General features: G+C 43.5%; 43 protein-coding genes. 22 read left to right on the top strand and 21 right to left on the bottom strand.

The window, feature by feature from the left end:
- Nucleotides 1–164 precede the first annotated feature (164 nt).
- The 6 genes from LLF92_10410 (at nucleotide 165) to LLF92_10385 (ending at nucleotide 7,788) form a co-directional block, all read left to right on the top strand.
- On the top strand, nucleotides 165–1,637 hold the full coding sequence (locus LLF92_10410; GenBank protein MCE5341517.1) for an efflux transporter outer membrane subunit: 1,473 nt from the start codon (nucleotides 165–167) through the stop codon (nucleotides 1,635–1,637).
- Nucleotides 1,634–2,896 (top strand): efflux RND transporter periplasmic adaptor subunit, encoded by a 1,263-nt coding sequence (locus tag LLF92_10405; GenBank protein MCE5341516.1) that lies wholly within the window; start codon nucleotides 1,634–1,636, stop codon nucleotides 2,894–2,896. Before LLF92_10410 ends, LLF92_10405 begins: the two co-directional genes overlap by 4 nt.
- A gap of 1 nt (nucleotide 2,897) precedes the next feature.
- Nucleotides 2,898–3,623, top strand: coding sequence for an ABC transporter ATP-binding protein (locus tag LLF92_10400; GenBank protein MCE5341515.1), 726 nt, complete (start codon nucleotides 2,898–2,900; stop codon nucleotides 3,621–3,623).
- The gene (locus tag LLF92_10395) at nucleotides 3,623–4,828 is read left to right on the top strand and encodes an ABC transporter permease (protein MCE5341514.1); all 1,206 of its coding nucleotides are present in this window, start codon (nucleotides 3,623–3,625) and stop codon (nucleotides 4,826–4,828) included. Before LLF92_10400 ends, LLF92_10395 begins: the two co-directional genes overlap by 1 nt.
- Nucleotides 4,829–5,333: 505 nt before the next feature.
- Nucleotides 5,334–5,840, top strand: coding sequence for a chemotaxis protein CheW (locus LLF92_10390; GenBank protein MCE5341513.1), 507 nt, complete (start codon nucleotides 5,334–5,336; stop codon nucleotides 5,838–5,840).
- Nucleotides 5,841–5,880: 40 nt separating this feature from the next.
- Entirely contained in the window at nucleotides 5,881–7,788 is a 1,908-nt protein-coding gene (locus LLF92_10385; GenBank protein MCE5341512.1) for a methyl-accepting chemotaxis protein, read from the top strand.
- 339 nt (nucleotides 7,789–8,127) lie between these two features.
- On the opposite strand, the gene LLF92_10380 is transcribed toward LLF92_10385, so the two are convergent.
- The 8 genes from LLF92_10380 to LLF92_10345 all read right to left on the bottom strand — a co-directional run bounded on the left by LLF92_10380 (nucleotide 8,128) and on the right by LLF92_10345 (nucleotide 19,402).
- Nucleotides 8,128–9,573: a sodium/solute symporter gene (locus LLF92_10380; GenBank protein MCE5341511.1), complete on the bottom strand. Its 1,446-nt coding sequence runs from the start codon at nucleotides 9,571–9,573 to the stop codon at nucleotides 8,128–8,130.
- 69 nt (nucleotides 9,574–9,642) lie between these two features.
- Nucleotides 9,643–10,548 (bottom strand): N-acetylmuramic acid 6-phosphate etherase, encoded by a 906-nt coding sequence (gene murQ / locus LLF92_10375; GenBank protein ID MCE5341510.1) that lies wholly within the window; start codon nucleotides 10,546–10,548, stop codon nucleotides 9,643–9,645.
- A 37-nt stretch (nucleotides 10,549–10,585) separates the two neighbouring features.
- Nucleotides 10,586–11,677, bottom strand: coding sequence for an anhydro-N-acetylmuramic acid kinase (locus LLF92_10370; protein ID MCE5341509.1), 1,092 nt, complete (start codon nucleotides 11,675–11,677; stop codon nucleotides 10,586–10,588).
- A gap of 34 nt (nucleotides 11,678–11,711) precedes the next feature.
- On the bottom strand, nucleotides 11,712–13,391 hold the full coding sequence (locus LLF92_10365) for a family 20 glycosylhydrolase (protein MCE5341508.1): 1,680 nt from the start codon (nucleotides 13,389–13,391) through the stop codon (nucleotides 11,712–11,714).
- A gap of 178 nt (nucleotides 13,392–13,569) precedes the next feature.
- Nucleotides 13,570–14,844: an ABC transporter permease gene (locus LLF92_10360; protein MCE5341507.1), complete on the bottom strand. Its 1,275-nt coding sequence runs from the start codon at nucleotides 14,842–14,844 to the stop codon at nucleotides 13,570–13,572.
- A 130-nt stretch (nucleotides 14,845–14,974) separates the two neighbouring features.
- Nucleotides 14,975–15,649, bottom strand: a complete 675-nt coding sequence (locus tag LLF92_10355; GenBank protein MCE5341506.1) for an ABC transporter ATP-binding protein — start codon at nucleotides 15,647–15,649, stop codon at nucleotides 14,975–14,977.
- Between the two features lie 39 nt (nucleotides 15,650–15,688).
- Nucleotides 15,689–17,449, bottom strand: a complete 1,761-nt coding sequence (locus LLF92_10350) for a hypothetical protein (GenBank protein MCE5341505.1) — start codon at nucleotides 17,447–17,449, stop codon at nucleotides 15,689–15,691.
- A gap of 66 nt (nucleotides 17,450–17,515) precedes the next feature.
- The gene (locus LLF92_10345; protein MCE5341504.1) at nucleotides 17,516–19,402 is read right to left on the bottom strand and encodes a TolC family protein; all 1,887 of its coding nucleotides are present in this window, start codon (nucleotides 19,400–19,402) and stop codon (nucleotides 17,516–17,518) included.
- 521 nt (nucleotides 19,403–19,923) lie between these two features.
- Here LLF92_10345 and LLF92_10340 point away from each other — a divergent pair.
- Nucleotides 19,924–21,507 (top strand): DUF262 domain-containing protein, encoded by a 1,584-nt coding sequence (locus tag LLF92_10340; GenBank protein MCE5341503.1) that lies wholly within the window; start codon nucleotides 19,924–19,926, stop codon nucleotides 21,505–21,507.
- A gap of 97 nt (nucleotides 21,508–21,604) precedes the next feature.
- Nucleotides 21,605–22,378 carry a hypothetical protein gene (locus LLF92_10335; GenBank protein ID MCE5341502.1) on the top strand — a complete coding sequence of 258 codons (774 nt, stop codon included), beginning with the start codon at nucleotides 21,605–21,607 and terminating at the stop codon, nucleotides 22,376–22,378.
- Nucleotides 22,379–23,139: 761 nt separating this feature from the next.
- Here LLF92_10335 and LLF92_10330 read toward each other — a convergent pair.
- Nucleotides 23,140–23,922, bottom strand: a complete 783-nt coding sequence (locus LLF92_10330) for a HAMP domain-containing histidine kinase (GenBank protein ID MCE5341501.1) — start codon at nucleotides 23,920–23,922, stop codon at nucleotides 23,140–23,142.
- A 114-nt stretch (nucleotides 23,923–24,036) separates the two neighbouring features.
- Between LLF92_10330 and LLF92_10325 the strand changes: the two genes are divergently transcribed.
- From LLF92_10325 to LLF92_10295, 7 genes are all read left to right on the top strand, one after another.
- Entirely contained in the window at nucleotides 24,037–24,294 is a 258-nt protein-coding gene (locus tag LLF92_10325; protein MCE5341500.1) for a hypothetical protein, read from the top strand.
- A gap of 16 nt (nucleotides 24,295–24,310) precedes the next feature.
- Nucleotides 24,311–24,793: a response regulator gene (locus LLF92_10320; GenBank protein MCE5341499.1), complete on the top strand. Its 483-nt coding sequence runs from the start codon at nucleotides 24,311–24,313 to the stop codon at nucleotides 24,791–24,793.
- Nucleotides 24,794–25,069: 276 nt separating this feature from the next.
- The gene (locus LLF92_10315) at nucleotides 25,070–25,612 is read left to right on the top strand and encodes a heme NO-binding domain-containing protein (protein ID MCE5341498.1); all 543 of its coding nucleotides are present in this window, start codon (nucleotides 25,070–25,072) and stop codon (nucleotides 25,610–25,612) included.
- Nucleotides 25,609–27,345: a PAS domain S-box protein gene (locus tag LLF92_10310; protein ID MCE5341497.1), complete on the top strand. Its 1,737-nt coding sequence runs from the start codon at nucleotides 25,609–25,611 to the stop codon at nucleotides 27,343–27,345. Before LLF92_10315 ends, LLF92_10310 begins: the two co-directional genes overlap by 4 nt.
- Before the next feature lie 199 nt (nucleotides 27,346–27,544).
- Nucleotides 27,545–27,976 (top strand): response regulator, encoded by a 432-nt coding sequence (locus tag LLF92_10305; GenBank protein MCE5341496.1) that lies wholly within the window; start codon nucleotides 27,545–27,547, stop codon nucleotides 27,974–27,976.
- A gap of 39 nt (nucleotides 27,977–28,015) precedes the next feature.
- The gene (locus LLF92_10300) at nucleotides 28,016–28,489 is read left to right on the top strand and encodes a response regulator (protein MCE5341495.1); all 474 of its coding nucleotides are present in this window, start codon (nucleotides 28,016–28,018) and stop codon (nucleotides 28,487–28,489) included.
- Nucleotides 28,467–30,080, top strand: a complete 1,614-nt coding sequence (locus LLF92_10295; GenBank protein ID MCE5341494.1) for a response regulator — start codon at nucleotides 28,467–28,469, stop codon at nucleotides 30,078–30,080. The genes LLF92_10300 and LLF92_10295 overlap by 23 nt, the downstream gene beginning before the upstream one ends.
- A gap of 2 nt (nucleotides 30,081–30,082) precedes the next feature.
- Here LLF92_10295 and lepB read toward each other — a convergent pair whose 3' ends face one another.
- On the bottom strand, nucleotides 30,083–31,564 hold the full coding sequence (gene lepB / locus LLF92_10290) for a signal peptidase I (GenBank protein MCE5341493.1): 1,482 nt from the start codon (nucleotides 31,562–31,564) through the stop codon (nucleotides 30,083–30,085).
- Nucleotides 31,565–31,729: 165 nt separating this feature from the next.
- Here lepB and cysK point away from each other — a divergent pair, with 165 nt between their 5' ends.
- Nucleotides 31,730–32,617, top strand: a complete 888-nt coding sequence (cysK, locus tag LLF92_10285) for a cysteine synthase A (GenBank protein ID MCE5341492.1) — start codon at nucleotides 31,730–31,732, stop codon at nucleotides 32,615–32,617.
- Here cysK and LLF92_10280 read toward each other — a convergent pair.
- The gene (locus LLF92_10280) at nucleotides 32,612–33,655 is read right to left on the bottom strand and encodes a 3-deoxy-7-phosphoheptulonate synthase (protein ID MCE5341491.1); all 1,044 of its coding nucleotides are present in this window, start codon (nucleotides 33,653–33,655) and stop codon (nucleotides 32,612–32,614) included. The genes cysK and LLF92_10280 overlap by 6 nt on opposite strands.
- Nucleotides 33,656–33,780: 125 nt before the next feature.
- On the opposite strand from LLF92_10280, the gene LLF92_10275 reads away from it, so the two are divergent.
- Complete coding sequence (locus LLF92_10275) at nucleotides 33,781–34,914, top strand: rhomboid family intramembrane serine protease (protein ID MCE5341490.1); 1,134 nt, start codon at nucleotides 33,781–33,783, stop codon at nucleotides 34,912–34,914.
- Nucleotides 34,915–35,267: 353 nt separating this feature from the next.
- Here the strand turns inward: LLF92_10275 and LLF92_10270 are convergent, their stop codons facing one another.
- Nucleotides 35,268–35,639, bottom strand: coding sequence for a hypothetical protein (locus tag LLF92_10270; GenBank protein ID MCE5341489.1), 372 nt, complete (start codon nucleotides 35,637–35,639; stop codon nucleotides 35,268–35,270).
- A gap of 76 nt (nucleotides 35,640–35,715) precedes the next feature.
- On the bottom strand, nucleotides 35,716–36,777 hold the full coding sequence (ispG, locus tag LLF92_10265; protein MCE5341488.1) for a flavodoxin-dependent (E)-4-hydroxy-3-methylbut-2-enyl-diphosphate synthase: 1,062 nt from the start codon (nucleotides 36,775–36,777) through the stop codon (nucleotides 35,716–35,718).
- A gap of 75 nt (nucleotides 36,778–36,852) precedes the next feature.
- Here ispG and LLF92_10260 point away from each other — a divergent pair, with 75 nt between their 5' ends.
- From LLF92_10260 to LLF92_10240, 5 genes are all read left to right on the top strand, one after another.
- Nucleotides 36,853–37,860, top strand: coding sequence for a virulence RhuM family protein (locus LLF92_10260; GenBank protein ID MCE5341487.1), 1,008 nt, complete (start codon nucleotides 36,853–36,855; stop codon nucleotides 37,858–37,860).
- Nucleotides 37,861–37,881: 21 nt separating this feature from the next.
- Nucleotides 37,882–38,790 (top strand): cobalamin-binding protein, encoded by a 909-nt coding sequence (locus LLF92_10255; protein ID MCE5341486.1) that lies wholly within the window; start codon nucleotides 37,882–37,884, stop codon nucleotides 38,788–38,790.
- Complete coding sequence (locus tag LLF92_10250; GenBank protein ID MCE5341485.1) at nucleotides 38,771–39,565, top strand: ABC transporter ATP-binding protein; 795 nt, start codon at nucleotides 38,771–38,773, stop codon at nucleotides 39,563–39,565. The genes LLF92_10255 and LLF92_10250 overlap by 20 nt, the downstream gene beginning before the upstream one ends.
- Nucleotides 39,558–40,544 carry an iron ABC transporter permease gene (locus tag LLF92_10245; protein MCE5341484.1) on the top strand — a complete coding sequence of 329 codons (987 nt, stop codon included), beginning with the start codon at nucleotides 39,558–39,560 and terminating at the stop codon, nucleotides 40,542–40,544. Before LLF92_10250 ends, LLF92_10245 begins: the two co-directional genes overlap by 8 nt.
- 124 nt (nucleotides 40,545–40,668) lie before the next feature.
- On the top strand, nucleotides 40,669–40,836 hold the full coding sequence (locus tag LLF92_10240) for a hypothetical protein (GenBank protein MCE5341483.1): 168 nt from the start codon (nucleotides 40,669–40,671) through the stop codon (nucleotides 40,834–40,836).
- A gap of 264 nt (nucleotides 40,837–41,100) precedes the next feature.
- Here LLF92_10240 and LLF92_10235 read toward each other — a convergent pair whose 3' ends face one another.
- The 8 genes from LLF92_10235 to mscL all read right to left on the bottom strand — a co-directional run bounded on the left by LLF92_10235 (nucleotide 41,101) and on the right by mscL (nucleotide 47,122).
- Nucleotides 41,101–41,535 (bottom strand): DUF3795 domain-containing protein, encoded by a 435-nt coding sequence (locus LLF92_10235; protein ID MCE5341482.1) that lies wholly within the window; start codon nucleotides 41,533–41,535, stop codon nucleotides 41,101–41,103.
- Between the two features lie 28 nt (nucleotides 41,536–41,563).
- Complete coding sequence (ispD, locus tag LLF92_10230; protein ID MCE5341481.1) at nucleotides 41,564–42,325, bottom strand: 2-C-methyl-D-erythritol 4-phosphate cytidylyltransferase; 762 nt, start codon at nucleotides 42,323–42,325, stop codon at nucleotides 41,564–41,566.
- A gap of 50 nt (nucleotides 42,326–42,375) precedes the next feature.
- A complete protein-coding gene (locus tag LLF92_10225) occupies nucleotides 42,376–42,918 on the bottom strand; it encodes a cob(I)yrinic acid a,c-diamide adenosyltransferase (protein MCE5341480.1) in 543 nt (180 codons plus the stop codon).
- A 53-nt stretch (nucleotides 42,919–42,971) separates the two neighbouring features.
- Complete coding sequence (locus LLF92_10220; GenBank protein ID MCE5341479.1) at nucleotides 42,972–43,328, bottom strand: DUF952 domain-containing protein; 357 nt, start codon at nucleotides 43,326–43,328, stop codon at nucleotides 42,972–42,974.
- Nucleotides 43,304–43,786, bottom strand: a complete 483-nt coding sequence (locus LLF92_10215; protein ID MCE5341478.1) for a hypothetical protein — start codon at nucleotides 43,784–43,786, stop codon at nucleotides 43,304–43,306. Before LLF92_10215 ends, LLF92_10220 begins: the two co-directional genes overlap by 25 nt.
- A complete protein-coding gene (locus tag LLF92_10210; GenBank protein ID MCE5341477.1) occupies nucleotides 43,783–45,153 on the bottom strand; it encodes a beta-glucosidase in 1,371 nt (456 codons plus the stop codon). Before LLF92_10210 ends, LLF92_10215 begins: the two co-directional genes overlap by 4 nt.
- A gap of 106 nt (nucleotides 45,154–45,259) precedes the next feature.
- Nucleotides 45,260–46,351: a PEP-CTERM sorting domain-containing protein gene (locus LLF92_10205; protein ID MCE5341476.1), complete on the bottom strand. Its 1,092-nt coding sequence runs from the start codon at nucleotides 46,349–46,351 to the stop codon at nucleotides 45,260–45,262.
- Nucleotides 46,352–46,708: 357 nt separating this feature from the next.
- Nucleotides 46,709–47,122, bottom strand: a complete 414-nt coding sequence (mscL, locus tag LLF92_10200; GenBank protein MCE5341475.1) for a large-conductance mechanosensitive channel protein MscL — start codon at nucleotides 47,120–47,122, stop codon at nucleotides 46,709–46,711.
- Between the last annotated feature and the right edge of the window lie 75 nt (nucleotides 47,123–47,197).

Below are 47,197 nucleotides of genomic sequence, written 5' to 3'. Positions count from 1 at the left end.
GCGGAAGTTATTAACCGCATTTTTGTCTGCGCTGCTGAAAATTTATGAGATTTTTGTAAGATTGGCGGTGCACAAAGCCAAAGTATCCGTAACATAGGACGCGACTTTGCAATTAAAACCCACTTTTTCAGGGACGACTATTCTATGGTTTAAGAACACGCGATATGGACTGTTGCAGAATTCTTTTATGGGGGTTGGTTGTCTCTGTAGTGATGCATTTGACTGGATGTGCTCCAGTTGGGCCAAACTATACCTCTCCGGAAACGTCCGTTACATCAGATTGGCACAGTCAGCTTAAAAGAGGACTGACATCCGAGCAATCGTCATCTGAAACACTCACGTCTTGGTGGACAACATTAAATGATGCTGAATTGTCAAAACTGATTGAGCAGGCGGTGCAGGGTAATCTTGATTTGAAAAGCGCCCGCTCACGAGTTCGTCAGGCACGCGCACAGCGCGGTATCGCGTCTGCCGATTTGTTCCCATCTCTGGATTTTACAGGTTCAAAAAAATGGACACGCAGCAGTGAAGCTGTCGGCACAGGTGAAACCACACATACATATTCGACGAATTTTGACGCGGGCTGGGAAATAGATGTCTTCGGCGGCGTTCGCAGGTCAATAGAATCAGCAGATGCAAGCCTTCAATCCAGTAAGGAAGACCTTCGCGATGTTATGGTTACGCTGATTTCAGAAGTAGCTCTCAATTACACTGACGTTCGCATTTATCAGGCACGTATTACGGTAGTGAATGAAAATCTAAAAGCGCAACAGGAAACTTATGAGCTGATATTATGGCGAAATCAGGCCGGCTTGAGCGATGACCTTGCAGTTCAGCAGGCACTTTATAATCTTGAAAGTACACGCGCAGAAATACCGGATTTGAATACAGGTCTTGAAGAAGCGAAGAATCGTATTGCTGTATTGCTCGGCGAACAGCCCGGCAAAATTCACAGTGAGCTTGAACCGAATGGTATAATTCCTGTTTCTTCGCCAAAGGTCGCTATTGGTGTGCCGGCGGATGTACTTCGTCGCAGGCCTGACATCCGAAGAGCTGAACGTGATTTGGCAGCACAGACGGCAAAAGTCGGAGTTGCTACTGCCGACCTCTACCCCAAGTTTAGTTTAACCGGTTCTATCGGTGTAGAAGCTGTTTCGTCAAGCAGGCTTGGTCGAAATATAGTTAACGCTAATAACTGGACGCTTATCGGAGGGCCTCAAATCAGTTGGGCAATTTTCGATGCCGGCGCGATTCGACAAAATATTAAAGTTCAGTCGGAACTTCAGGAACAGGCGCTTATTGATTATGAATCGGCTGTTCTTACCGCGGTTGAAGAAGTTGAAAACGCTATTGTAGCTTACGCGAACGAGCAGGACAAAATGGAAAGTCTGGATAAGGCAACACAGGCAGCACAATCAGCGGTCGGACTGGCAAAACAGGAGTACGAAGCAGGGCTGACGGATTTCAGCGATGTGCTTGATGCGCAGCGATCACTGCTGTCGTTCCAAAATCAACTGACGCAGAGCCGCGGAAATGTAACTGTAAACCTTATAAAACTGTATAAGGCGCTTGGAGGCGGCTGGACATCGCTGGCTTCCGATGAGAAATTAGCTGACAGTCAGAAAGGTAAAAAATGAGTACCGCAAACACAGTAATTGCAAAACTTAATTCCGCCCTACGAAGCCGTATAAAATATGTGCTGATTGGTGTGGTTTTATTGGTCGTGATATTTATTTTTATACGCATTCGCAACGGCAACGGTCAGGATATGATACAGTATAAAACAGAACCGGCCAAGCTCGGAAATATTACGGTTCTTGTAACGGCAACCGGCACTTTGGAACCTACGAATGAAGTTGAAGTCGGAAGTGAAGTATCAGGCAAAATCAAAAGCATTGAAGTCGATTACAATAATAAGGTAAAAATCGGACAGGTTTTGGCTCGACTCGATACATCAACTCTGGAAGCAAAAGTAGCCCAGTCCAAAGCGGATTTGGAATCGGCGAAAGCCAATGTCTTGCAGGCGAAAGCTACTTTGAAAGAAACCGGCAGTAAAATTGAACAGTATAAAAAAGCGCGTGAGTTAAGCGGCAATAAGGTGCCTTCGCAGCTTGAATATGATTCGGCTGAAGCATCATTAGAACGCGCAAAAGCGGATGTGGCCATCGCCGAGGCGGCTGTTTCAAAAGCACAGGCAACGCTTAGTTCAGACGAAACTGATTTGGCCAAGGCTGTTATCTGCTCACCGATAGACGGCGTTGTGCTGACTCGTAAAGTAGAAACCGGCCAAACCGTTGCGGCTTCGTTTGAAACGCCGGTGTTGTTTACGCTTGCTGAAGATTTAACAAAAATGGAACTGCACGTTAATGTTGACGAGGCTGATATCGGTCAGGTCAAAGAAGGTCAGGCGGCAACGTTTACCGTAGATGCCTATCCTAATCAAATTTTTGACGCACAAATTACACAGGTGCGTTATGGTTCGTCAACAACCGACGGCGTTGTAACATACGAAACAATTTTAACTGTTGATAACAACGATATGATGCTTCGACCGGGAATGACAGCCACTGCGGATATAATCGTTTCAGATGTCGAAGATGTGATAGCGATACCCAATTCTGCGCTGCGTTTTGAAATGCCGGAGACAACGGAAAAGGAAAATGGCAGCGTACTTAGTTCGCTGCTGCCGCATCCACCCGGAAGTGAAACCAAACAAAAGGAAACCGAAGTTGTAAGCGGAAGCAGTCGGCAGATTTATGTTATGCAGAATGGCAGTCCTGTTTCTGTCTCTATAACGACCGGCGTTACAAACGGTGTTTTAACAGAAGTGCTTTCCGGTGATGTTGCGGAAGATACTCCGGTGATAGTCGGCACTGTAAGCAAAAGCTCAAAATAATATGACTCAATCCAAACAAAGCGGCGACAGACAGTTTATAATCGAACTGCGTGATGTGAAAAAAACTTACGGCAGCGATATGGCGGTTGTGCAGGCTCTGTGCGGAATTAATATACAAATCGAACCCGGCGAATTTGTGGCGATAATGGGTCCAAGTGGTTCGGGCAAATCAACGTGCCTGAATATTCTCGGCTGTCTTGACATGCCGACAGAGGGCGATTACCTGTTTAACGGTGTCAAAGTCAACGAGCTGAATCATAATCAAAGAGCGCAGCTTCGCCGGAATTATCTTGGTTTTGTTTTTCAGGGATTCAATTTGCTCAATCGCACTTCGGCTCTTGAAAATGTTGAACTGCCGCTGATTTATCGCGGTACTCCTGCGAAAGAACGCGGCAAACTTGCACGTCAGGCACTCGAACAGGTCGGGCTTCTGGAATGGCAAAAGCATACGCCGGGCGAATTGTCCGGTGGTCAGCAGCAGAGAGTCGCCATTGCGCGAGCCATTGTTACGCAGCCCAAAGTTTTAATGGCGGACGAGCCGACAGGAAACCTCGATACTACACGAAGTCATGAGATTATGGAACTGCTTGTGAATCTCAATCGTCAGCACGGCATTACGGTCGTGATGGTAACGCACGAATCGGATATGGCGTTATATGCCAAGAGGACAATTCATTTTCTTGACGGCTTGATTCATTCTGATAAACAGAACGGGAGTGCCAAATAATGCTTTGGGACACTTTCATACTGGCAGTTCGCGAAATCAGACGCCACGTTATGCGTTCACTGCTGACCGTTCTGGGCATAGTTATAGGCGTTGCTTCGGTGATAATAATGGTAACGCTCGGCAGCGGCGCAACAGTACAGGTAACAGAACAAATTGCAAGTATGGGCAGTAATTTGCTGATGGTAAGTCCGGGCAAACGGCTCGGGCCGGGACGCGATTCCACAGGTTCGCCGTTTAAAATCGCCGATGCCGATGTTATTGCGCGTGATATCAGCTCGGCAGCCGCGGTCTCGCCGACAGCAAGTTCTGCCGCAACAGCGATATTCGGCAATGAAAACTGGTCAACTACGATTACCGGAATCGGCGAACAATATTTGAAAGCTCGAAATCTGGAAATTAAAACCGGCAGGGCATTCAACAGCACAGAATTGCACGCCGGGGCGGCTGTGTGTCTTATCGGCGACACTATCCGCCAGAAATTGTTCGATCAGAAAGACCCTATCGGCGAACGGCTGCGTATCGGCAAACTTTCGTTTGTAGTTGTCGGTTTGCTCGAAGCGAAGGGACAAAGCACAATGGGAACCGACCAGGATGATATTATACTTATTCCCATTAAGGCGATTCAGCGGCGTATTACAGGGAACACTGATGTTCGTTTGATACTCGTATCCGTCCGCGATGGTGAATCTACGGATAAAGCCAAGGCGGATATCGAAAATCTGCTGCGTGAACGAAGGCGTATTTCCGCGAATGAGGAAGACGATTTTAATGTTATGGATATGAAAGAAATCGCGAATATGCTTACCGGCACTACGCAGGTGCTCACTGCACTGTTGAGTGCGGTAGCGGCGGTAAGTCTCATTGTCGGCGGTATTGGTATTATGAATATAATGCTCGTATCCGTAACCGAACGAACACGGGAAATCGGCATACGTTTGGCTATCGGCGCTCTTGAACGTGAGGTCTTGTTGCAGTTTCTCGTTGAAGCAGTAGTGCTGTCCTCGGCGGGCGGACTTTTTGGAATCATAATCGGGCTGCTGACATGTGTGGCACTAAAAGGCGTTTTAAATGTGCCTTTTGTGTTTAACCCAGGGATTGTAATTCTTGCGTTTTTATTCTCTGCCGCGGTTGGTATTATTTTCGGTTATTTTCCCGCGCGCAAAGCCGCTTCGCTTAATCCAATTGAAGCGCTTCGCCATGAATAATCACACATCTGTTATTTTAGACGGTTAGTTACTACTGTCCCGTTAACGTTTTAGGAAATTGTTGTAAGTCAAATAAATATAAAATGTTGTGAGAAAAAATGGTTGTAATCGATTTCAATTCGTCCTTACATTTTGGCCAAAAACCTTTGAAAGGATTGGCCAATGCATACCGGACGCACTGTTTTCTCACAACTGCTGGATTTTTTGCCCAAGCATCAACATCTTTGAAAATCTGGTATTAACCGAAATAATGTTGCCTGTACCGATGGCCGAATAATGGTTAGCAAAAGTAAATTTTGGATTAATCACAGTAATCCAGAATAGTATCGCAAAAAGTAATCCACAGAGTATCCAATATTTTAGTTCCGCAAAAAGTAATCCAAATCGCAAACAATTAGCGTCTCTGTTTTTATATTGTAGCCCTGTCAGGCGAAAAACATTGCACGCTGTTGATATACGCTGAAATCGTTTCGGCAAAAAATTAACATTTTTTAGGAGATGCATTATGTCAAATGCAACAGCTCAACAAGAGCAGACCGGCGTCGCGTTTCAGGACAGAGAAGGCAAGTACCTGACCTTTGCGCTTGGCAGCGAGGAATACGGTCTGGAGATCCTCAAAGTCCGTGAGATTATCGGTTATATGGAAATAACAGCCGTTCCGCAAACGCCTTCGTATGTCAAAGGCGTGATAAATCTTCGCGGTCAGGTAATTCCCGTTATCGACCTGCGGGCAAAATTTGGTATGGAGACCGCACAAATTACAGAGGAGACTTGTATTATCGTAGTCGAAATTCATCAGGACGGAAGAAAATTCAGCACTGGCATCGTTGTTGACCACGTCCAGGAAGTTTTGGATATTGACGGCGAAAACATCGAAGATGCCCCGCAATTTGATTCCGCTGTAAACACCGATTTCATACTCGGTATGGGCAAAGTCGGCGAATCTGTAAAGATTCTCTTGGATATCGACAAAGTTCTCGGCAATTGTGATTTTACAGAAATGGGTATGTGATTAATTAAACCAAAATGACAAAGTGTAAAGGAGAAACAAAATGTTTAAGAATATGAAATTAAGTACCAAGCTGATTGCAGGTTTTTCGCTTGCTACGGTAATTATTTGCATTATCGGTTTGACAGGCTATTTTGGCTTAAAGACCGCCAAAAGGCAAATCAATAGCATCGGCAATGTCTACCTGCCCAGCGTTCAGCGTATGCAGGAAATCAGCAAATACCTGGCTGAAATGAAAGGCGGATTGAGAGGATTATTGAATCCAAATTTGACTCCTGAACAAAGACAGGAGCAATATACGATTATCAGCAGTGCCAGAGAAAAATATGCCGCTGCGAAAGAAGCGTATGAAGCACTTCCGAGAAGCGCCGAAGAAGATAAGATTTACCAGCAGTTTCTTTCTCTTCTTGCCGATTGGCGGACGAACAATGATAAATTTTTAAAGATGTGTCATGACGCTGATGCTTCGAACATAACCAATCCCGATGCGCTCAAGGAACAGCTTGAAGGATTTCGAGGAGATCATTATAAACTGCTCTGTCAGGTTTCGGAATTTATTCAGAATAAAACTGATTTGCAGGGCGGAGACGACCATGCCGTGTGCAATTTTGGAAAATGGTATTCAACTGTAAAAGTGAATAATCCGGCCATTCAGGATGCATTGCGAGAGATGGGGCCGGCGCATCAGACGTTTCATAATTGTGTTGCGAAGGTAAAAGAGTTCGCAAAGACCAATAACGTTGAAGGTCAGACAGCCGCGTACAATGAAATGAAAGCTGCTGCTGAAAACGTGTTCAAGGGATTTAAAACCACGTGTGAAGAAGTCGCAAAAGTACAGGAACTGGCCAGACTGGCAAACAAATTGATTATGATTGATACAAAAGAAACAGACGCCGCCAATTTCGCCGCGTTGGAAAAGCTCTCGAAATTTAACATCGAAAACGCTAACAGTGCGAAAGAAAAAGCCGTCAGTCAGGCTAATTTCAGCAGCGTTGTAATGGTTATAACGCTGGTTATTGGTGCAGTTGTCGCGTTGTTCCTCGGCGTTTTCCTGTCAATAAGCATTGTAAGACCTATTAATCGCGTAATCACAGGTCTTACCGATGGCTCACAGCAGGTATCATCTGCCGCAGGTCAGGTTTCGAGCGCTTCGCAGTCTCTTGCCGAAGGCGCTACTGAACAGGCCGCAGGTCTGGAAGAGACATCTTCAAGTCTTGAAGAAATGTCTTCTATGACAAAGCAGAACGCCGACAACGCACAGCAGGCAAATACGCTTGCCGCTGAAGCTCGCAAAGCAGCAGGCAATGGTACAGAGGCTATGAGCAGAATGAGCGAAGCTATTAAAGACATACAAAAATCATCTGATGAGACCGCGAAAATCATTAAGGTCATTGATGAAATAGCTTTCCAGACTAACTTACTTGCATTGAATGCCGCTGTTGAAGCTGCTCGTGCAGGCGAAGCCGGCAAGGGTTTCGCAGTTGTCGCTGAAGAAGTTAGAAATCTCGCTATGAGGTCAGCAGAAGCAGCGAAGAATACTGCTAATATGATTGAAGAATCAGTTAAGAATTCCAAGAACGGCGTTGACATCGCGACAGAAGTCGGCAAAGTTCTTGAAGAAATAGTATCGAGCATCGGCAAAACAACCGACCTCGTCGGCGAAATAGCCGCTGCCTCATCTGAACAGGCACAGGGCATTGACCAGGTTAATACAGCAGTTGCCCAGATGGATAAGGTAACACAACAGAACGCTGCCAATGCGGAAGAGTCTGCAAGCGCTTCCGAAGAGTTAAGCGCACAAGCTGAACAGATGAACCAGATAGTACAGGAATTGGTAAATCTCGTCGGCGGAAGCAGCGGCACGCAAAGAGCTGGTGCGCCGATTAATAACATTCAGCCGAGAAGTTCAGCTCACAAGCTGTCAAATTTTGACAATAGTATTCATCATTAAACCAGTACTCCGTCAAAAAAGACCGAAAAAAGGGTTGCCATTGCCGCAAAGGCGAAATCGTCAAAAAGCGTTATTCCGCTCGATGACGGCAAAAATGATGATTTGAAAGAATTTAACAGTTAAGATTTTTATTCCCCTTCAATTCCGGGCAGGGTGAGAGCATCCTGCCTGGGATTTTTTTCAAAGGCGGATTTATGAGAAACAGTTCGGTATTAAACAGGATTGATTGGTTTTCACTCGCCGAGCGCATGGACAATGACGAGGCGTGTGTCTTTGTATCGCAGCCTGACTGGATTGAACGTGCAAAACAACAATCTGAAGCTAAAGAAGAACTTATATTTATGAAGCAATCTCGTCTTTGTAATATATCACACTAAACGCCCATCCCAGCACAAAAGTTTCAATCGTACCGATAACTATCAGCCAACTCCACGCAAGGTCGATAAATTTCGTATGCGATAAAACAAGCAGCGTTGCCATTGAAACAGTGCTGATAATCATTGCCGCGACGTTGCCGACGTTGGATTTGCATTTTGTTAGTACGCCCAAAAGAAAAACGCCCAGCGTTGCGCCGCCTGTTATGGAAATTACCTCGAATGCGAACCACAGAATATTTTTTATCGGCTGACAAGCCAGTGCGATGCCGGCGAGTATCAAACCGAAAACAATCACACCGCCGCGGGAAACATTAAGATAATGCCTTTCCGTCGCCTGCTTTTTAATCAAAGGCCTGTAAATATCCATCACAAACGAAGACGCCAGCGAAGACAACGGCGAATCGATACTCGCCAGAATAATCGCCGCCAGCACAAGCCCCTTCAAACCGGCAGGAAGAAAATTGGCCGTGTAATAAGATAAAATTTCTTTTGCTTTTGCGGGAGCTTCTATATTCGGATTCTGGGCGAAGAAAACATAAAACAAAGTTCCGATAGCAAGATAAATGCACAGAATCGGCAGCGCAGCCGAAATGGTCAGCAGAATCGCGTTTTGACTTTTCCGCCTTGTTTCAACAGTCAGCAGCCTTTGCATTAATTCCTGGTCGGTGCCGAAAACCGCAAGGCCGATAAAGAATGCGTTCGCCGTACCAGCCCAAAATGTTGTCGCATCGTTAAGGTTGAGCTTAAAGTTAAAAACGCTTAATCTGCCAGCTTCATTTGCCGTGTGCCATATCGCGGATAATCCGCCGTCGATATGAAAATAAAGATAAACCAAAAGCGCAATACCCGCCGAGAAAAAAGCTATCGCCTGATATGCTCCTGCCCATACGACCGCCTTTACGCCTCCGTAAGCGATGAAGACGATACTGACAACGATAAACACCGCCAGCGTTACCGCAAGATTCCAGCCTAATATAATTCCAACCGCCATACACGCCGCGTAAAGCCTCACACCGGAGCCGATTAATCGTGTGATGAAGAAAAATATCGAGCCGGTGTATTGCGTCTCCGGCCCGAATCGATGCCGCAGATATTCGTAAATGCTCGTGCAGTTATATTTATAAAAAACCGGTATAAACAGAAACGCGACCATAATCCTCGCTGCCGCCGAGCCGATAAAAAATTGCAGATATTCCCAGTTTTCGCTGTACGCAGTCGCCGGCACGCCCACGATAGTAAGTGCGCTCACTTCGGTCGCGACAAATGAAAGACAGGCGACGATTAAAGGAACTTTGCGTTCACCGAGAAAAAAATCATTGGTGCTGCGTTCGTTCCGCCCGAAAATGTATGAAATCACAAAAAGCAGAAAAACCGCAAATATGACAATAATCAAATCTATTCCGTGCATTTTATATCTTTTCTAAACAGTGTAAATCCGTGTTCCGCCGCTGCGGAATCCGTGTCTAAAAAAACAGTGTTAATCTGTGTCGATTTCAATAGCATACCTTAGCGATTGCCCGCAGCTATCCAATATTTCAATTGCCTTTTGCGAATCGCATTTGCGGTAGAACATTACAATCGCGTTTTTGACTTTTCCGTCTGCGCGTTTCAGCAGGGCGTTTGCCTTTGCTTTTGAAAGTCCGGTCAGTTCCGCAACAATTCGCACCGACCTGTCTTTCAATTTATTATTTGTTGCTTTCAAATCGACCATAAGATTGCCGTAAACTTTACCCATCTTTATCATTGCGGTTGTCGTCAGCAGATTAAGCACAAGTTTCGTTGCCGTGCCTGCTTTCATCCGCGTTGAGCCAGTGATTACTTCCGGCCCGACAACTGGATTGATAATTATCTCGGCCGCGTTGTCATTCGCAGTCTCCGAACAGGTTATAAAAATCGTACCTGCTTTTCGGCGTTTGGCTTCTTTCAGAGCCGCCCGAACGAAAGGCGTCAGTCCGCAAGCCGCGATGCCGGCAACAATATCATTAGGTTTTATTTTGCGTTTGATGATTGCCGCGATGCCGTCGTAGATTTTATCTTCAGCGCCCTCGGCCGCTCGCACAAGAGCGCGTTTTCCGCCTGCGATAATACCCTGAACCAGCAGAGGATTTACGCCGAACGTCGGCGGACATTCCGAAGCGTCCAAAACGCCAAGCCTGCCGCTTGTGCCTGCTCCGACATAAAACAGCCTTCCGCCGCGTTTGAACCGTTCGACAATCATATCGACCGCCGCGGCTATTTTACCCGCTTCTTTGCCGACCACGCCGGCAATAAGTCTGTCTTCGCCGTTGATAAGTTTGACAATTCCAATAGTGGAAAGCCTGTCAATGTTTGCGCTTTTCTTATTCCGTTTTTCTGTCGTTGGTAATATTTTTTGTTTTTTCATAGTTCGTTTAGCCGTCGCCGGTACGGCGATGCGTAAGTTATCCCTGTATTATTTTCCCTAAAACTACTGCTTGTTTTGCGCCGGTTGCGCTCGGCACGTTATTTGCAATTCCCTTTATCGTCGCATAAGCCAGAATCGCAAACGATACCGCTTCCTTGGCGTCGCTATTGATTCCGAAATCATCTGTAAACATAATTTTGCTTTTAGTGTTTTCTTTCAGCATTGCAACTAAAGTTTTATTTTTCGCTCCGCCTCCGCACAGAATAATTTCATCCGGCATTTTCGGCAAAAACTTTTTGTATGCGTCCGTGATACTGACAGTGGTAAAGGCCGTCGCGGTTGTGATTATATCTTCATTGGGAAGTTTTTTATAAAACGCATCAGTGTATTCTTTGCCGAAAAGTTCTCTGCCGGTCGATTTTGGAGGCTTGATGTGAAAATACGGATTGGCCAGCATCTGTGCAAGGATTTTTTGATTTACTTTTCCTTTAGCGGCTATTTTTCCACCTCTGTCGAAGTTCTGTTTGCCTTTCGTCAGTAAAAATACCAGCCTGTCGATAATCATATTACCCGGCCCTGTATCAAAGGCAATAATATCTTTAGATTTGTAGTTGCTCGGTAAAAAAGTAACGTTTGCGATACCGCCTATATTCTGAATCGCCCGATTTTTCTTTGACTTAAACAAAAAATAATCCGCGAATGGAACTAACGGCGCACCCTGACCGCCGGCGGCAATATCTTTCGGCCTGAAATCGGCTACCGTTGTTGTGCCGGTCTTATAAGCGATTATGGAAGGCTCGCCAATTTGAAAAGTGCTCTTCGCCGGCCTGTGAAAAATTGTTTGACCGTGCGAACCGATAAGGTCGATAGTTTTGAGATTGATTTTATGCTTTTTGCATAATTTCATAACCGCATCGCCAAAAATTTCACCAAGCTGAAAATTAAAATCTGAAATTTCACCTGCGGAAAATCGTTTCTGTTCGCCGAGTTCGAGAATTTTTCTTCTGACCTCCGGCAAAAACACGAAAGTATCGAACGCAAGGACTTTCACTTGTGTCCCTTTGATTTCTACCGCCGCTGCGTCAACTCCGTCAGCGCTGGTTCCTGCCATTAATCCGATTATTCGCATATTTTTTTCTCTGTGAGCTCTGTGTTCTCTGTGGCTAAAACTCTGTGGCTTGTTGAAATAATTTTAAATTATCTTTTAATCTCGACGGCTTATTTCTTATCAGCCATAATTTTTTGAAATCGTCCGCCATTCCCATAAACGGCTTTTGCAATTTCCGCAGTTCTGAATACTTGTTATTTTTGATAGCCAGTGCTCTTTTGGCTGCCAGAACATCCATTCTTGCCGCAAGCTGTATTTCTTCCAGTGTAATCTTTTCAAAGTTTTGTAGGGGCAGACCCGTGTATCTGCACTCGTATGAGTCTGCAATTATTTTCTTCAATCCCTTGTCGCTCATTTTATAAATATAGCTGTCTGGTGTGATGTTTTTTACCGGTTCGACAAGTGCGGGATACAGCCAGCTTCTATTCGGTACGTTTGTTCCGCAGGTGAGGTAATTACTGCCAATCTTCTTTATTATATCTGCGATTTTTTTATTTTCCTGCCCAAAAATACTGGCGCAAAACTTTTGAGTGAATTTCTCTTCATCGACTGCTTTGCCGTTCCAGCTATGCGCAGCGCCGTGTGCGAAACTATGCAGACTCACGCCGAGCAGATTACGATGTTCGTTATCACCCCAGTCGGTATTGAGAAGTCCTTCAGCTCCGAATTTTCGTCCCTGTTTGGCGAAATTAGCAACGTTTCCCATCGCGTTGGCAAGTCTTGTTCCGTGAGTGAGCCAACTGCTTGTGCCGGGGCAGACCATAAACGGCAGACCCGCCTTGGCGATTTCTTTTGTGCGATATAAATTTTCGCCGGCCTGTTCGTACTCCCAGTTGAGCATAACAATATCTTTCGGCAGTTTTTTCAGCAGTTCAGGATGCTTTAGAACAATGTCCGCCCAGACATTCATCCGCTTGCCGTATTTCTGGCAGAGCTTATGAATTTTCAACAGGAATTGCAGGTATATTTCGCCTTTGCCGATTTTGTCGGCCAATTTTTTACTCCTGCCTTCGCCCAGTTCCCACGTCTCATCGCAGCAGACGTTAAAGTCTTCAGCTTCGAACAGCGGCACAAATTCGCTGTATAAATCGCTTACGAGTTTTATTGAACCGGCGTCAATGGGACAGAGCGTTGTTCCGCCAGGAAGTCCGCGATAGCCCGCAAGTTCGCCAAGATGCTGATATTTCGGCAGCGAGAGTATTCTTTCAAAGTGCCCGAAACTTGCCAGTGAGCCGACGAGTTTTATGTGATATTTTTTGCAGTATTCCCGCAATTCGATAATTTCCGCCGGCGTGAAAGGACTGTAGCCTTTGCCGATAAGCGGATGTTTTTTGAATGTGAAAACATTTTCGATGTATAATTGCAGTTCGTTGATTTTCCAGCGTGCCAGTCTCTCTGTCAGTTGTTTAAGCGTGCTTAACTTCGGCACTTTTCCGCGTGAGCAGTCGAGATAAACGCCTCGTCGTTTGAAATCAGGCCAATCCTCGATAACGCAGCAGGGCAGTTTATCGTTATAAATTACCGAGAGGTCTTTGAGGGTTTGAATAGCGTAGAAACTGCCGGCTTCTGTCGCGGTAAAAATTTCTACACCGTCAGCGAGAATTTCAATTTTATATCCTTCAGGATTGCTAATAGCGTTGTCCTGATAAAATTTCAACACAGCCGAATCTGTAAGGCGGAAAAATCCTTTGCGCAGAGAAACTTTTTTCAGCGGTATCAGTAACTTTTCAAACATTGTATCTTCCCTGATAATTATAAAGCGATTAGTATAACATAATTAGACAAAATGACAATATTTTCCTCTTTCATGCCACTGACGTATTTGGTTGTTGGTCATTCAGTTGTTTTGAACATTAGAATTTTGGTAATTTGATATTGTTTAGGATTTAGTGTTTAGTATTTCGAATTTGAATCTATTCGTGTCTTAATGCGACAATCGGGTCAACTTTCGCGGCGTTAATTGCCGGATAAAGCCCGAAGATAATGCCGATGCCTACGCTGATGAACAGGGGCAGAATAATACTGATGGGTGTGATAACCGTCGGCATTTTCGCGAAGTACGTAATGATTAGCGGAATAGTGATTCCCATCGCCAGTCCTATGATGCCGCCCAGTGTAGACAGCACGACCGTTTCGATAAGAAATTGGATGACAATTTGTCGTCGTTTGGCGCCGATAGCCCGCCGGATGCCTATTTCGCGGGTACGTTCGGTAACGGATGCGAGCATAATATTCATAATTCCGATACCGCCGACGAGCAGACTTATGCTTGCAATTGAACCGAGAACGATATTGAATCTTTGCTTGGTTGCCTCTGCCTCTTTGAGAAGGGCAAGTGGAACGCTTATAACATAATCGTTTTTCTTGTGGAAGCTCTGCAGCATTCTCTCGATGCCGGCCGCAGTGTCCTCGACATCTTTGATATCGTCGGCCTGCACAATAATTTGGTGCAGTTCGACGAGTTCAAACGTCATCGTGCCACTTGTTCTTTTAAAAAAGGTATCGCCGAAATATTTTTTAACTGTGCTCAAAGGCACATAAGCATCAACCTGCTGGTCCGGAATCTGAATATTTCCGGCCATGCCTTCTTCGTTTTTGATAATTCCTATTACTTCAAACGAATCGCCGCCGATTTTGATTGGCTGACCGATGGAGTTTTTGTTTGCCAGCAGTTTTCTTGCTCCGAATTCCGTCAGCACTGCCGTTGCCGAGCAATTTTCAACATCTCTCTGGTCGAACACTCTGCCTGCCAGTATTTGTCGTGGAACCAGTTGGAACCATTCGCTTGTTGTGCCGACGATTCGCAGTTCCAGTATATTGGACCCGACTTTTGATTCTTTGCGGATAAGTTTTGCCGGCGATACCTGTTTAACGGTCGGAAAGTTTGTTCGTATCCTGTCGTAATCGAGATAGGTCAGGCCGTATATGCTCATGTGCGAATGCTGCGTGGATTGTGCATCTTCTTCCAGGGATTTGACCGAGTTGATAATGATATTATTACTGCCTAATTTCTGTATGCGAAGAAGTGCGTCTTTGCTTGCGCCTTCGCCGACCGCGAGCATCGCTACGACGCTGCCGACGCCGAACACAACGCCCAGCATCGTCAGACACGAGCGCAGTTTATGCAGCAGCAGGTTTTCGATGCCTGACAGTACGTTTCTCGCGATTTTTGATTGATGCAGTGCCATTGCTTTTACATTAACCTGAATAGTTTAATATACATAATTTTCCATACAGGCATAGCCGAAATAAAACAGCCATCCCGGCATTGTCGGGATTCCACAATTTTGATTTTTTATTTTTAATTTTTGCATTTAGTTATCCGATTTTCTCTATAAGACCGTCTTTCATATGCAGTCGGCTGCGCGCATAAGCCGCGATATCCGGCTCGTGCGTTACCATAATAATCGTTGTGCCTTCTTTATTCAGTTCAGTCAGCAGTTCCATAATCTGAACGCCTGTATGACTGTCGAGATTTCCTGTCGGCTCATCGGCGAGAATAATATGCGGGTCGGCAGCCAGCGAACGCGCAACGGCCACTCTCTGCATTTGTCCGCCGGAAAGCTGCGCAGGCCTGTGATTAAGTCTGCTTTCAAGTCCGACTTTCTCAGCCAGTTCTTTCGCTTTTTTTTCACTTTCTTCAGCGCTCCAGCCCAGATAATACAACGGCAGTTCGATATTTTTCTGAACCGTTAGTTGCGGAATCAGATTGAAGCTTTGAAAGATGAAGCCGATGTATTTGAGTCTGATATCGCTTAGCTCGTCGTCGTCCAGCGTGCTCACATCTTTATACTGCAGCAAATACTGTCCGGAAGTAGGGCGGTCAAGGCAGCCGAGAATATTCATCATTGTGCTTTTACCCGACCCGCTTGGCCCCATTATCGCCCAGAAGCTGCCTTTTTCAAATGTGATACTCACCCCGTCCAGCGCACGTACAGGTTCGCTTCCCATTTCATAAATCTTGTGAATATTATTAAATCTGACTATGTCCATAAAATACTGTCGCCGCAGGCGAATCCGCAATTTTGAAATTTAATTTTCGCTTTCGAACATTTTCTTCATTTTTTCTTTTTCTTTCTCTTGTTCTTCCGGCGTCATTTTCTCGAATTTCTTTTTCATTTCTTCGAGTTGTTCAGGCGTCATATTTTGAAGTTTTTTCCTGATTCGTTCAGCTTTTTTGGCTTCGGCATCGTCTTTTGGCGTAGCTGCCGGGGCGGTGTTTGTATCGGTGTTTGCATTTATAGTTGTCTCGACGCTTTTCAGTCCGTCAGAGATTTTCCCCTGCATACCATCACCGAAATCTTTGTCGGTCTTTGTGTTCGCCGTTGCTGCCGCTTTGAGTGGAGGATTGAGCAGAACTACATCTCCGTCTTTTAGCCCTTCAATGATGTGAATGACTTTGTTGTTATCCAATCCGACTTTAACTGTTCTCGGCTCGAAAGTTTTGCCGTTTTTGACATACACTGTAGGTTCCTGCCCGATTCTGATAACTGCCTGCAGAGGAACATAAAGTGCTTCTTTGTACTGTGCGACGATAATTTCCGCCTGACAGCTCATACCGCTTCGCAGCGTAACATCTTCGCCGTCGATGCTGACTTTAGTGGTGTACAGCTTCAGGTCCGGATTCATCCACATGCTTCGCGCATCCGGCAGGGGCGCAATTTGTTGAATTGTGCCATAGTATTTTTTGTCCTGAAGCGCATCGACTGTGATAACCGTCGGCATTCCTTTTGATATTTTTTTCAGATAAGATTCGTGCACCATAATTTCCGCATCAGAAGCGTTGCCCGTCGGCAGGTAAATCAATTCCTGGCGTTCATAGACTTCCACTCCGACATCAAGCGGTTCGCTGCTTGAGCCTCGCCAGCCGCCGGTATTTTTCGCACTGCTTGCGTAAATTACAAGCCCGTCGTCCGGTGCGTATATTTTTGTTTTTGAAATTTGCATCACAATTTTGTCGCGTTTGTCTTTTTGACGTCCGAATTCGGATTCTTTTGCTTTTAGTTCCGCTTCGGCCTGTATAACATCGGCGTGAGCCTTGCGTTTTGTGCGTTCAAGCGCCATTTCCGCCTGATTGACATCACTTGTCTTTTGTGCAAGTTCCCGTTTATAGGTGTATTCTTCGAGCAGTTTTTTATCCTGTTCTGCGATTTGCACATTCATTTCCGCTTCATCTTTTGCGAGCCTGTCGCCCTGAAGTTCAGTATTGGAAATGAAATTTTCTCCCGCGAGTTTTTCCGACCACATCAGCGTGTCTTTGGCACGCTCAAATTTTTCTTTGTTCAGCGTTATTGTCGCGTCTCGTTTGTGAAGTTCGTTCAGATAATCGCCCTTGGTATATTTTTCCAAATCCTGTTTTGCGAAATCAAGCGTCAGCACCGCAAGGTCAACATCGCTTGTCGTCTGGTTTTTAACGACCGCGAGGTTTTCGTTTGAGCTTATATATGCTGCTTCCGCGTTTTGAACGTCTATTTCACGATCGATTTTCGTATCTTCAAGAGCGCTCACATCTAATTCAATAAGCAGTTCGCCTTTTTTTACACGTGTTCCTTCCGGCACGACGTAGGTAATCAGCGTTTTGCCTTCAATTTCGCTTTTGAGTATGATTTGGTCTCTGGCCTTTATCGTTCCAGACTCTACGAAGCTGATAGTCAGAGGGCCTTTTTTGACTGTGTATATCGGCCCGTTGGATTTTGAATTATCGTTTGCAGTCAGAAAGTATCCAGACAGCAGCAGTACCGCTGCCGCAAGCACCACCACGCCGATAATGTATTTGCTATTTAATAATTTCATAATTTATCTCCTGGATGAATCAGGATTAGATTCCACAATTTTGATATTTGATATTTAATTTTTGATTTAATTACCATATTCTTTCCAAAGACCGTTTTCATCTATTTCCAAAACGCCCATATCTCTTTGTATATTCAATTCCGCTATTCTATACTGCACAACCGCCGCCGTCAGCGAATTCTGCGCCTCAAGCAAAGCGTCCTGTGCGTCAGTCAAATCACGCATTGCCGCTCGGCCCGCGTCCAAAAACATATTTACGCTTTTGACACGCTTCTGTGCGACAGCAACCGCCTTTGCCTGTATGTACATATTCTCACGAGCTTCAAGCAAACTTCGCAAAGAATTTCTAATATCCAATTTAATTGAATCTTCCGTCGCCTGAACATCACGCACGGCCTGTTGAAGCAGAATGTAACTGTTGCGATAGGCCACAGCTTCTTCGGTTCGTTCAATCGGCAAATCAAGAGTTACCAGCGATTCGAAAAGTCCTTCGTTGGACACAAAGTGTGCATTGTCATTTGTCGCCGAGCCGACCGAAGACCTTCGCGAGCCGATATTTGCTCTTCCCAGAAACGTCAATTCAGCCCGCAATGCGTCCGCCGCCACAACAACCGCTCGTTGCGAATCGTAAACCATACCTTCAGTCGTTCGCAAATCAAGTCTGTTGAAAAATGCCAGCCGAACAGCGTTAGGCTCTTTAATCTCATAATGCCCTGCGTTTTTATAATCAGGCTCGAGCAGCAGCACAAGGCTGTTAGCATCGTTCGCATCGGCATTCTCAAGTTTAGCCTGTTCATCTGCTAACTTCATCATCGCTTTCGACGATGCGACAAGTTTGGAAAGTTCATTCGGGTCAAGCGCTATATTCGCATCCGGCGGAAGCCCGAGGAATACTTTAAATGAGTCCAATTGGTTTTTATATGCTTGTACTGATGATATCCAGTTTTGCCGTGCGGACAATTCGGTTTGCACCGCTTGGTCGACTTCGATTTCCTGAATTCTGCCCGCATCGGCAAGCCTTCGGCTTCTTTTAGCCGACGCGATTCTGCTGCGATAGTCTGCCTCGCTGTTTTTGATTCTGTCTAATTGCTGAACTACGGACAGATATTTCGTCGCGACATTGACCGCGAAATCTTTTTTGTATTGTTCAAAATCCCAGAATGAGTAAATAACGTTTCTGTCCGCCTGAACGAGCGGCTCTGTAACAATATGCCTTCCGGAACCTCGCAGCAGGGGGATGGAAATACTCGCATCGCCCGCAAGTCCTGTCGAGGATGCTCCGCCGAGTGTGAGCAGATTAGCCAAATCTATTCCCAGCGAAGAAGATATTTCTGCGCCGTTCATAAATTTTCTGCTGACGCCGACATCGCCGCTGACCACGTTTCCGCTTACAGTCCTGTTGCCGGTTGTGTCCGTACTCGTGAGATTTTGAAGCTGTGCGAAAAATATGTTGCGGAATTCGTTGCGTTCAAGTTCAAGGTCAAGCGCAGTTTGGAAAATCGTTTCCTTCTTCGTTTGATAATCCATACTGTTATAAGCGCCGATTTGCAGCGACTGCATCAGTGAAATTACGACTGTCTGATTAACATCGTTGATGTCGTTTGTTTTTCCGCTGACAACTTCAGCGGGATAATTTTTCTCCGGCCAATGTTCGATTTTTTGTAAATCTTCCACGCCCAAAGACGCCGCACCGGACACAGGAAGTTTTTGACCTTTGAGCAGCCGTTTTCGGAGAATATCGCTTGGCCGTTCGATAGAAAAAGGTGAATTTTTGCCGGTCGCTTCGAACTGCTTTTCGGCAAGAATTTTTTCTGCTTTTTTGTCAATTTCATCGCGCCGCTCGGCAGGGCTGCAACCCCCCAGTAGATTGCAGACCGCCAATATCAATAAACACACAAAGAGCCTTATTCTTAACTCTTTGTGAATAATCAACTTATAAACATTGCTTTTCATATCGCGATAGTATCTCTGTTATTAATGTACATGTACGTAAGTAGTATATCGGCCGATAGTTTAGGTAACATAGAAAATTTAGTTATTTTACAAAAATGACATATCTGGTTAGCCCTGCCATCATTTCAATTCCCGATTCTTCTGGATTTTTCTGCCCTGCAAAGAAAAATCAGAGGGAACTTTGGCAGGGTTATAAAACAGAAATTTCAAAAAATCTTCAACATTAAATGCCCTGTGTCATTCCCGCCGTAGGTGGTTTCCAACAAAAAATTCAATTCCTTACATTTTCGCTTTGAAAAACAACAAAAAAGCCCATACAATATCTATATATATTTTTTTACGGGAGCGAAAATGAAAAACGTGGCGGTATTATTTTTGCCATCACGAGGAATCATCAGTTTATTTAGCCCCCGGACCTGTGCCGGGGGAGTATTGAATCCGTCAATGAATATTCCGAGAGCGGGTACAGTAAACATTGAAGATTGAGAAGAAATAAAAAATATAATTATAAAGGAAATAAAATGGCAGAACCATTAACAATAAGAAAAATTATTGATCGTATTTCGTCAGGGGACATTAGAATTCCAGCATTTCAAAGAGGATATGTATGGTTACCAGATCAGGTAGCTTTCTTAATAGATAGTATTTACAAAGGATTTCCTATAGGTACCATTTTTTTATGGTGCACTGATAATAGGTTGAAATCCGAAAAAAGTCTTGGCCATTTTGTTTTACCTGAACCTAAAAAAGACTACCCCGTTAACTATGTGTTAGATGGTCAGCAAAGATTGACTTCACTATTTAGTGTTTTTCAAACAGAGTTAAAACCATCCATTGATAATACTGAAAACGAATGGATAGATATATATTTTGACGTAGATGTTGACGAGAATCTTCAAGATAGTCTTTTTTTTGCTTTAAGAGATTCGGAAGTTGATGTTAAACGTCATTTTCCAATGAAGACAATGTTTGATTCTGCGGAATATCGCAGAGCAACAAGTAATTTTGTTGGTGAAAAAATTGCAAAGATTGATAAAGTACAAGAAAAGTTTAAAGAAGCATTGATTCAAGTACAATCTCTCGAGACGGACGATAGAAATAAGGTGGCAATTGTATTTGAAAGAATTAACAGGGCTGGCACAGAATTGGATATATACCAATTATTAACTGCATGGAGTTGGTCAGAAGATTTCGATTTACAAGAAAAATTTAATATTCTGGTGGAACAAATTTCACCATTTGGTTTTGGTGATTTTTCAAATGATCAAGATTTACAGCTTAAATGTTGTAGTGGGGTTATAGTAAATGAAGCTTCTCCATCAGCTATCCTGAGAATGCAAGGGGAAGATGTTAGGAATAAATTCTTGGAAGTAGAGAATGGCATTAAGAGTAGCATAGACTTCTTAAAAAAAGAAGTCAAAGTATCTTCGCTGGCTTGTATGCCATTTGCTTCAATGATGGTTGGACTAACCACATTCTTTGCCTCAAATAAAATAGCTGGAATGACAATGACTGACAGTCAAAGACGAGAAATTTTAAGGTGGTTTTGGAGGTCAATATTTTCTCAAAGATATTCTGCGGGCGTTAATAAAAGGCATGAAACCGATATTGCAGAGTTTCAGAAATTAAAAGCAAATCCAGATTATAAACTTAAAGAATTTAATGTAAATATTGACGAATCATTTTTTTTAAATAGTCGTTTTAACGTATCTTCTGTAAACACCAAATCATTCATTTTGCTACTATCACAATTTTCACCTAAATCGTTTATTTCTGGTGCAAATGTTGATCTAGAAGAAGTTCTTAAAAAAGCAAACCGGAATGAATTTCATCACATTTTCCCAAATAAATATTTAAAAAGATTGGGTACGCCACAAAATAAAATCAACTGTTTAGCAAATTTCTGCTTTCTTAGCAATGCAGACAACCAAAAAATAAAAGACAAAGCACCGAACGAATATAAAACATTAATTCCTAATACTACATTAAAAGATATAATGATCCACGCCTTATGCCCGGAAAATTCATTAGACTTAAATTTTGATCAATTTTTAACTGATAGAGCAAAACTTCTTCTTGGAAAAGTACGTGAATTGATAAAATAAAAACTAATTTGAACAATTATTTCCAGCTATATTTTTGGATTTTGTGTTTTGGTATTATGTGTAAATTAAAATAATTTTGAATCAAACCCGTTTAAAAATGATTAAAGAAAATATAAAAATAGTAAGTAAATCATTTGATGATAATATTGAATCAGTATTCGATTTAATGAAATTCGATGAACTTGTCCAAGGAATAGGGTTAAAAAGCCTTCAAACAGCTAAAGATGCTTTAGAAAAGTTTTCACCAAATTCTCCCAAACTCCAAACTATTAATAATCAATATAAAATACTAAAAGATATTAGGCAGCATGATTCTTTAGCGATTCATTATCAAAAAATGTTTAATCAATGTATTGTATTATTAGTTTCATATTTTGCTTCTGCTGTAGAAGATTTATTTATAATATCCTTGTCCCACAAATTGAAAAATTTTTCTCAAGCTATAAAAAGCAAAGACAAGGACGATATTAAAATTACGATCGGTGAATTGATAGATCTAAATTTTGACTTGTCCCCCAAAAAAGTTGCTGAATTGCTTGTAAAAAGAAAAGAAATAAATTTTCAAGACATGAAAAGTATTTTTAGAGAATTCAATAATTATTTTGATTTCGAAATACCAAAAGATTTAAATACAAATAATATTATTTTAGCTCAGCATTGCAGACATGTTTTAGTACATTCCGCTGGGATCATGAACAAAAAGGCACTAGACCAAATTAAGGATGCGGATCCCAGAAGTATCAAAACAAATTTAAGAGAAGATGATGAGATCAATTTTACTGAAGATGAAATTAAAATAGTTGCGAACAGTATGAAAGTATATTTTAGTAATGTTGTTGACCAGTGCATATCAGCATTGGCGTTAATATAGAAAATACTTATAATACTTACGAGTAGCCGACCTATTAGAATAATTAGAGAATAATTAGGGACAGCCACCAATTAATTTAGATTCCCGCGAAATGCTTGTCTGCCGTAGGCAGGAAGAAATAAAGGTGTCCGGTACATTTTAGATATTAATAGGGCAGTCCTTTTTTTAATTAAAAATTAAGCATTAAGAATTTAAAATTCCCACGTAACGCTTGTCTGCCGCCAGTTAATTCCGTATTCTATGTTCTGAGTTCTAAGTTCTGTGTTCTTCGTAAAACTCTGCAAGTTTTCAAAACACCGATTTTCCATTTCTGTTATTTCTGACGATTTCACTGACATTTATTATCGTTCCAGTTGATTTCAGTGCATTTTACCGTGATTTAGTAATTTTTTTTGTTTGTGAAACTTGCGCCTTGCGTAATTTTGCGATAAGAACGCGCAATTTCTATTTGCTGCTGGCTGCTGACTACTACTAATAGTATGTTTGAAATTTTGCGCAAGCGAATACTTGCGCTGATTTGGCTAATTTTCGAATTTTTTGATTTTTGAGAAGGATTTTGAGTGTTTTTTTGACGTTTTGCCGAATACTTGCGCGTATTAAACACTGTTTTTGATAAAAAATTGAAAAACTGAAAAAAACGTTAATCTGATATTTGGCAGACGGTTAGAAGAGAAACTGTTCAAAACGTGCGCATTCTTATTTTGAGTAAAAACAGCCATAAGTCGTGTATTTTCGTAACACAGGTGAACACGAAATTGCGTTTATTTTGGAAGTGTGATAGAGAACTTTGTACCTTTGCCTGCGTTTGATTCTACGCTAATTGTGCCATCGTGCGATTCGACAATCTCTTTACAGAAATGCAGGCCAAGTCCGGCGCCTGCTCGCGCGGCAGGTGATGTCGGCGTTTTGGTCGTGAAGAAAGGCTGGAAGATTTTTTCCATATCTTCGGCTGAAATTCCGCTTCCTGTGTCTGTGATTTCAATAATAACAGAATTGTTTTCCTGTCTGGCTGTTATAGTTAAAGCTCCGCCTCTTGGCAGCATTGCCTCGCGGGCGTTGATTATCAGGTTCATCATTACCTGCTGCATCTGCACCGGTACGACGGAAACGTCTAAATCGTCCGGTATTTCTTTTACGACTTTGATGCAGTCCTTTTCGAAATCTCTGCTGATGCAGGAGAATACTTCGCTGACGAGCTGTTTGAATCGGCAGACGCGTTTTTCGGCGGCTTCGCCGTTGACGATGGCCATTATGCTGTCGAGGATTTCAGACGCTCTTGCGCTGTTGTGGACTGTCTTTTGCAATGCCTTTTCGGTAAGCGCTTTATCGTTCGGATTGCTCAAGGCGACGTTGGCGTAATTGCTTAACGGCATAAGGATATTATTTATTTCGTGTGCAATCATAGCCGTAAGTGTGCCGAGGTTGGCAAGCGTCTGCAAACGTGTAAGGCGGGCTTCCAATTCCTTTTTCTGCAGCAGTTGTTCGCTTATTTCTTTGTTAAGGGATCTGCGTTTTGCGATAATCGGTGCCAATATAGACTCCATTTATGTGCCGTGGGCACTTTATATTAATTATAAAAAATACTTTAAAAAATACTGCTATTACGGTATATTAACCCATTGTAGATATCGACATTATGGACGAAATTCCTTAAAAGTATGGAAAATAAAGCTATACTTGACGATTTAGTGGAGCTGTTGGAGAACAACAGTGTTAAGATACGTAAAGATTCTATGGGTGGCGGGGGAGCGGGATTGTGCAAATTGAAGAATGGGTATATGTTTTTTATGGATACCGATTCTAATATTTATGAGAACGCGTTAAATTGCGCAAGGGCAGTAAAAGAAATCGTTGATATCGAAACAATTTACCTCCGGCCGGAGGTAAGAGATTTTGTTGAACAGAACGGCGGATAAAAGGAAATATTATACTATGTCTGGTAAAAGTACGGCGAAAAAAAATATGAACGACAGTGGAAAAGAAATCGCGAAAATTCTGGTAGTTGACGACAACGAGCAGAATTTGGAATTGATACAGGCGTATTTGGAAGACATTGAATGTAAGACGATACCAGCACAGGACGGCATTATTGCGCTGGAAATTATCAAGGAAAACAAGCCTGATTTGGTTCTGCTGGACGTTATGATGCCGAAGATGAGCGGTTTTGAAGTCTGCCGAAGAATCAAGAACAATCCGGCTACAGCGGATTTGCCGGTGATTATGGTTACTGCCCTTAGCGAAATGGGCGATATCGAAAGGGCGATTGAATCCGGAACTGACGATTTTTTGAGCAAGCCGGTGAATAAATTCGAACTACTGACGAGAGTCCGGACAATGCTCAAACTCAAGCACCTGACCGACAAACTTGAAAAAACACTTGCGTATCTTAGCGAACTGGAAAAAGCGCAAAAGTAACAATTCAAGTCCATAATTCATTTAAAAAAAATCAGCCGAGTTTGCGTCCGATAAATTTTGCTTTTTTGCTAAATATATCCCACAGTTCTCATTTTCATAGAATTTCATCAACAGCATCCCTTTTTATGACGATTTAATAATGTTAACTATAGTGTCTGTAAGTGTTTTAATAACAATTGGTTTATAAAAAAGTATGCAGATCAAAATATCGAATGTAGGACTGGCGGCGAAGCTGAGTGGGAATAAGTTGGAAATCCTGGATTAAGGAAGGTCGTTATGAAAGGTATTATCAATAAGGGCATTCAAGAAATGGTTGAGAATAAATATGGAGAGCCGGCATGGGAAAAAGTCAAGTCGATTGCCGGCTGCGAGGAGCCATTCTTTGCTGTCAGCCTTGACTATCCTGATGAGATGACAATAGCTTTGATCAAGGCTGCATCAGAGGTTTCCGGCCTGCCATTGGAAACAGTGATGGTCGAGTATGGAAAGTTTATGGTGCCGAATGTTCTGAAAAAGTACTACCCCACGTATTTTCAGATGGCAGGTTTGTCGCCTCGTGAATTTCTTCTTAATATGGGTCGAGTTCACGAACATGTTACCAGAAGTGTTTTAGGTGCGTTGCCTCCCAAGTTTGACTATGAGGAACTGCCGGACGGTCGATTGCTTATGCATTACTCATCCGGACGTCGGCTGTGCGCCGTGCTTCGCGGACTGATTCTCGGCGTGGGAATACTCTTTGGCCAGCAGCTTGAGGTTCGTGAAACGGCCTGCATGTACAAGGGGGACAACCGATGTACTATGGAGATAAGCTTCCCATGAAACAGGATGCTGCCATTACGGAAATTAGTTTAGAGTCATTGTCGGGCATAGTGCCGTTCATTCTTGTGACGGACGAAAATATGACGATAATGTGGGCGAGCAGTGCAATCCTAAAACATAGGCCTGAAGCAGTCGGCATAAGAATATCTGACCTGCTTAAATTAAAAAATTGTTCTGAAGAAATATCTACGGTAATTCTGCAAACAAAAGTGGACGAATCCCGCGAATTTTTACTTCTTAATAACAATAACGAAACCCCTTTAATTGGTCGATGGCTGCGTTCCGGTGACGGCTTTGTTCTGTTGGCAACGCCGAATGCGAAAACTAACGAGGACCTGTCATTGTTTTCCATGGACGATTTTCCAGAGCATGACCATCTTATTGACCTACTGGTAGCTCGAGGGGAAACATTTTTCTCCCTCAAGGAAGCTGCTTCCGCGGCAAGTGCCTTAAAAAACAAAAACAGAGAAATCGAGACTGCAAAACGGCGATTGGAGTCGGTTAATGCTGTTCTTGAAAATGAAATAACCGAACGTAAAAAGGCGGAAGAAGAGATAAGACGCTCGCAACAGATTCTGCAGGATATGTTAGACGCAATGCCTTTCGGCGTTCTTGTTGTCGGAAAAGACAAAATAATTCGAAGAGTAAATAATGCCGTGATGAAACTGACAGGCTTTGACAAGGAAGAACTTGTCGGCAGTCTGTGCCATCGTACGTTATGTCCGGCGGAAATAAATAAATGTCCGATTCTGGATTGCGGACAAACGCTTGATCATTCTGAAAGAAAATTAATAACAAAGCAAGGACAAACAATACCTATCATAAAAACCGCAGTACCTCTGAAAATCGGCAACGAGGAAGTGCTTCTTGAGGCTTTCATGGATATAACCGATCGCAAGAAAGATGAAGAAAAGGTGAAACATCTTAACGCAGAGCTTGAGAGTTCAATGGTCAAACTCAAAGAGGCAAACGAGGAAATGAAAAATTTTGTTTATATAGCTTCGCACGATTTGCGTGAGCCGCTGCGGAAAATCACGGCGTTCGGCAGTATTTTGGAAAAATCATTGAAAGACAAACTTGATGCCGATGACTCTGAAAACCTGAAGTTTATGATAGACGGCGCAACCCGAATGAATATGATGATTGAGGGGCTGCTGGCTTACTCGCGTGCAAGTACAAGGAAACTTCCGCCGCAGGCTGTTGACCTGAACGAAATTATAACACAATTGCGGCAGTTCGAACTGTCGGTTGTTCTGCAGGAGAAAAACGTAATCGTAGAAGTTCCCGCGTCGCTGCCTTGTGTTAACGCAGACCCAGGTCAAATACGTCAAATGCTGCAAAATATTATCGCCAACGGCATAAAATACCAGCCGAAGGACAGAACGCCGAAAATAACTATCGCCAGCAAACCGGACGCAGACGGAATGGTTAGAATCGAAGTGTCCGATAATGGAATCGGAATCAAGCCGGAATATTTGACCTCGATATTCGCGATGTTCAAGCGTTTGCATACGAGAAACGAATACGAGGGTACGGGCATCGGTCTTGCCGTGTGCAAAAAAATCGCCGAACGCCACGGCGGGAAAATCGGCGCTGAATCCGAATACGGCAAAGGCTCGACTTTCTGGTTTACGGTGCCTGCTGTCGGCAACAATGTAGAATATGATGTTATTGACTCCAAAAATCAGGTTAAGTCAGATGCAGTAAGTGCCGAAGAAAAGTCAACTGTATAGGCGGAATCCGGCCATAATGAGCAGAGGAATCGCATATATGGATTTGGGATATGGATATGATATTGTGATAAATGACAGTAAAAAGAAACTGACACCTGCCAGTGCGGTGGAAGGATGTTCAGTATAAATATGTATATGTGCGAAATTGTATGCGATGGAGATCAATAGTTTCGTGCGTGAAAGTATGAAAGGGGAATATATGGAAAATAAACTAATAAAAGTGCTGTTAATCGAAAACGATTCGGCAGATCAGGTTCTGGTCAAAAACGCGCTGATGAACTGCGGGTACAATGTAGATCTTAAAATGGTACCCAATGCCGAATACGCTTTAAAATATTTGCAGAAGACGCTGGATAATCCGGCGAAATTTCCGCGGCCAGGTTTGATTCTGCTTGATTTGAATATGCTCGGACTGGGCGGCAAAGGCTTTCTGAAAGAAATAAAAGCCAGTGAAGATTTTGAGTCTATTCCGATAGTGGTGCTGTCTTCGTCAGACCAGCAAAACGATGTGGATGAATGTTACAAACTGCACGCGGCGGGCTATATACATAAAATGGCGTCATTGCAGGAATATAATTCGGTATTCGAAACAATAGTGCAGTACTGGTACCCAGTTTCAAGTGTGATATAGCAAATTAGTTTAACAACTTTTTGAAATATTGGAGCAAAAATGGAAATTTACAAAGCAGTAACAATTATGTTGGTTGAGGATGACCCGGGCGACCAAAAGCTCATCAAGACCTCGCTGAGAGAGCAGAAAATAACCAATATGCCTCTTGTATTTAACTGCGGTGAGGACGCTTTGGCCTATCTTCAGAAAATAAAAGAGGAACAAGCTTTAATGCCCGATTTGATTTTGCTCGACCTGAATATGCCTGGTATGGGCGGGCGAGAATTCCTTCGTCTGATAAAATCTGACAACATTCTGGAAGTCGTCCCTGTTGTGATACTGACAACAAGCGATGCGGATAGAGACATCCTCGAAAGTTTCAGGCTTCAGGCGGCAGGCTATATCAAAAAACCCGTTAATCTTCCGGATTTCCAGGAAGTAATTCAAAAATTAAGCGATTATTGGTTTACAGTTTGCAAAAGAGTGGTACATGACCCAGCAAGAGAATATAGTGAAAGTTTTACTTGTCGATGATGATGAGCTTGACCGCAGATTAGTCAAACTCGTCCTTGTTCAGTCACAAGGAAGCGTCAGATTCAACATCGATACCGCTGCGTCCTTATCGGAAGCACTGGGCAAGATGCAGTCCGGAACTTACGATATAATTCTGGAAGACATGAATTTGTCGGATTGCAGGGGCACGGAAATTGTTGAAAAAGTTTCCGCGGCTGTGCCGAATGTTCCGATAGTCGTGCTTACAGGTTTTGATGATGATGATGCGGGCCTGGAGGCAATTCGCGCAGGTGCAGAAGACTATTTAGTCAAAGGCAGCGGTCTTGAATACACTCTTGTCAAAACCATACGATATGCCATTGAGAGAAAAAAATCCAAGGCGAGCCTGATAGAAGCCAAAAACGAGCTTGAGCAAACGAACGCCCAACTGATGCAAACAACAATAAAAGCAAATATACTGGCGCAGGAGGCGGAAAAAGCCAATGTTGCGAAAAGCCAGTTTCTTGCCAATATAAGCCATGAAATAAGAACGCCGATGAATGCGATTATCGGGTTTGGCGAAGTACTCGCCGAAGAGCCGCTCGGCGACGTGCAGAAAAGTTATGTCAAACTGATTCTCGACAGCGCTAAAAGGCTTCTCCTGCTAATTAATGATATTCTTGATTTTTCAAGAATTGAAGCCGGCAGGATGAAAGTTGAAAAAACAGAATGCGATGTCCAGGAATTAATCGCGAATATCGAATCGCTGATGAGGCCTGAAGCGACCGCCAAAAACCTTGAGTTTAATGTAGTATGTGAGCAAAATGTACCGCCTCTAATCAAAACTGACTCACTGAAACTGCGTCAGTGCCTGATTAACCTTGTCAGCAACGCAATCAAATTTACAGAGCAGGGGAAAATTGATATAGCAGTGGAATCTTTTGCGGACAATGAAAAATCCTTTATCGAGTTCCGCGTAACTGATACAGGTATTGGAATTCCGGCAGACAAACACGATGCTATATTTGAGGTCTTTACGCAAGCCGACGGCAGTATGACACGCAAATACGGCGGAACAGGCCTGGGACTGGCAGTGACACGCCAGCTTGCCAAACTCCTCGGCGGCAGTATAAAATTCACAAGCGAAGAAGGAAAAGGCTCTACATTTATATTGTCGATACCTGCCGATGTCGTTCATACATGCCGCAAAGCATCCAGTCACGATGTAATTAAAGAATATAATGGGAAGTTTTCCGGGGAAATTCTGGTCGTTGAAGACAGCCCCGCGAATCAGTTATTTTTGCGGCGCACACTTGAAAAACTCGGATTTACCGTCAGTGTTACAGCAGACGGTTTACAGGCGATAGAAGCTGTTCAAACTGAAAAATTCGATTTGATTCTAATGGATATGCAGCTGCCTAATATGAAAGGATTCGAGGTAACAAAAAAACTGCATAGTATGGGATTCAAAATACCAATTATAGCAATGACCGCCAGCCTTATGCACGAAGATGAACAGCAATGCCGTCAGGCAGGCAGCGACGATTTTATCGCCAAGCCGATAGATTGCGGTCTGTTAATCAAGGTACTGTGCAAATATATAACGCAGGCAGAAGTTGTTCACACCGCGTAAAATTATTCACCGCCATAAATAAATCGCATACGGCCGACATTGGGGATAATCGCGAGTTTGAAATTTCCCGGTCTAAAACCGCCCGGCCAATAAACAAAAAACGCTTTTCCTACCAGATAATCTCTCGGCACAATGCCCATCCGATACGAAATGCCATTGTTGCCGATTCCTTCAGACGACCAGAGTCTTGAGTCGTAACTGTCGGGACTGTTATCGCCGCACGCGAAAAATTCGTCCTGACCGAGTGTGAAAGGATTTCCTTCGCCGGCACGAAGAACAGGCTGTGTTCCAGCATTGCTCATATAATAAATGTCACGGTAAAGCTGTACATCATTGATAGTCAAATTTCCGCTGCCGAAGAAAGCCGCCGTCGGCGCAATTTCAGCAAATCGCGGACCGGCATCATTCGGCTCTGTTCCGAGGTCGAACACAAGTTTTTCGCCGGCGACTTCAAACGCAAGCAAATGGTCTGAATCTGAAAAGCTGACAGGGACATATTTATCCGTAAACGCAACGGAGATTTGTTTTTTTGCAAGCTCGACAGCGTTTCCATCTTCAGCGATTTTCACAATTCTCATCGTACCGTCTGAATCAAGCGACGCCTTGTATGAGGTCTTATACTTTGAAAGGGCGATTCCCATTACGCCGGTACTGCTTTGTTTGACAGCTAATTTCATCATCAAATCGCTGCAAAACGGCATATACGGATACGCTCCCGGATTGTCATAAGCATAGGTTGCGCGGAAATCATTTCCTTTTTGAGTATCATAAAACATTGTATTGATTTTGTCCGCATCGGTGGCCAGTGTAAACTCCAACGGTTGGGCAGTCTGCCATTGCCATTGTGAATTTGGCTCGTTCGTGAAAGGCTGCTGCCAGCCATGTTCATTGAATCTGCCTTCGAGCGGCTGTATCGGCTGAAAATTATTATTGTAGACCGGCATCCAATGCTCCTGCCGGACTTTCGCAGGTCTGCGAGCAAGCTTGCCATCGATATATACGTCGCCGTCGATTACCTCGACTGTTTCGCCGGGTTTGCCGATGAGTCTTTTAATGTAATTAATCTTCGGCTCAGTGGGGTTCTTGAAGACAAACACGTCCCATCGCTTTGGCTCGACAAATTGATACAGACTCTTGAAGACGAGTATTCTGTCGCCGTTGGACTTAACGGCCATCATATCAGGGCTTTCGTAATATCCGCAGCTTGGGCATCTGGGCAGGGGATAAGGTTTGTAATATCCGCCGGCTAAAGCATAACGCTGCTGAACGTAAGGATTGAAATTATACTCATATTTATAACCGCATTGAGTGCATCGCATACGGAAATGATCGCCCATTAGCGTGTCGGCCATACTGCCGGTTGGAATGCGGAACGCCTCGAGCACAAACGCCCTGAACACAAACGCCAGCACAAAAGCGGTGATAATCCATTCAAAAGTATTCGCAATCGATTCGGCGGTCTTACTTTTTTTCGATTCTGTCATATTTAACCTTAAAAAATAAAAAAGTAAATATACCCTAAATCTGTTAAACTGCAAGAATTGTTTACAGCGGAAAAGGCCATTGACGATTAATGTAAAAAGAGATATTCTTTCGGATTAAAATTCGGTATTTAGAACAGAATATCAGGCAGCAGACAAGGAATACCTATGCTTACGGACAATATTCTTGACCTAATTGGCAACACGCCGTTAATCAGGCTTAAAGGCGAAACTATTTATGCTAAGGCGGAGTTTCTTAATCCCGGCGGAAGTATAAAAGACAGGGTGGCGCTGGCCATGCTCGAAGGGGCAGAACGCGACGGCAGGCTAAAAGCAAATTCCATCATTGTCGAACCTACCAGCGGAAACACCGGCATTGGCATCGCGCTTGTCGGCAGGCTTAAAGGCTACAAAGTCATCATCGTAATGCCGGAGAATATGAGCGAAGAACGCAAGAAACTTATAAAAGCGCTTGGAGCAGAGCTTATTCTTACTCCTGCAAAAAAGAGCATCGGCGGAGCGGTAGAAAAAGTAAAACAAATGGCCGCAGAGGATAAACACATATTTGTTCCGCAGCAATTTGAAAATCCTGACAATCCGCGAGTCCACTATGAACAGACGGCAGTCGAACTCTGGCGGCAAATGAGCGGCGATGTAAACTGTTTTGTCGCAGGCGTAGGCAGCGGAGGCACATTACAGGGTATCGGAAAATTCCTTAAAGAACACAGGAAAGACATAAAAATAGTAGCCGTTGAACCAAAAAATGTAAGCGCATTGCTTGGGCACGAGCCGGGACTGCACCAGATTCAGGGGATTGGAGACGGTTTCATACCAGCGGTGCTCGATGTCTCAATCGTTGACGAAGTGGTTGAAGTTACGGATGAAGACGCTATCGAGACAACAAGGCAGTTAGGCAATTCATTCGGCCTGCTTGTCGGAATTTCATCCGGCGCAAATGTGTGGGCTGCGCGTCAGCTTGCAAAAAAATATAAAGGCAACATCGCAACTGTCCTTCCGGACAGAGCGGAAAGATATTTCAGCACCGCTTTGTTATGATTTAACGGCGTCGGCGAAAACGCTGACGAGTTCCTGTGTTTCGTCCCAGCCTATGCAGCCGTCGGTAAGCGATTTGCCGTAAACAAGTTTCTCGACTTTGTCCGGCCTTTGGCTGCCCTCGGTAATGAAACTTTCGAGCATAACGCCGCTGATTAATTTCGTTCCGGTTTTCATCTGCATCGCTACATCAATTAACGCATTACGCTGGAGCCTGTAATCCTTGTTTGAATTTGCGTGGCTGCAATCAATGATAACGCCGTTTGATATTCCCGCCTTTTGGAGCATAACGCCCGCGAAAGCGACATACTCGGCGGTGTAATTCGGGCCGTCGGTGCCGCCTCGCATAACTATATGGCCGAATTTATTTCCAGTGGTTTCAGCGATTATAACCTGACCGTTGCGTCCGATTCCCAAAAATGAATGGGGACTCGCTGCGGCTTTCACAGCGTCAACAGCGGCAGAAAGATTTCCATCCGTTGAATTTTTAAAACCAATCGGCATAGATAAACCGCTTGCCATCTGGCGGTGAATCTGCGACTCGGCGGTTCGCGCGCCAATCGCCGCCCATGAAATTAAATCAGCAAAGTACTGCGGCACAATCGGGTCGAGAAATTCAGTAGCGCACGGCAGACCAATTTTGCCGATTTCGAGCAATATTTCACGTGCGCGACAAATTCCTTCTTCAATCTCGTATGAGCCGTCAAGGCCGGGGTCGTAGAGCATACCTTTCCAGCCGAGTGTCGTGCGCGGTTTTTCAAAATATGTCCGCATTACAATCAACAGTTTATTTGCGAACGCATCCTGAAGTTTTTTTAGTTTTTGTGCGTAATCAAAAGTTGCTTTTTTATCGTGCAGCGAGCAGGGGCCGGTTATTACGATTCGCCTTTTGTCTTCGCCGGTCAAAATCGACTGGATGATTTTCCTGCTTTGAGCGACAAGGTGCGCTGTTTCGTCCGAGAGCGGAAGTTTTTTCTTCAAATCGTCCGGCGTTATGAGCGGCTTAAAACCTTTAATATTTAGATTGTCTGTCAGTTCCATATTAGCTCAAAAAATATATAAACTTCCAGTATAGCTAATTTTTGACACATTTCAACGATTTTACTTGCAATATTCAGTGTAAAACAGTACTATAAAAGCGGAAACCAAAGGAGGATTCCAACAAGATGATAATACCGTGGAAGGTTGACGTGCCGCAGGACAAGCTGCCGTTTCTCAACTGGCTCTTGATAATATCTATCATTGCAGTCTTTGCATGGCAGATTCCCCAAAATCGGCAGCGCCGTGAGAAAATTGAGCAGATTGTCGGCGATAAGTACACTCTGACGCAAGAGGATGTAAATTCAATCGAAAGCATTAAAGTTCCTTACGATGACTATATGCTTGACGGCTGGTCGTTTAAGCAACTGTTTACGCATATATGGCTGCACGGCGATATATTTCATATTGCTGGAAATCTGCTGTTTCTCTGGATTTTTGGCAATTCTGTCTGCTCTAAAATAGGCAATCTAATTTATCTGCCGATTTATATTTTTGTGGGGCTTTGCGCAGGTGTGTCGTACCTGCTTTTTTCAGGCAATATGCCGATGCTCGGCGCAAGCGGCGCTATTAATGGTATTGTCGGAATGTATCTTGTGTTCTTTCCGACAAATGAGATCACGTGCTTTTGTACGATAACATTAATTTACTGGCGGCAATTCGATGTTCCAAGTTACGCGATTATTTTACTGTGGTTCGCGTTTGATATTTTCGGCGCATTTATCGGCCACAGCAACGTCGCGTATTTCGCACACATAGGCGGTTTCGCAGCAGGGGTTGCGATTGCGATTGTAATGCTGAAAACAAACTTCATCAAAATGGAACGCTATGAAATATCGCTGTTGCAGATGCTCGAAGACAGAAAGCAAGCCGCTAAACCTAAAGTACAAAACTGGAATCGCGCCATTGCCGGCGATTTTATGCAAGAGCAGCAGGTTCAGGAAGAAATAAAAACTGCACCTAAAATAGAAATACCTGTATTACCCGCCGATGCGTTTTTCAAACAGTCTTCCGAATTGCCGCCGGAACTTGGCGAGTTTTTGCAGCCGGAGAATGCCGCGTGGACTGGAGTCCACATCACGCAAACACCTGCCGCTCCAGTGCCAAAGGTTTCAGTGCATACACGACCGCAGGAAGCTCCTGTCGGCATTATACGCTTTTCTTGTGAGTGCGGTAAAAAACTGAAAATGCCGATTCAATACGCCGGTAAAATTGGCAAGTGCCCGCTGTGCAAAAGACCGGTGAAGATTCCGAAACATTAGTAGGTGCGATTTGTGTTTTTGAACATTTGAGAATTTTCATTTTGAAATTGTTTAGTATTTAGTGCTTCGAGTTTTACATTTTTTGCATTTTCGCTTTTTGTTTCTTTTGTTTTTCAGGCACGCATCGCATCTGTCGTCACTGCACATCTGGCAAAAGAAACAATCCGGACAGTTATGCTTCCTCGGCCCGATATAGTCAGGCTGAAATATTTTACCCGGTATTCCTGGTATTCGTATAAAAGCCATATAACACTATAACTAAAACAGTCTTTTCATATTTCATTATCGGCGTTTCTATTACCGAACAACACAAATCAGAGGTAAGGCTTGCCGCGTATTCCACATTTGATTGGTTAGAACCATCCTTTTTTTTGTGCTTTCTTCAGGATTTTCTTGAGATCTTTCTCCGGTATCATAAGACAGAACTGCCCCCAGACCCATCGACCTTTCGCACCCGGCTTTACTCCGACCATGTAATATCCGAGTCGATACTCAATCTGGTTATCCGCTTCAAACTTGATGCGCTGAAAAGCAATAAGTTTAGGGTGTGCACTATGCTGTTGCTGTTTGTGAAGGATTTCGTCCTCAATAATAAAGTAACAATCGTCTTCATTGATGTTCTTTACGCAACGACGTTTGCCGATACTATTCGGACGTTTGTCTGGCTCGACTACTTTAGCCTTTTTGCTACGTCTTGAAGCTGATCTTCGATTGTGAATTCCCATAACTTCTCCTTTCTAATACCTGCCTTAAAAAATAAAATATCAAACAACTCTGCCAAGGTATTGGCAAGGCAAATCACTAATAACCGATTTTCGCAATTTCCTTTTTCAAAGCCGCGAAAAGTTTGCTCCTGCTTGCTGCGCCTATTTTTTCGCCGTTTTTATAGATAAAGCCTTTATCTGCGGCTGCACAAACTGCGACATCAGCGTCTGCCGCTTCGCCGGGGCCGTTTACAACGCAACCCATCACCGCGACTCTTATCGGTTTGTGAATTGTCGCAAGATATTTTTTCACATCCTGCGCGAAACTTACCAAATCCCACTGACACCTTCCGCAAGTCGGACAGACGATTAGTTCCGGTTCATTTCTTTTGTAAAGTTCAAGCGAAGTAAGAATTTTCTTTGCGATTTCAATTTCGCCGACAGGGTCGCCCGCAATACTGATTCTAATCGTATCGCCTATGCCTTGCTGCAAAAGAGTGCCTAATGCTACCGAAGCGGGGATGATTGCGTCTTCGGCAAGGCCTGCGTGAGTTAAACCCAGATGTATCGGGTATTTGAATTTCTCCGCGATTGCTTTATTCGATTCAATTGTCCGAAGCACATCCGAACTCTTGACGCTCAAAACCATATTGTCAAAACCGCGGGATTCAAAATGACGGATATAGCCTGCCATTTCCTTAATCATTAATGCGGTTCGCTGTTTGTATGGTATGTCGTGTTTCAAATCGCGGATGCTCGCTTCGTTTATGCCGATACGCATCGCGATTTTGTGAGCCTTTGCGCAGTCGATGATTCTGTTGATGTCTTCTTTGCTTTTGATATTGCCGGGGTTGAGTCGGATTTTTGCTGCGCCGCCTTCGATAGCCTCGATTGCTCTTTCGGGCGAGAAGTGAATATCGGCGACGAGCGGAATTTTCGACTTTTGCACAATTTTGGCAAACGCGATACTGTCCGGCTTTGTGGGGACAGCCAATCTTACCAAGTCCGCGCCTGCGGCCGCCAGAGCATTTATCTGTTTCAAACAGCCCGCGATGTCTGTGGTTGCCTTTTTTATCATAGACTGGATGGCGACAGGGTGTTTGCTGCCGATTTTGACAGTCTTAACCGTTACCGTTGTTGTTGTGCGTCTTTTTATCATATTTCCAGATTCTAACTTGTTTTATGTCCGCTGGCAAATTAAAATACCGGCACTAATCTATATGCTTTCAGAGAAATGAAAAAAGACGAAAAACAACCAAATATAATTATTTATACTACTGATGACGGTCAGTCGAAGCTGCAGGTCAGGGTTGAAAAGGAAACTGTCTGGCTGACCCAAAAGCAGATGGCCTCACTTTTTGAATGCAGTACTGACAATATAGGGTTACACCTGAAAAATACCTTTAATGAGGGGGAATTGGACGAAAAATCAGTTACCGAGGAATACTCGGTAACTGCCTCTGATAGCAAAAATTATGATGTAAAGCATTATAATCTCGATGCCATTATTTCTGTTGGTTATCGTGTAAAATCAACACGAGGCACGCAATTTCGCATTTGGGCCACGCAGCGGCTGCGAGAATACATAGTCAAAGGTTTTACACTTGACGACGAACGGTTGAAGCAACAGGGTGGTCGGAGTCGTTATTTTGAGGAGTTGCTCCAGCGAATCCGAGACATTCGCAGCAGTGAACGCAACTTTTATCAAAAAATTACAGATATTTACATCACGGCGATTGATTACCGCAAGGATGATAAACTTACACATGATTTTTTTGCGACTGTACAGAATAAGATTCATTATGCAGTTCACGGCCATACCGCGGCGGAAATTATTGCAAAACGCGCAGACAGCAAAAAACCATTGATGGGGCTTACAGGATTTAAGGGCCGCTATATTACTGCCGGTGATATTACAATCGCCAAAAACTACCTTTCCGAGGACGAACTCAAGCAGCTAAATCTTATTGTTTCGATGTATCTGGATTTTGCGGAACTTCAGGCAAGCAGAGGGCGGTTAATGAAGATGGCTGACTGGATTGTCAAACTTGATGAGTTTCTGAAAGTCAGTGAACGCCAACTCCTTAAAAATTCCGGCAAAGTCAGTGCTGAACAAGCCGCCTTAAAAGCACATCAGGAATTCGATAAATATAGGGTCGAGAGAGATAACAACTATATTTCTGATTTTGATATGGTTGTTAAAAAAATCCTGAAAAAGAACGATAACGAAAAACACAACTAAACTTGATTGTTTCCCAATAAAATGAAACTGCGATATATTATATTTATTATAGTTTTGGTTTGTTTTGCCGCTGCCTTTTTTGCGGTTTTAACGAATAATGCCAAATCTATTCCACAGAGCAATTCCTGCAATAGAATTGTTTCGCTCGCGCCGAATATAACTGAAATTTTATTCGCACTGGGATTGGGCGATAAGATTGTCGGTACGTCTGAATTCTGCAATTACCCGCCGGCGGCGAAGCAGATCCAGCGTGTCGGCGCACTGATGAATCCGAACTTCGAGGCGATTGTCGCTCTCAAGCCCGACCTTGTGATTATGGTCGATGAAATGGCGGACTACAAAACCCGCTTTGATTCGCTGGGGATTGAAACGCTCATCGTCAAACACGACACTATCAATGAAATTCTTGATTCCATTAACATCATAGGGCAGCGGTGCGGCAAAACCGTCCGGGCAAACGAAATTGTCAGCAATATAAAAAATAAAATCCTGCTGATTCAAAACGCTGTACGAAATCAATCTCCGCCGCGGGTAATGATAAGTCTTGGGCATGATTACTCTCAAGACCCGTGTTCGAAGCCGCAGCATATTACGATCGCGGGTAATGACGGTTTTTACAGCCAGATGATTGAATATGCAGGCGGGAAAAATATTTATGACGGCAAAGTTCCGTTTCCGGTTATCAGTTGGGAATCGGTAATCGCGATGAATCCGCAGATTATTATCGATATCGGGCCGGTGGAGACTAAGCCGATTGATGCGGAAATTACAAAGCGGCAATGGAAGAATTTCAGTCAGATTGACGCGGCGAAAAACAACGCGGTTTATGTTTTCACGGAAGATTACACGGCAATTCCGGGGCCAAGATTTATACTGACATTAGAGAAGATTGCGCATATAATAAATCCGAATGAACCAAACAGTAATTGACACAACAGATTTAAGCTTTGAAGTCGCGGGCAAACGGATTTTGGACAAAATTTCCTTTTCCGCATTTGCAGGACAACGGCTTTTTATTGTCGGTCCCAACGGCGCGGGCAAAACTACGCTGCTTCGGTGTCTTTGCAGGATTATCGATGATTACACCGGTACGATAAAAATAAAAAGCAGAGACATAAAAGAATATCCGCAAAAAAAGCTCGCCGCGGTGTTGACTTATGTTCCGCAGTCCCTGCCGGCTGATATTCAGTTTACCGTTCGGCAATTCATTTTAATGGCACGTTACCCGCATTTAAGCCCGTTTTCGGTTATTGGTCCGCAGGATGAAAAAATTGTAAAAGACGCGATGGAAATGACTCAAACAACCGCTTTTGCCGACAGGGTGATGGCGACATTGAGCGGCGGAGAACGTCAGCAGGTCAGTATCGCGGCCGCTTTGGCGCAGCAGGCTGAAATTTTCCTGCTCGATGAGCCGGCGACATATCTCGACTATAAACATCAGTTCGATATTCACAGTCTGCTGATGAAAATTAATAAGACTTTCGGCACAACGCTTGTTTGTGTAACGCACGATTTAAATTCTGCTGTGCTTTGTGCGGATACGATAATAGCTTTGCGCGACGGTCGGATTGTCTTTCAGGGGAAACCGGCCGAGATTATGAACGAGAAAATTCTCGAAGATATATATTCCAAAAAATTCAGTTTTGTCCTGCATCCGTCAACAGGTCAAAAATTAATTGTTCCTGATAAAGTTTTGAATGAATAAAAAATTTACATTTTTTCTGATTTGTGTTTTCGCACTGGCTGTTTTGGCTGTATCGCCATTTATCGGCTCTGTGCGTATTCCGTTTTCAGCGTTGAGCGATTTGAAGCAGACTACGACCGAGTCGCAGATTTTTTATTCGCTGCGTCTGCCGCGAGTTTTAACCGCGTTTTTGGCAGGGGCAGCACTGGCCTGCTGTGGCGTGGCACTTCAGGCGATGTTCAGAAACCCGCTTGCGACGCCTTTTACGCTGGGTATATCGTCAGGTGCTGCGTTTGGTGCGGCGATATACGTGCTGTTTGCGGCATCGCTGAAACTGCCTTACGGCGGAATATTGTTTTCATTTATTGGCTCGCTGGCGGCTGTTTTTCTTGTGTATGGATTTACGAAAGTCAGGAAAGGGTTTTCTGTCGGCACAATGCTTTTGGCCGGCGTGGCGGTAAACTTTTTCTTTTCAAGTCTGATTTTGTTTCTGCAGTACATCAGCGACTTTACGCAGTCGTTTCGTGTTGTCCGCTGGCTGATGGGAAGTATCGATGTCGCAGGCGGTCAAACGCCGATGATTTTTCTGCTGTTTACACTCATGGGTGTGATAATTATTTTGACGCAGAATTTAAATCTGAATCTTATGAGTATCAGCGATGAAATCGCAATCGCCCGCGGAGTGAATGTTCAAAAATCGCGGAAGCTGATTTTTTTCGCGACGTCAATTATGGTTGCGGTCGTCGTGGCTTATTGTGGGCCGATTGGTTTTGTCGGCCTGATGGCTCCGCATATTTGCAGACTTATTATCGGACATGACCATAAGTATTTGATTGCCGCATCATTAGTTTTCGGCGGTGCATTTCTGACTTTGTGCGATACTTTCGCAAGAACGCTGATTTCGCCGGCGGAAATTCCGGTCGGCGTGATTACCTCGCTGCTGGGGGGGCCGTTTTTCGTCTGGCTGCTGGTTAGAAGTCCGGCTAATCGCAATTTGTAAGTCGTTAAATAATTTATATTTATTGCTTGCAAAACAAAAGATTTATGGTATATATTAGACCCTATATTTACCTGCTCTGGGCAGGTGAAAGATTATGTAGTTTAGTTTTTTTCGGAGAAGTCACGTGAGAGATTTTAACAGAGGTGGTCAGGGCGGTAAAAGTTTCGGACCACGCCAGATGTACAAAGCTGTATGTGCTGAATGTTCACAAGAATGTGAAGTTCCTTTCCAGCCTAAAGAAGGCAGACCTGTATTTTGCAGAAACTGCTATTCTAAAAAGAAAAACGGTTAATTTGGCCCGCTAATTATGCCCGTCTTACGACGGGCATAATTCTATATCCGTATCATTGTGAATCCTGGTTATGGTGCTGTTGGGTTTCCTGTCTTTTGTTTTCACCGCAGTATCAAAAATCACTAATTACGACCGCGATTACACACCTGTCAGCTTGTAACACCGACGATTTTAAATAATTGTGCAATTGTGATTCGCGGCTTGGCGAAGCAGGCACGATGGTTTACGAACCGTTCAACGCGCGATTGAAAAATACCTGTGGTATTAGATTTTGTTTTTAACAAATTTCTCAAGTCCGGTCTTTTTTAATTTTCGCAAGTTCTTCAGATAAGTTTTCTGATTGTCTTCCTGCAATGTTACGAACTTACCGCAATCCTCAAATTTCAAGCACTGCCAACAACCCTTATATTTATTTTTCTTTGCGCAAATTCTGATTTTGCATTTTGGTGAGCCGCCGCCTTTTCGGCAGCCGGGGCAGCGAAGTTTTGTAATCGATTCAAGTAATTCAAATCCCTGCTGATAATATTTGAAGCCTTCAAAGCCGGGCATTTTAGCCAGGAAATCCGATACCTTATCGAATTTACCTTTTGTAAGTTCTTTTTTTAAATTCTTTGCCAGATTAGCGGGTATCTGCGTATATCCCGGACACTGCCCACAATTAAGCCCGCAATAAGCTATTAAATCTGTTTTGTTTGCCATTTGAATTCTCCTTCGAAAATATAGTATTTTACCACTGTGCTTCGTTGCCGTAAGGGCCGACATAGCCTTTGGGTTTATCCTGTGTGCGGGATTTTATAATCGCCTCGGCTATCGCGATATCTGCTTTTGTCGTTATCTTGAGATTTGAAAAATCCGTCTTAACTATCGAAACCTTTTCCCCCATAGCCTCGACAAGCTGGGAATCATCGCTAATTTTAGACTTATCAAGTTTTTCAAGATTCGCGTACGCTTTTAAAAGCATATCCTTCCTGAAAACCTGCGGAGTTTGTGCCTCATATAATCCGCTGCGGTCAACGGTCTGGAGTATCTGTTCGTTTTCAACTTTCTTGAGTGTCGCAACGACAGGGCTGGCCAGCATTGCCGTGCCGGTCTCTTTGGCTTTTGCAAAAACGTCATTTACCCATTGTTCCGTCAGGCAGCACCTGACAGCATCGTGAACGGCGACAAAATCGATATCGTCTTTCACCATCGCAAGTGCCTTTGCCACGGACTCGAAACGCTCACTGCCGCCAAGACAGAGTTTTACGCCGTGGAAGCTGATGTTTGCGCCATGTGTGATTTTGAAAAGTTCTTCATCTTCGGCAGGGATTGTCATTATGATTTGCTTAACATCGTCGCGGCCGGCGAAAAATTCAATGCTGCGCAAAAACGCAGGGCGGCCGGCAACATCTGAAAACTGCTTTTTCTTTGCCGCTTCGAGATTATGCTTCTGCTTTTCGACAAACCGTTTGCTGCTTCCCGCAGCGCAAATTATGACAGCTATGTTCATTTTCAAGCCTATTATTAACCACGAAAAAACACGAATTTACACTATAAATTTTAAAACTCTATCCCTTTACGGGCGTTGATTTTTTTTTCAAATGGATGTTTAATCAATTTCATCTCCGTAACCAAATCGGCCAACTTTATCAATTCTTTTGTTGCTCCTTGGCCGGTTAGAATTAATTCCACCTGCTTTGCCTTTGATTTAATCAAATCCTTTATTAAGTCTAAAGCAACAAGTTTAGCTGTCAGGCAGAACACAATTTCATCGAGGATAATTATATCATATTCTCTGTTTTTCGCTTGTGTTTGAATTTTTTCGAACAGCAGGGCGATTTGCTGCCTTGTTTTCTCGATGGTTTTGCCGTCGTCGAGGGATTTTTTCATATTCCATTCGATTTTTAATGGAACAATCTTAATCGCCAGTTGACTTTTCGCAACGGCTTTGCGTTCGCCGAGTTTCAGAGATGCCGGTTTAAGGAATTGATAGATTATAACCTTATTACCCCAGCCCGCGGCTCGAAGCGCAAGGCCAAACGAGGCAGTTGTCTTGCCTTTACCGGTGCCGGTATAAATTTGTACTAATCCTTTTGAAAGCATGGGAATATGATAAGGAAATGAATGCAAAAGGTCAACCACGAATGGACACGAATTTACACTATACTATTGAAATTGAATTTGCCTGTTGAATCGCAGGGCAATGACAAAACGCTTACGACTGCATCGAGATTAATTGGGCCATAGATGTGCGGGAACTTTTCGTCTGTTCCCTGCGGGCTTTCGTAGATTGTACGAGCGTTTAATTTTGTCGGGTCTATTTTCAGCAGTACCAAATCCTTTTGGCCTTTAAACATCCAGTTCGCAACCCTTTCAACCTGATGGTCGTCAGAGCAGTGAACAAAACCATCTTTGTCAAAATCAGCCGGTTTGTACGGAGCTTTATTTGCACAGGCCGACCAGTCCGATTTTTTTGCGATGTGATAAATCATTTCAAGTTTGTCCCAATACAAACGGTTCCGAGATCAATATGACTGGCATCTTTTTTTGAAGTTATTTGCGTTGGTTTAATATTCAATTCCATTTTTTGCCAATTGTTTTTTGAATCCTGATACCATAAATACGCTATTCGAGGCTTCATATCAGGGGGGCCTGAATCATGTTCTTGCTTAGAATTGTAGCTATAACCCCAATTTGCATTGGCTTTTAATTGAACAAAGCCTGTCTCGTTAGTAGGTGCGATTTTTGATTGATCGATCTTTTGAGGAGTTTCTTTTGGGTAAAAAGTTAAAAATGTATTCATATTTACTAAAGGTGTTCCATTAATATCAACTAATTTAATAGATGTTTGAAAAAATGTTGTGCCATCAACGAAAGTATCTGGAACGTCATTAGAGTCCGCACATCCGCTGCAAAATAATATTTCGCAAAGTGCCAAAGAAGTAATAATAATATACTTGTTTATCTTCACAAATTTGCTCCGTTTGTCGCAATTATATCTTTATACCAATGCGCCGAATCTTTCAGCGTGCGTTTTTGGGTTTGGTAATCAACATAGACAAGTCCAAAACGTTTGCTGTAGCCATACGCCCATTCGAAATTATCCGTAAGACACCAATGGAAATAACCTTTGCACGGGATGCCTTCGTCTATCGCGCGTTTGTACTGCTTGAGATGCTTTGTAACGAAATCAATTCGCTGCGGGTCATGGACTTTGCCATCTTCATAAATCCAATCGCAATTTGCCATTCCGTTTTCGGTAATGACTATCGGCAGTTTATATCTTTCGTAGAAAAATTTCGGGCCCCAATACAGTGCCTCCGGCGTAACTTCCCAATCCATTGTCGTCAATGGGAAACCTTCCGGAGCAGGCACAATTTCTGCCCCTGTTTTTAACGATGGACGAACTTTCCATCCACGATAGATATTTAAGCCGATAAAATCGAGCGGCTGAAAAATCGTCTTCATATCATCATCGCGGAACTTCGGCATTTCTTCCGCGAATTTTTTCAGGCCGTCTTCAGGGTATTTGCCCAGCAGCACAGGGTCTGCAAACCATGAGTTATTCATAAGCGAGTTGTCGAATACAGAGAACATTGCTCTTTTGGTAACCTCGACATTGATGAAATTTTCACTGGTTGGAATTGCCGGCAGGCCAACCAATGCGGTGCCGATTGACGGTTTTAATTTTGCGTTTGCACGGATTATCTGTACCGATTTGCCGTGCGCGAGCAGTGAATTATGCGCAGCGAGCAGCAGTTGCGGCAATTCGAGCTTCAATCCCGGCGCGTGATAGCCCGTGCGATGTCCCAAATCAATAAAACACTGCGGTTCGTTTTGCGGAATCCATTTGCTGACGCGGTTTGAAAGTCTGTCAATCACAACCTTTGTATATTCTGCGAACCAATCCGGGCTTTGCGGATTTAGCCAGCCGCCTTTTTCAAACAAACTCTGCGGATAATCCCAATGGAAAAGTGTTACCCACGGTTCAATGCCGTATTCGAGGAGTTTATCAATCAGCTTGTCGTAAAACTCAAGGCCTTTTTCGTTTACTTTGCCGATGCCGTCGGGCAGGACTCTTGGCCAGGAGATTGAAAGCCGATAAGCCTTTAAGCCGATGTCCTTCATTATTTTGCAGTCTTCTTCGAACCTGTTATAGTGGTCGCAGGCGATATCTCCGGTGTTGCCGGAGTAAACCTTGCCCGGCTGTTTGCAGAATGTATCCCATACGGACAGGCCTTTGCCGTCTTTATTGAAGGCGCCTTCGATTTGATAACTTGCGGATGCCGCCGCCCATATAAAGTTGTTCGGGAACGATGTACTTTTTTCATTTTCCATTTCGAAAATGATAAGGTTGGCAGATAAAAAATGCAAACAAATAAGGCTGCGAGTGTTTTCAAAAAACATTCGCAGCCTTTAGTTAGCTACAAAAAGTTACATTTGCTTAAGCTCTGCGTTTTCGTACAAATGCAAATCCGCCAGTACTAAGCATCATAATAGTTGCCGGTTCCGGCACAATCGCCGCACCTGTTCCGCACCAATCAAGTGTAACATCAAGGTCGTGGCCGTCGAATTCGCCCATATCATAGTCCAATATCATTTCACTGCTCAAAGCCACATCAAAAGTTCCAGAACCACCAATTGACGGTAATATACCATCAAAAATACCGCCATCAGAAGACGTGGTGATAACACCGTTTTCAACAGCCAAATCTAAATATCCCCGTTGGACAGTGTATTGGCTGCTGATGTCGATGTGAAATACCGCATCGGTTGCATCCAATGACAACATCCCGTTGCTCCAGTCAATTTCATCGTTCATTCCGTTCAGTTCGCACTCGATAAATAGTAACGTCTCAATAAGCGTTTCATCGGTTACCAAATCATGCACGGTAATATTGATTGGGTCTGTTCCCCATGTAGCTCCGCCTGCCGAACCGGATACAGCCGCCCTAAAGACGGGATTCCATGCGATTCGTCCATTTTTTAAGGCTCTTCCGCCTTGTGCGGTAACACCGGAGTAGCTGAAACCATAGGCGCCTCTTTCCGAGCCCGTACCGTTTGCTGTCGCATCGCCCCAAACATGCACATTGCCAGTTACATTTCCGCCTGCGACAAACGGGTTGACAGTTACTGATGAATTTGCTCTGCCTGTGGAACCAGGATCATTCGAGGTAATGCTGCCAGATCCCACGCCGCCTCCTTGAGGAACGTTGAACGTATCCTTATTTACTTTTGCTCCTCCGGAGTTAATGACATCGCCATTTCGTTTGCCTCGATCTGTGCCGAAACGGGCAAAATTAGCCGGCTGTGCGAGAGGATTGACATCGAAATCATACGGTGCGGGACTGGCGTTATCGACCGCCCATGTGTGTTCAAACTCATACCATATAACTTTTGGTACGATCGAACCGCCAGGGCGAAGTATGAAATTGTGCTGGATATCATACCATGGCTGCCACTGCGCTGCCGATGCAGAAATACTGCACGACAAAATTACAACACCACACAAACATAAAATAATTTTTCTTCGCATACTCTTTCCTCCATAAATTAAAACTATATATATTTTACGAGAGGGATAGGACAGGCAGAATAAAACGTGAATTCCTCAAACTGCTGATTTTGTCTTTTTCTCCTATGTATCATCTCTCACACTTTCTCGTAAAAATTAAAATGAAAGAAAACTTAAGTAATAGAAGCCTTACATCGCACTTTAACTTACGTTGCCGCTCTCTCTGTGAAATGAATACCGGGCGTTATTTTACATATGAATGGCAGAAAATGTCAATAAGGAAAACATTTGTTTGTACAATTGTGTCAATTACAGACTAATAATCTTTATGTGTTAATTAGATATTAAATGTTTATTATATGCATTTGTCGAATAAAGCTATTTCTTTTCTTCTTTGGAAATATTTTTGGCGCGTGCGGTTAGGATTTTGTTCATTAGTTTAACTACCATAAACATTGTAAAAGCGACTATGAGAAAATCTATGAGTGTATTGATGAACATACCATAACGTAATGCCACGGCCGGCAGTTTGTCGTTAGCAGCTGTCAGCGTCTCTGGTTTTAGGATAACCTGAAGATTCTTGAAATCAACACCGCCGAGAACAAAACCTATCGGCGGCATAATTACATCGTTGACTAAAGAGTTTACAACCTTATTAAAAGATGTGCCGATGATGATTGCGACTGCCATATCGATGGCGTTGCCTTTAATCGCGAACTGTTTAAATTCCTGCCAAATCTTCATAATCTGAATATTATGCCATACATTAAATAATGCAATACATTTCTTCATCTGTGCTTATAGTGCTAAAATTTTGATTTTTTACTTTAACAAGCGACAAAAGTGTATATAATTTCCACAAAATTG

It is taken from the genome of Planctomycetaceae bacterium (assembly GCA_021371795.1).
Classification (GTDB): domain Bacteria; phylum Planctomycetota; class Phycisphaerae; order Sedimentisphaerales; family UBA12454; genus UBA12454.
Note: the sequence above shows the minus strand (reverse complement) of the source record. Positions and strands in the feature narration are given on the sequence as shown.

Excerpts from the sequence above, each read along its gene's own strand:
- LLF92_10345 (MCE5341504.1), bottom strand. The coding sequence starts at position 19,402 with ATGAAAAGCAATGTTTATAAGTTGATTATTCACAAAGAGTTAAGAATA.
- LLF92_10365 (MCE5341508.1), bottom strand. The coding sequence starts at position 13,391 with ATGTTTGAAAAGTTACTGATACCGCTGAAAAAAGTTTCTCTGCGCAAA.
- LLF92_10355 (MCE5341506.1), bottom strand. The coding sequence starts at position 15,649 with ATGGACATAGTCAGATTTAATAATATTCACAAGATTTATGAAATGGGA.
- murQ (MCE5341510.1), bottom strand. The coding sequence starts at position 10,548 with ATGAAAAAACAAAAAATATTACCAACGACAGAAAAACGGAATAAGAAA.
- LLF92_10360 (MCE5341507.1), bottom strand. The coding sequence starts at position 14,844 with ATGGCACTGCATCAATCAAAAATCGCGAGAAACGTACTGTCAGGCATC.
- LLF92_10275 (MCE5341490.1), top strand. The coding sequence starts at position 33,781 with ATGATAATACCGTGGAAGGTTGACGTGCCGCAGGACAAGCTGCCGTTT.
- LLF92_10245 (MCE5341484.1), top strand. The coding sequence starts at position 39,558 with ATGAATAAAAAATTTACATTTTTTCTGATTTGTGTTTTCGCACTGGCT.
- LLF92_10410 (MCE5341517.1), top strand. The coding sequence starts at position 165 with ATGGACTGTTGCAGAATTCTTTTATGGGGGTTGGTTGTCTCTGTAGTG.
- LLF92_10210 (MCE5341477.1), bottom strand. The coding sequence starts at position 45,153 with ATGGAAAATGAAAAAAGTACATCGTTCCCGAACAACTTTATATGGGCG.
- LLF92_10270 (MCE5341489.1), bottom strand. The coding sequence starts at position 35,639 with ATGGGAATTCACAATCGAAGATCAGCTTCAAGACGTAGCAAAAAGGCT.
- LLF92_10305 (MCE5341496.1), top strand. The coding sequence starts at position 27,545 with ATGGAAAATAAACTAATAAAAGTGCTGTTAATCGAAAACGATTCGGCA.
- LLF92_10335 (MCE5341502.1), top strand. The coding sequence starts at position 21,605 with ATGATTAAAGAAAATATAAAAATAGTAAGTAAATCATTTGATGATAAT.
- LLF92_10250 (MCE5341485.1), top strand. The coding sequence starts at position 38,771 with ATGAACCAAACAGTAATTGACACAACAGATTTAAGCTTTGAAGTCGCG.
- LLF92_10400 (MCE5341515.1), top strand. The coding sequence starts at position 2,898 with ATGACTCAATCCAAACAAAGCGGCGACAGACAGTTTATAATCGAACTG.
- mscL (MCE5341475.1), bottom strand. The coding sequence starts at position 47,122 with ATGAAGAAATGTATTGCATTATTTAATGTATGGCATAATATTCAGATT.
- LLF92_10390 (MCE5341513.1), top strand. The coding sequence starts at position 5,334 with ATGTCAAATGCAACAGCTCAACAAGAGCAGACCGGCGTCGCGTTTCAG.
- LLF92_10325 (MCE5341500.1), top strand. The coding sequence starts at position 24,037 with ATGGAAAATAAAGCTATACTTGACGATTTAGTGGAGCTGTTGGAGAAC.
- LLF92_10205 (MCE5341476.1), bottom strand. The coding sequence starts at position 46,351 with ATGCGAAGAAAAATTATTTTATGTTTGTGTGGTGTTGTAATTTTGTCG.
- LLF92_10320 (MCE5341499.1), top strand. The coding sequence starts at position 24,311 with ATGTCTGGTAAAAGTACGGCGAAAAAAAATATGAACGACAGTGGAAAA.
- LLF92_10260 (MCE5341487.1), top strand. The coding sequence starts at position 36,853 with ATGAAAAAAGACGAAAAACAACCAAATATAATTATTTATACTACTGAT.
- LLF92_10235 (MCE5341482.1), bottom strand. The coding sequence starts at position 41,535 with ATGGCAAACAAAACAGATTTAATAGCTTATTGCGGGCTTAATTGTGGG.
- LLF92_10315 (MCE5341498.1), top strand. The coding sequence starts at position 25,070 with ATGAAAGGTATTATCAATAAGGGCATTCAAGAAATGGTTGAGAATAAA.
- LLF92_10370 (MCE5341509.1), bottom strand. The coding sequence starts at position 11,677 with ATGCGAATAATCGGATTAATGGCAGGAACCAGCGCTGACGGAGTTGAC.
- LLF92_10350 (MCE5341505.1), bottom strand. The coding sequence starts at position 17,449 with ATGAAATTATTAAATAGCAAATACATTATCGGCGTGGTGGTGCTTGCG.
- LLF92_10225 (MCE5341480.1), bottom strand. The coding sequence starts at position 42,918 with ATGCTTTCAAAAGGATTAGTACAAATTTATACCGGCACCGGTAAAGGC.
- LLF92_10255 (MCE5341486.1), top strand. The coding sequence starts at position 37,882 with ATGAAACTGCGATATATTATATTTATTATAGTTTTGGTTTGTTTTGCC.
- LLF92_10330 (MCE5341501.1), bottom strand. The coding sequence starts at position 23,922 with ATGGAGTCTATATTGGCACCGATTATCGCAAAACGCAGATCCCTTAAC.
- ispD (MCE5341481.1), bottom strand. The coding sequence starts at position 42,325 with ATGAACATAGCTGTCATAATTTGCGCTGCGGGAAGCAGCAAACGGTTT.
- LLF92_10395 (MCE5341514.1), top strand. The coding sequence starts at position 3,623 with ATGCTTTGGGACACTTTCATACTGGCAGTTCGCGAAATCAGACGCCAC.
- LLF92_10300 (MCE5341495.1), top strand. The coding sequence starts at position 28,016 with ATGGAAATTTACAAAGCAGTAACAATTATGTTGGTTGAGGATGACCCG.
- LLF92_10380 (MCE5341511.1), bottom strand. The coding sequence starts at position 9,573 with ATGCACGGAATAGATTTGATTATTGTCATATTTGCGGTTTTTCTGCTT.
- LLF92_10310 (MCE5341497.1), top strand. The coding sequence starts at position 25,609 with ATGAAACAGGATGCTGCCATTACGGAAATTAGTTTAGAGTCATTGTCG.
- LLF92_10340 (MCE5341503.1), top strand. The coding sequence starts at position 19,924 with ATGGCAGAACCATTAACAATAAGAAAAATTATTGATCGTATTTCGTCA.
- LLF92_10385 (MCE5341512.1), top strand. The coding sequence starts at position 5,881 with ATGTTTAAGAATATGAAATTAAGTACCAAGCTGATTGCAGGTTTTTCG.
- LLF92_10280 (MCE5341491.1), bottom strand. The coding sequence starts at position 33,655 with ATGGAACTGACAGACAATCTAAATATTAAAGGTTTTAAGCCGCTCATA.
- LLF92_10405 (MCE5341516.1), top strand. The coding sequence starts at position 1,634 with ATGAGTACCGCAAACACAGTAATTGCAAAACTTAATTCCGCCCTACGA.
- ispG (MCE5341488.1), bottom strand. The coding sequence starts at position 36,777 with ATGATAAAAAGACGCACAACAACAACGGTAACGGTTAAGACTGTCAAA.
- cysK (MCE5341492.1), top strand. The coding sequence starts at position 31,730 with ATGCTTACGGACAATATTCTTGACCTAATTGGCAACACGCCGTTAATC.
- lepB (MCE5341493.1), bottom strand. The coding sequence starts at position 31,564 with ATGACAGAATCGAAAAAAAGTAAGACCGCCGAATCGATTGCGAATACT.